General features: G+C 47.5%; 40 protein-coding genes and 5 tRNA genes. 14 read left to right on the top strand and 31 right to left on the bottom strand.

Going from position 1 to position 41042, the window contains the following annotated elements; translation table 11 throughout:
* Nucleotides 1-226 precede the first annotated feature (226 nt).
* The 3 genes from smpB to secG all read right to left on the bottom strand — a co-directional run bounded on the left by smpB (nt 227) and on the right by secG (nt 3756).
* Nucleotides 227-700 (bottom strand): SsrA-binding protein SmpB, encoded by a 474-nt coding sequence (gene smpB / locus HP570_RS28910; RefSeq protein WP_016740379.1) that lies wholly within the window; start codon nt 698-700, stop codon nt 227-229.
* Between the two features lie 148 nt (nt 701-848).
* A complete protein-coding gene (gene rnr, locus HP570_RS28905; protein ID WP_173627943.1) occupies nt 849-3371 on the bottom strand; it encodes a ribonuclease R in 2523 nt (840 codons plus the stop codon).
* Nucleotides 3372-3513: 142 nt separating this feature from the next.
* Nucleotides 3514-3756, bottom strand: coding sequence for a preprotein translocase subunit SecG (gene secG, locus HP570_RS28900; protein ID WP_007728789.1), 243 nt, complete (start codon nt 3754-3756; stop codon nt 3514-3516).
* Between the two features lie 281 nt (nt 3757-4037).
* Here secG and HP570_RS28895 point away from each other — a divergent pair, with 281 nt between their 5' ends.
* The 5 genes from HP570_RS28895 (at nt 4038) to HP570_RS28875 (ending at nt 7889) form a co-directional block, all read left to right on the top strand.
* Nucleotides 4038-4433 carry a YqzM family protein gene (locus HP570_RS28895; protein WP_026134028.1) on the top strand — a complete coding sequence of 132 codons (396 nt, stop codon included), beginning with the start codon at nt 4038-4040 and terminating at the stop codon, nt 4431-4433.
* Between the two features lie 82 nt (nt 4434-4515).
* Nucleotides 4516-5268: an ABC transporter ATP-binding protein gene (locus HP570_RS28890; protein ID WP_173627942.1), complete on the top strand. Its 753-nt coding sequence runs from the start codon at nt 4516-4518 to the stop codon at nt 5266-5268.
* Nucleotides 5265-6029 carry an ABC transporter permease gene (locus HP570_RS28885; protein WP_173627941.1) on the top strand — a complete coding sequence of 255 codons (765 nt, stop codon included), beginning with the start codon at nt 5265-5267 and terminating at the stop codon, nt 6027-6029. The genes HP570_RS28890 and HP570_RS28885 overlap by 4 nt, the downstream gene beginning before the upstream one ends.
* Before the next feature lie 107 nt (nt 6030-6136).
* The gene (locus HP570_RS28880; protein ID WP_064203217.1) at nt 6137-6661 is read left to right on the top strand and encodes an RNA polymerase sigma factor; all 525 of its coding nucleotides are present in this window, start codon (nt 6137-6139) and stop codon (nt 6659-6661) included.
* The gene (locus HP570_RS28875) at nt 6651-7889 is read left to right on the top strand and encodes a YjgB family protein (RefSeq protein WP_173627940.1); all 1239 of its coding nucleotides are present in this window, start codon (nt 6651-6653) and stop codon (nt 7887-7889) included. The genes HP570_RS28880 and HP570_RS28875 overlap by 11 nt, the downstream gene beginning before the upstream one ends.
* Nucleotides 7890-7930: 41 nt before the next feature.
* Here the strand turns inward: HP570_RS28875 and HP570_RS28870 are convergent, their stop codons facing one another.
* Entirely contained in the window at nt 7931-8926 is a 996-nt protein-coding gene (locus HP570_RS28870; protein WP_173627939.1) for an ABC transporter substrate-binding protein, read from the bottom strand.
* A 183-nt stretch (nt 8927-9109) separates the two neighbouring features.
* Here HP570_RS28870 and HP570_RS28865 point away from each other — a divergent pair, with 183 nt between their 5' ends.
* The 3 genes from HP570_RS28865 to HP570_RS28855 all read left to right on the top strand — a co-directional run bounded on the left by HP570_RS28865 (nt 9110) and on the right by HP570_RS28855 (nt 12430).
* Nucleotides 9110-10117, top strand: a complete 1008-nt coding sequence (locus HP570_RS28865; protein WP_173627938.1) for a FecCD family ABC transporter permease — start codon at nt 9110-9112, stop codon at nt 10115-10117.
* Nucleotides 10117-11154, top strand: coding sequence for a FecCD family ABC transporter permease (locus tag HP570_RS28860; RefSeq protein WP_173627937.1), 1038 nt, complete (start codon nt 10117-10119; stop codon nt 11152-11154). The genes HP570_RS28865 and HP570_RS28860 overlap by 1 nt, the downstream gene beginning before the upstream one ends.
* 448 nt (nt 11155-11602) lie before the next feature.
* The gene (locus HP570_RS28855) at nt 11603-12430 is read left to right on the top strand and encodes an ABC transporter ATP-binding protein (protein ID WP_007729437.1); all 828 of its coding nucleotides are present in this window, start codon (nt 11603-11605) and stop codon (nt 12428-12430) included.
* Between the two features lie 167 nt (nt 12431-12597).
* On the opposite strand, the gene eno is transcribed toward HP570_RS28855, so the two are convergent.
* The 9 genes from eno to rpoN form a co-directional block, all read right to left on the bottom strand.
* On the bottom strand, nt 12598-13884 hold the full coding sequence (gene eno, locus HP570_RS28850; RefSeq protein WP_015893463.1) for a phosphopyruvate hydratase: 1287 nt from the start codon (nt 13882-13884) through the stop codon (nt 12598-12600).
* Nucleotides 13885-13971: 87 nt separating this feature from the next.
* Nucleotides 13972-15513: a 2,3-bisphosphoglycerate-independent phosphoglycerate mutase gene (gene gpmI, locus HP570_RS28845; RefSeq protein WP_173627936.1), complete on the bottom strand. Its 1542-nt coding sequence runs from the start codon at nt 15511-15513 to the stop codon at nt 13972-13974.
* Between the two features lie 12 nt (nt 15514-15525).
* Nucleotides 15526-16284 (bottom strand): triose-phosphate isomerase, encoded by a 759-nt coding sequence (tpiA, locus tag HP570_RS28840; protein WP_087347817.1) that lies wholly within the window; start codon nt 16282-16284, stop codon nt 15526-15528.
* Between the two features lie 21 nt (nt 16285-16305).
* Nucleotides 16306-17490, bottom strand: coding sequence for a phosphoglycerate kinase (locus HP570_RS28835; RefSeq protein ID WP_015893466.1), 1185 nt, complete (start codon nt 17488-17490; stop codon nt 16306-16308).
* Between the two features lie 99 nt (nt 17491-17589).
* Nucleotides 17590-18594 carry a type I glyceraldehyde-3-phosphate dehydrogenase gene (gene gap / locus HP570_RS28830; RefSeq protein ID WP_007720484.1) on the bottom strand — a complete coding sequence of 335 codons (1005 nt, stop codon included), beginning with the start codon at nt 18592-18594 and terminating at the stop codon, nt 17590-17592.
* A gap of 19 nt (nt 18595-18613) precedes the next feature.
* On the bottom strand, nt 18614-19978 hold the full coding sequence (locus HP570_RS28825; RefSeq protein WP_173627935.1) for a Na+/H+ antiporter NhaC family protein: 1365 nt from the start codon (nt 19976-19978) through the stop codon (nt 18614-18616).
* Between the two features lie 18 nt (nt 19979-19996).
* Nucleotides 19997-21022, bottom strand: a complete 1026-nt coding sequence (locus tag HP570_RS28820) for a sugar-binding transcriptional regulator (RefSeq protein WP_173627934.1) — start codon at nt 21020-21022, stop codon at nt 19997-19999.
* A 474-nt stretch (nt 21023-21496) separates the two neighbouring features.
* Nucleotides 21497-21775 (bottom strand): glutaredoxin family protein, encoded by a 279-nt coding sequence (locus HP570_RS28815; RefSeq protein ID WP_173627933.1) that lies wholly within the window; start codon nt 21773-21775, stop codon nt 21497-21499.
* Nucleotides 21775-23148, bottom strand: a complete 1374-nt coding sequence (gene rpoN / locus HP570_RS28810) for an RNA polymerase factor sigma-54 (protein WP_173627932.1) — start codon at nt 23146-23148, stop codon at nt 21775-21777. Before rpoN ends, HP570_RS28815 begins: the two co-directional genes overlap by 1 nt.
* A 242-nt stretch (nt 23149-23390) precedes the next feature.
* Here rpoN and HP570_RS28805 point away from each other — a divergent pair.
* Nucleotides 23391-23465 (top strand) — tRNA-Arg (locus tag HP570_RS28805).
* A gap of 193 nt (nt 23466-23658) precedes the next feature.
* Here HP570_RS28805 and HP570_RS28800 read toward each other — a convergent pair.
* From HP570_RS28800 to HP570_RS28790, 3 genes are all read right to left on the bottom strand, one after another.
* On the bottom strand, nt 23659-24150 hold the full coding sequence (locus HP570_RS28800) for a hypothetical protein (protein ID WP_309139221.1): 492 nt from the start codon (nt 24148-24150) through the stop codon (nt 23659-23661).
* A gap of 392 nt (nt 24151-24542) precedes the next feature.
* Complete coding sequence (locus HP570_RS28795) at nt 24543-25583, bottom strand: FecCD family ABC transporter permease (protein ID WP_173627930.1); 1041 nt, start codon at nt 25581-25583, stop codon at nt 24543-24545.
* On the bottom strand, nt 25576-26592 hold the full coding sequence (locus tag HP570_RS28790) for a FecCD family ABC transporter permease (protein ID WP_041749674.1): 1017 nt from the start codon (nt 26590-26592) through the stop codon (nt 25576-25578). Before HP570_RS28790 ends, HP570_RS28795 begins: the two co-directional genes overlap by 8 nt.
* Before the next feature lie 263 nt (nt 26593-26855).
* Between HP570_RS28790 and HP570_RS28785 the strand changes: the two genes are divergently transcribed.
* Nucleotides 26856-27866: an ABC transporter substrate-binding protein gene (locus HP570_RS28785; RefSeq protein WP_015893475.1), complete on the top strand. Its 1011-nt coding sequence runs from the start codon at nt 26856-26858 to the stop codon at nt 27864-27866.
* Nucleotides 27867-27924: 58 nt separating this feature from the next.
* Here HP570_RS28785 and HP570_RS28780 read toward each other — a convergent pair whose 3' ends face one another.
* On the bottom strand, nt 27925-28083 hold the full coding sequence (locus HP570_RS28780; protein ID WP_015893476.1) for a hypothetical protein: 159 nt from the start codon (nt 28081-28083) through the stop codon (nt 27925-27927).
* Nucleotides 28084-28276: 193 nt separating this feature from the next.
* On the opposite strand from HP570_RS28780, the gene HP570_RS28775 reads away from it, so the two are divergent.
* Entirely contained in the window at nt 28277-30145 is a 1869-nt protein-coding gene (locus tag HP570_RS28775) for a PAS domain-containing sensor histidine kinase (protein ID WP_173627929.1), read from the top strand.
* Nucleotides 30146-30180: 35 nt separating this feature from the next.
* Entirely contained in the window at nt 30181-30315 is a 135-nt protein-coding gene (locus tag HP570_RS28770; protein ID WP_015893478.1) for a DUF4023 domain-containing protein, read from the top strand.
* A gap of 252 nt (nt 30316-30567) precedes the next feature.
* On the opposite strand, the gene HP570_RS28765 is transcribed toward HP570_RS28770, so the two are convergent.
* Together HP570_RS28765 and HP570_RS28760 are read right to left on the bottom strand one after the other, a co-directional pair.
* A complete protein-coding gene (locus HP570_RS28765; RefSeq protein WP_064203202.1) occupies nt 30568-31803 on the bottom strand; it encodes a branched-chain amino acid ABC transporter substrate-binding protein in 1236 nt (411 codons plus the stop codon).
* A 217-nt stretch (nt 31804-32020) separates the two neighbouring features.
* Nucleotides 32021-32488, bottom strand: coding sequence for a copper amine oxidase N-terminal domain-containing protein (locus tag HP570_RS28760; RefSeq protein WP_173627928.1), 468 nt, complete (start codon nt 32486-32488; stop codon nt 32021-32023).
* Between the two features lie 214 nt (nt 32489-32702).
* On the opposite strand from HP570_RS28760, the gene HP570_RS28755 reads away from it, so the two are divergent.
* The gene (locus HP570_RS28755; protein ID WP_048034962.1) at nt 32703-32924 is read left to right on the top strand and encodes a hypothetical protein; all 222 of its coding nucleotides are present in this window, start codon (nt 32703-32705) and stop codon (nt 32922-32924) included.
* Between the two features lie 131 nt (nt 32925-33055).
* Nucleotides 33056-33658 (top strand): ATP-dependent Clp endopeptidase proteolytic subunit ClpP, encoded by a 603-nt coding sequence (gene clpP / locus HP570_RS28750; RefSeq protein WP_305852636.1) that lies wholly within the window; start codon nt 33056-33058, stop codon nt 33656-33658.
* Nucleotides 33659-33764: 106 nt separating this feature from the next.
* Here the strand turns inward: clpP and HP570_RS28745 are convergent, their stop codons facing one another.
* From HP570_RS28745 to HP570_RS28690, 12 genes are all read right to left on the bottom strand, one after another.
* Nucleotides 33765-33950 (bottom strand): H-type small acid-soluble spore protein, encoded by a 186-nt coding sequence (locus HP570_RS28745; RefSeq protein ID WP_015893484.1) that lies wholly within the window; start codon nt 33948-33950, stop codon nt 33765-33767.
* Between the two features lie 16 nt (nt 33951-33966).
* Entirely contained in the window at nt 33967-34149 is a 183-nt protein-coding gene (locus HP570_RS28740) for a hypothetical protein (protein ID WP_015893485.1), read from the bottom strand.
* Nucleotides 34150-34276: 127 nt separating this feature from the next.
* Nucleotides 34277-34534 (bottom strand): HPr family phosphocarrier protein, encoded by a 258-nt coding sequence (locus HP570_RS28735; RefSeq protein WP_015893486.1) that lies wholly within the window; start codon nt 34532-34534, stop codon nt 34277-34279.
* A gap of 49 nt (nt 34535-34583) precedes the next feature.
* Entirely contained in the window at nt 34584-35531 is a 948-nt protein-coding gene (whiA, locus tag HP570_RS28730) for a DNA-binding protein WhiA (protein WP_015893487.1), read from the bottom strand.
* 8 nt (nt 35532-35539) lie between these two features.
* A complete protein-coding gene (locus tag HP570_RS28725) occupies nt 35540-36550 on the bottom strand; it encodes a gluconeogenesis factor YvcK family protein (protein ID WP_087347833.1) in 1011 nt (336 codons plus the stop codon).
* Between the two features lie 78 nt (nt 36551-36628).
* Nucleotides 36629-37510, bottom strand: a complete 882-nt coding sequence (gene rapZ / locus HP570_RS28720) for an RNase adapter RapZ (RefSeq protein ID WP_015893489.1) — start codon at nt 37508-37510, stop codon at nt 36629-36631.
* A gap of 235 nt (nt 37511-37745) precedes the next feature.
* Nucleotides 37746-38705, bottom strand: a complete 960-nt coding sequence (gene trxB, locus HP570_RS28715) for a thioredoxin-disulfide reductase (RefSeq protein ID WP_173627927.1) — start codon at nt 38703-38705, stop codon at nt 37746-37748.
* Between the two features lie 64 nt (nt 38706-38769).
* Nucleotides 38770-40413, bottom strand: a complete 1644-nt coding sequence (locus HP570_RS28710; protein WP_173627926.1) for a tetratricopeptide repeat protein — start codon at nt 40411-40413, stop codon at nt 38770-38772.
* Between the two features lie 146 nt (nt 40414-40559).
* Nucleotides 40560-40635 (bottom strand) — tRNA-Gly (locus tag HP570_RS28705).
* Nucleotides 40636-40675: 40 nt separating this feature from the next.
* A tRNA-Lys gene (locus tag HP570_RS28700) sits at nt 40676-40751 on the bottom strand.
* Between the two features lie 5 nt (nt 40752-40756).
* Nucleotides 40757-40832 (bottom strand) — tRNA-Phe (locus HP570_RS28695).
* A 31-nt stretch (nt 40833-40863) separates the two neighbouring features.
* Nucleotides 40864-40940, bottom strand: a tRNA-Asp gene (locus HP570_RS28690).
* Nucleotides 40941-41042: the final 102 nt, after the last annotated feature.

Genomic DNA, 41042 nt, shown 5'->3' with positions numbered 1-41042 from the left:
GACGAGGTCCGCAGCCCCCCGGCTCGCTTCTCATGCTCTACCATCCCCGTCGAATCCAGAACGCCCCCAGGTAGGTAAGAAAAAGTCTAAGTGAAGAGCCATTAAATCCGCACCTAGACTGTATTGTAACAAACAGTGTATTGGCTTTTTGTTGCTTATTAAATATAGCACAGGCGACAACCAAAACTCAACGTTGATTGCTGCCAAGCCTGCCAGTGCAATCCAATCAGCCTTTTTGGCGTTCGCGCAGAGCACGCTCGATATCACGCGCAGACTCTTTTTTCTTGAGGTCTTCACGCTTGTCGTAGTTCTTTTTCCCTTTGACAAGTGCGAGCTCGACCTTGGCCCAGCCACCCTTCAAATAAATGCTGAGCGGGACCAGCGAGTACCCTCTTTCGCGAATCAGACCATTGAGCTTGAGGATTTCCAAGCGACGCATCAGCAGCTTGCGTGTCCGCTCTGGCTCATGGTTAAAGCGATTTCCTTGCTCGTACGGACTGATGTGCACATTGTACAGTAGCAATTCGCCATTCTGCACACGGGCGAAGCTGTCCTTGAGCTGGACACGTGCCGCACGCACGGACTTGATCTCCGTACCGGTCAGCTCAATGCCTGCCTCGTATACTTGCTCGATGTGGTAATCGTGGCGCGCTTTTCGGTTTTGGGCGATTGTCTTGGTTCCGGCCTTATCTTTTGACATGGAGATCACCTCACTTGTACGTACTGCGTTTCGTACCAGTTAGTCTAGCAAATTTTGCCCATTGTGGCAAGTCATTTACCCGGTAAATAGGCAACCCCGAAAAGGGAAACAGATCGCTCCGCCTGCTTTTCGGGGAATAAACAACTGTTTAACGGCGTTTCCGTTTCACCTGACTGGCTACATTTTTGCGGGTCTTTTTCTTGGACTTGACGAGATCCTCCCAGAATCCCTTCTGGCGTTTCGCTGGGGTATCTCCTTCTCCCGCACCAATTGGCAGCACTTCTTCACCGCTCGATGCTTTGCCCGATCCAGCACGGCTAGGTGGTTTGTTCCCTTCCGCTTTGCGGCGATCCTTGTATTTCTGACGGATTTCCGCTGGATGCTTTTTGTCCTTTTGTCGATCTGGTCTGCCTGGGCGATCTGGACGATCTGGACGGCCTGTACGTGAACGATCTTGTTGCTTGCCACGTGTCGGCTTACGATCCCCGCCGCGACCATCTATTACGCGAGGCGTACGCTCACGGCTACCGCGGAAGCCAGCCTTCGGCATCCCGACGATTTCGAAGTCGATGGTGCGTTCATCCACGTTGACATTGGCTACACGTACCTCAACGACATCTCCGATCCGATACTGCTTGCCTGTACGCTCACCAACCAGTGCAAATATTTTCTCATGGTAATGATAGTAGTCGTCGGTCAAAAAGCTGACGTGCACCAAGCCTTCAATGGTATTAGGTAACTCGACGAAAATCCCAAACGAAGTGACGCTGGAGATGACGCCTTCGAATTCTTCTCCCACTCGTTCCAGCATGAACTCCGCTTTTTTCAGATCGTCTGTTTCACGCTCGGCATCGACAGCCAACCGTTCACGCTGTGACGTATGCTCCGCGATTACTGGCATTTGCTCTGCCCAGTACCCCAGACGTTTTTCTGAGATTTGATTCCCCAGCTCGATCCATTCGCGAATGCGTCGGTGGACGATTAGGTCGGGATAACGGCGAATCGGTGAAGTAAAATGGGTATAAAACTCCGTAGACAAGCCGTAATGCCCCAGGCTTTCCGCGTCGTAGCGCGCTTGTTTCATCGAACGCAGCATAACGGTGCTGATAATAATTTCTTCCGGCGTTCCTTTTACCTCTTCCAGCAACTGTTGCAATGCACGTGGATGAACAGAATTGCCCTTCCCGCGGATCGAGTAGCCAAAATTCGTGATGAACTCCATGAAGGCCATGAGCTTTTCAGCGTTCGGGTCTTCGTGAATCCGGTACATGAACGGCTGCTTCATCCAGTGGAAATGCTCCGCCACTGTTTCGTTGGCAGCGAGCATGAACTCCTCAATGATCTGCTCTGCAATCGATCTCGTACGGAAGCCGATTTCTGTAGGGGTTCCCTCTTCATCAACGTAAATTTTCGCTTCGCGGAAATCGAAGTCAATGGCGCCTCGCTGCATCCGTTTTTTACGCAGCTTCAAGGCCAGCTCTTTCATATCCTCGAACATCGGGACGAGTTTGCTGTACTTCTCGGTCAAGGCTTCGTCCTTGTCTTCCAAAATGCTGCGTACATCTGCATACGTCATGCGCTCATCTGTACGAATCACGCTCAAAAAGATGTCGTACTTGACGGTGTTTCCGCCCGCATCCATCTCCATATCGCAGGAAATCGTCAATCGATCTACCTGTGGATTGAGACTGCATATGCCGTTGGACAAGCGATGTGGCAGCATCGGGATCACGCGGTCAACTAAGTAGACACTGGTACCGCGACGATACGCCTCATTGTCCAGCTGAGACTTTTCACGAACATAGTAGCTGACGTCAGCGATATGCACGCCGAGTCTTAGGTTTCCGTTTGGCAGCCTCTCCAGGGAAACAGCATCGTCCAAGTCTTTGGCATCCGCACCGTCGATCGTAACCATCATCCGCTCACGCAAGTCACGACGACCGCTGATTTCCTCCTCGGAAATCTCATCTGGTGCTGCCTCTGCCTCTGCTAACACGTCCTCTGGAAATGCTTCTGGCAGGTTGAACTTGCGGATGATCGACAGGATATCGACGCCCGGATCGTTCTTATGGCCAAGAATCTCGACGACCTCACCCTCAGGATTCACTCGCCCCTCTGGGTAACGAACGATGTTCACGACTACCTTGTGACCATCTACAGCTCCGTTGAAGGAGTCTTTCGGGATGAAAATATCTTTGCCGATTCGCTTTTCGTCGGGGATCACAAACGCGTAATGCCTCTCGTCCTTAAATGTCCCAACGACCTGCTTGATTCCGCGCTCGACAATGCGGATGATCTGCCCTTCCAGACGATTGCCGCCCGCTTCTTTTTCCACGCGGACAAAAACCGTATCGCCATGGAGCGCCCCATTCATATCATTCGCATGTACATATACGTCATCCGAGTCAGGTGTCTCCGGGATCACAAATCCGAAGCCCTTCGGATGACTTTGCAGACGTCCACGTACCAGATTCATTTTTTCAGGCACACCATACCGATTCGCCCTGGTGCGGATCACCTCTCCGCTCGCTTCCAGTGCATTCAGTGTTTTCACAAGCTCCTTGAACTTAGCAGAATCCTTGATTCCAAATGCTTCTTCCAGTTCCCTCACCGTCATCGGGTGGTATGCTTGCTCTCGCATAAACGCGAGTATTTTTTCTTGATCTTCCATTCACAAACCTCCTTTTTCGCGTGGCATTCCCGCGTTTCTCTATGACCATCCTATTATGTAGTATTCACCGTTCCCGCATATCGCAATCGGAATAGAGAAAAAGACAGCAAGTTGCACTCGCTGTCTTCCGGCCATTCGTCTATTACGCTCCTGATTTCAAGAAATACCCGAGCAAAATCGCAAAAATCATGAAGCCAACCGCAAATACAACGGTCAGTTTCCCTAAAAGTGCGTCAATCCCGCGGGCTTTTTGTTTGCCCATCAGTTGCTCTGCGCCGCCACCAATCGCTCCGGAAAGGCCGGCACTTTTTCCCGATTGCAGCAACACGACGATAATTAAGCCAATACTTGCGATCACAAGTAAAATTTTCGCAGCCAATGCCATTTTCATTCACCTCAAAACGTATTTCCAAGGCGGAAAAAACCAATACAACAACTTTATCACACTTGTCTGGTAACAGCAACCCGCTAACCCTTCCATTATAAGAGAAATTCTCTCAAATAATATTGACTGTTATAAGGTAGACTAAGAGCAACGTGTTTTTACGAAAAAATGGCAAATTGTGTACTTTCTTTGTCTTGTTGGGTAGTCGCCTTGATATTGTCAAACTTTTGCCGTAAAATTACAATGAAACTTTATAATTCGCTTTGGGAGGTCTTTGTCAGATGGCTGGGTCCAACAAAAAAGACATGAATCAAAACGATGTAATTGATTCCGCGAAGGCCTTTTTCACTTCGTTTGGTATCTTGTTTCTTGTTTTTCTCATTGCACTCGTAGGATCAATCATTTTCCCACCAAAACATGGCGAAGAAGCAAATGGTGGCGGCGCACCAACTGCACAAATTGACGCTGCTGCTGTATTTAAACAAAATTGCTCTTCCTGTCATGGTCAAAATCTCGAAGGCATTGCAGGTCCAAACCTGACAAAAATTGGAGCAACGCTCAGCGCTGACGACATTGCTAAAATCATCAAAGAAGGTAAAGGCGGCATGCCCCCTGGAATGCTAAAGAAACAACCAGAAATTCAAGCGGTTTCACAGTGGCTGTCGGAGAAGAAATAAGTACATAGATAGCCTGTAAGAAAGAAACACCGAAGACTTGTCCTCTTCGGTGTTTTCCGCGTTAATGGGGAGGCTTTTACATATGACCATCCAGATTGAAGCTTTGGGGAAACAAATCCACTCCTCTACGAGCACATGGTTGTTCCGTGACGTAAACGCTAGCATTATGGAGCCTACGATTATTGGAATTCTGGGAAAATCAGGCCAGGGAAAAAGCACATTGCTTCGTATTTTAGGTCGTCTTCTGCAACCTGACGCCGGTACGGTTTTCTTGGAGAAGAAAGAAATGTCACTGTGGGACCCGAGAGCTTGGCGAATGAAAATCAGCTATGTGGCACAGCAGGCTGTTATGCTGCCAGGCACCGTGGAAGATAACCTGCGGACAGTAAGTACCCTGCATCAGCGTCCTTTTGATAAGAAGCTCGCCTCCGACTTGATGGAGCAGTTATATATGGAAGAAATCGATTGGTCAAAACCAGCCACTCAACTGTCCGGCGGCGAAAAGCAACGGCTCGCTCTCGTTCGCAGCCTGATGCTTCAGCCATCTGTCCTGCTGCTAGATGAGGTCACCGCTTCCCTCGATACGAAAAGCAAGCAGGCAGCTGAGCGGCTCCTCGTCGATTTGCACCACCAAACGGGCACGACCTTAATTTGGGTCACGCATGATTTAGAAGAAGCACGAGTCGCTTGCAAGCGCATTTGGTTTATGGCCAACCACCAGCTCGCAGAGGACACGGAATGTGAAGCGTTTTTCCACTCGCCCCAATCCGTGGAAGCTCGTGAATTTTTACAGGATGGAAATGTCCATGCTGCCCTGAGTGAGGTGCAGCGATGACACATACGTTTACGGGTTCATACATGTGGCTACTCTTTGCCTATGCCTTTGTTTTCATTGCCCTCCTGCTCTCTGTTTGGCAGAAGCTCGGTTTGGAAAAAGACATTTTGATTGGCACCATCCGCTCTACTGTTCAATTGCTTGCGATCGGCTACGTCCTACATTTTGTCTTTGCTGCCGACAGTGTCTGGTTTATATTATTGATCATTCTCATGATGATCTTGGTCGCTTCGTGGAACGCTGCCAGCAGAGCGAAGCAATTAACGGGGATCTTTTGGCGGATCTCCCTTTCACTTGCGATAACAGAAATCATCACGATGGGACTGTTGGTTATACTCGGGCTTGTCTCTCCCACGCCGCAGTACCTCATTCCGATGAGCGGCATGATTATAGGTAGCTCTATGATCGTCACGAGCCTTTTTCTCACGCATATGAACAGAGAAGTTGAAGCCTCTCGTGGGGAAATTGAAACACTGCTGTGTCTGGGAGCCACTACTCGCCAAGCCGTGCATGTGGTGTTGAAGCGCGCCGTCAAAGCGAGCATGATCCCTACCTTTGACACGATGAAAACAATCGGACTCGTCCAATTGCCAGGGATGATGACCGGCATGATTGTCGCGGGTGCCAGTCCCATCGAGGCCGTACGCTACCAAATCCTCATTATGCTCAGCTTCAGCTCCTCTGCTGCCATTTCGGCAGTTCTGATCAGCATACTCAGCTATCAGCTCTGGTTTACGCGGGACTCCATGCTCCACTCTTAAATGCACACACTGTCGGACCTTTGTTTCCGGCAGTTTTTTTGTTTTTGTAATGAAATGCACCCTGAGTCGTCAAATTACAAGTAGAACGAACAAAAGGTGGTTCAGCTATGGACAAAAACGGTTTAATGGAGCAATGGTTCCTTCGCTATGGCGATGATATTTACAAATTTCTTATTTACTACACAGGAACCCGCGATGTAGAAGACCTTGTTCAGGATGTCTTTTTAAAAGCGCTTCGGTCTCTGGACGCATTCGAAGGCAGATCGCAACCGAAAACTTGGCTATTGACGATCGCGAGGAATACCGCCATCGATCATAAACGAAAGCAACGTCTACGTAACTGGTTGCCAGATAAATGGCTGGCGAATGTAGAGACGGAAGAAAAAACACCGGAAGAAATTCTGCACGTACATGAGGAGCAGCAGGCACTTTACCATGCAATCCGTGACGTAAAACCCGCTTTTCGGGAGGTGCTCATTTTGCGTGGAGTCAAAGGACTGTCCTCCAAGGAGACCGCTGAAATACTGGGGTGGTCCGAAAACAAAGTCAACGTGACATTGCACCGTGCCATGAAAGCCGTCAGAGAAATACTTGAGCGTGAGAAAAAGGAGATGATTGGCGATGCAATCTAATTCAGACCATGACTTACTAGCAAAATTGAAGGGGATGCCTGATATGAAAATGAACGGAGAACAAAAGCACGAGATCGTGTCTGCTATTCGCCAAACAAATGTGAGCAAATCTGGGGGGACTGCTTCTTTTCGTGGTTTCTCTGCGCTTGGCAAGGGATTGGCCCTCTGCTCGGTACTTGCTGTGACCGTCTGGCTGGGAGCCTCACTCCTTACGAATCAACCGCAGAGTACAATGCCAGACACCGTTGCGCCTATTGCTCCTGGCTCTCCTACCGCTTCTCCGGGACCAGCTCAAAACAACAGCGTAACAACACAGCCTATTCCGCAGTCAGAGGAGCTCTTGTCACAAATTCGCTCAAATGCTCAAGAAGGCAGAGTCATCTCCCTTCCATTCGTTCTGGAAAAAACGATAGATGATATAGAAAAGGGCTGGGGAAAGCCTGAGAAAACCTACACAGCAAATGGACTGATCTACTCCGCCTACCCGAAAAAAGAAGTCGTGTTTGGCTACAACAAAGGCATGCAGCTCGTAGACATGCACAGGACAGATTCTCGCTTGCAGCAAATCAGCCTGTCTGCCGTCAAAAAGAGCTGGGGAAAACCGAGCCGTATCAGCGAGTTTGGCGATCGTACGATTTATACCTATGATGTAACGAGCAAATATCAGGTCAAGCTGATCTTCCAAGGAACAAAAAGCACGAGCAAGGAAGACCAGATTCTTGTTGAATACCAGCTGTATTACCCGCAAGGAAATAAAAATCTCATGCTTTATGGGAACAATGCCGATTTGTTACAAAGCGTGCGTGATCTCGCCGGGAAAGGCCAAGTCTTTAGCAGTCAGTATCGTTTAGAAAAGGATGTATTCGATAACGCGGAAAAAGAGCTGGGCAAACCGGATGTCGTCTCTTTCGTCAATGGCATCACGTACAATACGTACCGGGACCTCAATCTTGTCTTTGCCTTTAACAAAGGAATGCAGATCGTCGATATTCGTTCCTATGACCCACGCTTGCAAGCAATCACACTTGCCGAGGTGCGTAAAACACTTGGAGAGCCAACAAGCAAAGCCACAACGGGCGGCCAAACCATCTACACCTACAAGGTGACTCCTGATTACGAATTGAAATTCATTTTCTCAGGCATCATGACCGATGATCCAAACACAATCTACATCGATCACGTAAACATTTACTACCCACGTGGAACTTTCAACAACATGGCGGGGTAACCACACAAAAAAGACGGGAGCATCAGTCCCGTCTTTTCTCGTTATTTACCGATGATGTAGCCTTCCAGCTCATCCAGTACTTTATTCGCTGCGATTACGCCACCGGAAGTATTCCAGATAGTGTCATCCACTTTGAACGCTTTGCCTGCTTTCACGACGTTCAGGTTTTTCCAGAGTGAATCGTTTGTCCACTCCTGCTCCAGCTTGGAAGCCTCGCCTTTTCCTGTTTCGTACGTGAAGTAGAACATGATGTCGCCGTCCATTTCTGGAATGCGCTCTTTGGTTACTTCTGCTGCGAAATCATCTTTGTCTTGGGCAGCTGGACGAGCCAGGCCAAGGTCTTTGAAAATCGCGCCAGTGAAGGTGTTTTTGTAGTAGATGCGAACTTTACCAGGCATGAAGCGTACAACGGATACTTTTGTGTTCAGCTTGTCGCCCGCTTTTGCTTTAAACTCTTCTACGCGCTTGTTCCAATCAGCGAGGATTTTTTCACCCTCTGCCTTTTTGTTTACTGCTTCTGCGAACAAGGAGAAGTTTTCTTTCCAGTCACCGCGTGGCTCCTCCACAAATACGGTTGGAGCAATTGCAGTCAATTGTTGATAAATTTTTTCATGACGGAATTTCATACCCAGAATCAGATCAGGTTTCAGTGCCGCGATTGCTTCCAGATTAGGTTGTCCTTCTGTACCAACTGATTTTGTACCCTCAAGGAAGGACTTGGTGAAATCGTAGAATTGTGTTGGATCATTAGCTGCACCTACAGCCCCTACTGGTTTCACACCGAGAGCCATCAGAGTTTCAATACCTTGGTTGGTCAACATGACGATACGTTCTGGTGTACCTTTGATGGTCGTTTCGCCCATCGCGTGTTTTACTGTATAGCTTTGGCCGGAACCCTCCGAATTGCCTTTGGCTTGATCAGCAGGCTTTTGTTCACTTGCTTGTGGAGTACCGCAACCGGTAACAACCAACAAGGTCGCCATTAAGACAGCAAAGAAAGCTTTACCGCCTGCGGTCCGATATGTACGAGAAAACATGATGAAAGGACCCCTTTCCCTTTTCTATAATGAGAATTCATATCAATGACAGAGTCTATCCTACCCCCCTGCCTGTCAAAAGTCAATCACAAATTGATAATGACTATCAACGTCATTGACACTTCCTTTATGTAGCTCTACACTTAACTATGAAACCATCTAAGAAATAAGGATGTAGCCATCATGAATACTTTTTTAGCTAGCAACTTTCGTAAAATTCTGGGACTGGTATTCGCCCTTCTCCTCCTGACTTACCTCAGTTATGCCAGCCTCATCTTTGGCGTCGTTGACACAAGTTGGCAAACTGCGATTGATGCCTACACGAATTTCAACGGCTCCAATGAGCACATCGTCATTAAAGAAGTGCGAGTACCGCGTGTGCTCAATGCGCTAACGGTCGGTTTCTGCCTCGGCTTGGCCGGAACTTTGCTCCAATCCTTGACGAGAAACCCTGTTGCAGACGTTGAACTGTTCGGTCTTAATGCAGGTGCTTCTCTTTTTGTTGTGTTCGCCGTTACATTTGTCGGGATCAGCTCCTTGACCCAGTTTACGTGGATTTCCTTTTTAGGAGCCGCTGTAGCAGGTTTGATCGTCTACTTGCTCGGTTCATTCGGCAGAGATGGACTTTCGCCTGTGAAGCTGGTTCTGGCGGGTGCAGCTATCACCGCTTTGGCTTCCTCGATCCGACACGGCATGATGGTCCTGAATGAAAAGGCCACAGACGAGGTGCTTTTCTGGCTGGCAGGGTCAGTCGGAGGCAGAAAGCTGGAGTATTTAGCCACTGTCTTTCCTTATATGATCATCGCCTGGATCGCTGCATTTGTCCTCGCACGCCCGATTCAAACATTATTGATGGGTGATGACGTAGCAAAAGGTCTCGGACAACGTACATTATTGGTCAAATTCAGCGTCGGAATCGTCATCGTTCTCTTATCCGGTTGCGCAGTTGCTGTTGCTGGACCTATTGGTTTTGTCGGTTTGGTCACGCCGCATCTGGCCCGCTATCTCGTCGGAATTGATACTCGCTGGGTACTTTTGTACAGCGGTCTGCTTGGTTCCATCCTGCTGCTGTTAGCAGACATCGGCGCTCGTTATATTGCAATGCCTGCTGAAGTTCCTATTGGAGTAATGACAGCCCTGATCGGGATTCCGTTCTTCATCTATGTCGCACGCAAGGGGCTGGATAAATAATGAAAGACTACCTGTCTCTTCGAATCGGCAAGCGTTTTTCATCGTTTCAGCTACATAAAAAGACGATCTGGTTCTCGCTACTCGCCTTGCTGATCGTCATCACCGTAGCGGTTGTCAGTCTCGGAATGGGTGAAATGAAAATCGCTCCGCTCGATGTGGTAAAGGTTTTGTTGGGAATCGGTTCAGAAGAAAATGCTTTGATTGTAGAGCAGTTTCGCCTGCCACGCATCGTCATTGCCATTCTGGTAGGTGCCGCACTCGCAGTAGCTGGTGCCATTATGCAAGGTCTCGTCCGCAACCCATTGGCTTCCCCGGATATTCTTGGGGTATCAGGTGGAGCATCTGTTTTTGCAGTCGGCTTCTTGATGCTATTTGAAACAGTGAGCATCAAGTGGCTTCCTCCCATCGCTTTTTTGGGAGCAACATTGACGACATTCCTGCTGTACGCCCTCTCTTGGAAAAAAGGCGTCACGCCGCTTCGTCTCGTCATGATCGGTGTTGGAATCAAAATCGCTGCAGGTGCCATTGTAACCATGCTGATCATGTTCAGTCCGTTTTTGCTGCAAAATAAGGCATTGCTCTGGCTGACTGGAAGCATCTACGGCGTTGACTGGAATGACGTAGTTATGATTTTGCCGTGGGTAGTCGGACTGATTCTCGTAGCGTGCTTGCTTGCAAGACGCGTGAACATTCAACAGCTCGGCGATGATCTGGCAACGAGTCTCGGCAGTTCTTTACAATTGGATCGCTTCCTCCTCCTCATGATTTGCGCGGCTTTGACGGGAACAGCCGTCTCTGTTGGAGGCGATATCAGCTTTGTGGCTTTGCTGGCCCCACACATTGCCAAGCAACTGATTGGTCCTTCCTTTGGCGGTGCCATGACACTCTCGGCTTTCTTGGGTGCCATTATCGTATTGCTTGCGGATTTGATTGCCCGCATGGCTTTTTCACCAATCGAAGTGCCTGTAGGAGTATTCACCTCTGCCATCGGCGCTCCGTTTTTCATCTACTTGCTGTATAAAAACCGAAATCGCTAGGAAAGAACTTAGTCCCGCTGTAGTGGTGGGGAGGAAACAGGAGAAAACGCTCAGATTCTTGTCCCACCCGCTGAGGGATTCACTGCCCGACTCCATGCAAAAAGCGAAACCCTCTACGAGCTTTCCATGTTAGTCCGATTTTAAAAGCCTTAAAAGAATGTAGAGCATATTCCGTTACGCCAGAGAAGAATATTTCCAGACGTAGCGACTTGTGGAGTCCTACCGAGCGGAGAAGGGATTCGCGGGCAAAAGAAACGCAACCGTGCCCATACGACGAAGCGGCTACCACTTTTGCGTTTCCCCGCGAATCCCTTCGGAGCGGACAGTCCAACCCTCAGCGGGACGGAGCACTAAGCCTAGACTGGAAATATTCTTCTCCCCACTGCAGCCACATGCGACCCTGAATATATTTTTTAACTTCCTATACGTTGAAAGGAGTCCAACCCATATGCAAGCTTTGGAAACCCAACGACTTACGTTATCGTACGGAGAACGCAACATCATTGAAGCTTTAGATTTAAACATCCCGCGTGGAAAAATCACCGTTTTCATCGGCAGTAATGGCAGTGGCAAATCGACATTACTGCGCTCTCTGGCACGTTTACTCAAACCAAAGGAAGGCGCCATCCTGCTTGAAGGAGAATCGATCGCGAAACGCTCTACCAAAGAGGTAGCCAAACGTCTTGCCATCCTTCCTCAAGGCCCATCTGCACCAGAAGGATTGACAATCCTGCAATTAGTCAAACAAGGACGTTATCCTTATCAAAACTGGCTACAGCAATGGTCGGAAGAAGACGAGCAGATGGTCAACAAAGCATTGGCAGCTACTCAACTCACAGATATGGCTAACCGCGCCGTCGATAGTCTCTCTGGCGGCCAACGTCAGCGCGCCTGGATTGCGATGACGCTCGCTCAAGGAACCGAAACCATTTTGCTGGATGAGCCTACGACTTATTTGGATATGTCGCATCAGATTGAGATTTTGGACCTGTTGTTTGAACTGAATCAAACGGAGCAGCGCACCATCGTCATGGTTCTCCACGATCTAAATCTCGCTTGCCGCTATGCCCATCATATCGTTGCCGTTCACAATCAGACCGTCGTAGCAGAAGGGGCTCCCAACGAAGTGCTGACGACCGACCTTGTCCGTACGGTTTTCGATATGGATTGCCAAATTACGCAAGACCCGCTGTACGGAACTCCTATGTGCATCCCGTACAGTAAAAGCCGTCTGGGCACTGTGCAGACCGAACGAAAAGCATTCGCCATGTCATAATCCTCAAACAACAAAAAGACTGTCCATCGCGTAGTATGGGCAGTCTTTTTTTCGTAGGCAAAAGCTTGAACGCGCAACGAATCGAGGCTTCTGGTGGCATATGTCTTTCATCCAAAAAACAGCGGCAGTCCCGGACTTTTTTGCGTCCTGGACTGCCGCATGCAAGCTTATTTCTTCAAGTTGTAGAATGCAGAACGACCACCAAAGCGAGCTGTATCAGCCAGTTCGTCTTCAATACGCAGCAATTGGTTGTACTTCGCTACGCGGTCTGTACGGGAAGGCGCACCAGTCTTGATTTGACCTGCATTTGTTGCCACAGCGATATCAGAGATTGTGGAGTCTTCGGTTTCACCGGAACGGTGGGAAATCACCGCAGTATAACCAGCCAGCTTCGCCATTTCGATTGCTTCGAAGGTTTCTGTCAGCGTACCGATTTGGTTTACTTTTACCAGAATGGAGTTACCTGTAGAGGTCTCGATTCCGCGAGCCAGACGCTCGGTGTTGGTTACGAACAAGTCGTCACCTACCAGCTGAACTTTACTGCCCAACTTGTCAGTCAGCGCTTTCCAGCCATCCCAGTCATCTTCAGACAGACCGTCTTCGATGGAGATGATTGGGTATTTGTTTACCAGATCTTCGTAGAACGCGATCATTTCTTCTGTTGTTTTCACAACGCCTTCGCCTTCGAAGTGGTATTTGCCGTCTTTAAACATTTCTGTAGCTGCTACGTCCAACGCAAGGAACACGTCTTTGCCTGGCTCATAGCCTGCTGCCTTGATCGCATCCAAAATGGTTGTGATCGCTTCTTCGTTGGATTTCAGGTTTGGAGCAAAACCGCCCTCATCCCCTACTGCTGTGCTCAGGCCTTTTTCACCCAATACTTTTTTCAGGGAGTGGAAAATTTCCGCACCTGTACGCAGCGCTTCCTTGAAGGAAGTAGCACCTACTGGCATAACCATGAATTCCTGAATGTCTACGGTGTTGTCTGCGTGCTTACCACCGTTCAGGATGTTCATCATAGGAACTGGCAGCATTCTCGCGTTGAAGCCGCCGAGGTAGTTGTAGAGAGGAACGCCGAGAGATTCTGCAGCCGCACGTGCTACTGCCATGGACACACCGAGAATTGCGTTTGCGCCCAGCTTGCCTTTGTTTGGCGTGCCGTCGAGCTGAATCATCGCCATATCGATGCCAACTTGATCCAGGGCATCCATGCCGATCAGTTCAGGAGCAATGATTTCATTCACGTTTTCTACGGCTTTCAGAACACCTTTTCCCAAGTAACGGGATTTGTCACCGTCGCGAAGCTCAACTGCTTCATACGCACCTGTAGACGCTCCAGATGGAACATCTGCGCGACCCATCGAGCCATCTTCGAGATATACTTCTACTTCCACAGTTGGATTACCGCGGGAGTCCATAATTTCGCGTGCATAAATGTCAGTAATCATTGCCATTTCTCGTCCATCTCCTTTTTTCAAGTGCACTTACAATCTATTTCGATTTAAACGCCAAGCTACCCTTACAGTGTGTCCCAGCGAAGCCTATTTTGCAAGTAACGATTTACCTGTCATTTCAACGGGTTGCGCTACTCCCAAAAGCTCCAAAAGCGTTGGCGACAAGTCGGCCAAAATACCGTCTTCGCGCAGGGCAGCCCCGTCTTTTGTCACAATTACAGGCACCGGATACGTACTGTGTGAAGTAATTGGTCGTCCCGCTTCATCCAGCATCAGATCTGCGTTGCCGTGGTCAGCTGTGATGACGGCTACGCCGCCTTTTGCTACGATGGCATCGACTACTCGGCCCAAGCATGCATCCACCGTCTCGACTGCTTTGATTGTTGGCTCCATCATACCGGAATGACCAACCATGTCGCAGTTGGCAAAGTTCAGGATGATCGCGTCAAAATTGTCTGCCTCGATCTCAGCGACAACAGCGTCTGTCAGCTCTGGTGCACTCATCTCCGGCTGCAGGTCGTACGTCGCCACTTTTGGCGAAGGAATCAGGATGCGTTTCTCACCAGGAAACTCTTTCTCACGCCCGCCACTAAAGAAGAACGTCACATGCGGATATTTCTCCGTCTCGGCAATGCGCAGCTGCTTCAAGCCATGCTGGGAAAGCACCTCTCCCAATGTGTTATCCAGATTGGAAGGCTTGTAAGCAACATACCCGTTAACCGTCTCGGAAAAATGCGTCAGGCACACAAAATGCAGATCGCGCGGGCGCTCATCTCCGCGGTCAAATCCACGGAAATCTTCATTCGTAAATGCCTGCGACATTTGAATCGCACGATCCGGGCGGAAATTATAAAAAATAATCGAATCGCCGCTTTGAACGGTCGTCACTGGTTTTCCGTTTTCATCGAGAATCACGGTTGGCATGACGAACTCATCCATAATGGACTTTTCGTAGGATTCCTTAACCGCCTGAACCGGATCACGATAAGCCGGAGCATCTGCATACACCATGGCGCGATACGCCTTCTCTACGCGCTCCCAGCGTTTGTCACGATCCATCGCATAGTAGCGACCTTGTACGGTAGCAATACGGCCAACACCCAGCTCAGCGATTTTAGCTTGTAGCTGCTCGATATAACCCACTGCACTGTCAGGCGATACATCGCGGCCATCGAGGAAACCGTGAATGAACACATCCGCAAAGTCCTGCTTTTTCGCCAACTCGAGCATCGCAAACAGGTGGTCAATATGACTGTGTACACCACCATCGGACAAAAGTCCGAACAGATGGAGCTGCTTGCCGTTTTGCTTCGCGTGCTGGAAAGCAGCAATCAGTGTTTCGTTCTCATAAAAAGCGCCTTCTTTAATCGACTTGGTAATGCGCGTCAAATCCTGATAAACGACACGCCCTGCCCCGATATTGAGATGGCCTACTTCGGAGTTCCCCATCTGTCCTTCTGGCAGCCCAACAGCCAACCCACTTGCCTCTAGTGTCGCGTGAGGGTATTGGTTCCAGTAACGGTCAAAATTCGGCTTGTTGGCTTGCGCTACTGCGTTTCCATACGTTTCGTTCCGCAGAGCAAAACCATCCACAATCAAAAGGGCAACCGGTTTTGGTCTTTGTGCCATTGCTTTCTCCTCCTATCGCGACGTTGCTCCTGCCACAAGCTGCAAGTAGCTGTTCGCTACAAGACTCGCTCCACCGACCAATGCTCCGTCAATGTCAGGCTGTGCCATGTAGCTTGCGATGTTTTCCGGCTTTACGCTTCCGCCGTATTGAATGCGCACTTTCTCGGCTGTCGCTTGTCCGAAGCGTTCACCGATTACGCTGCGAATAATGGCAATCGTTTCATTGGCATCCTCTGCCGTGGAAGACTTGCCTGTACCAATCGCCCAGATCGGCTCGTATGCAATAACGGTATCCGCCACTTGTGCAGCATCTACTCCAGCAAAAGCACCTTCAGTCTGCGTACGGACTACGTTAGCTGTCTCGCCCGCTTCCCGCTGCTCCAGACTCTCTCCTACGCACACAATCGGTACGAGACCTGCTGCTAATGCAGCTACAACCTTTTTGTTCACCGTCTCATCTGTTTCATTGAAATATTGACGGCGCTCGGAGTGACCAAGAATCACGTACTCCACACCAATTTCTTTCAGCATGGACGCGCTGATTTCGCCTGTATAAGCACCTTGCTCTTCAAAATGCATGTTTTGCGCGCCGATGGCAATATCCGTGCCCGCCAGCTCTTCTTTAAGTGCAGCCAACGCTGTAAAAGGTGCGCAAATAACTTTTTGTACTCCGGAAGTATTATTGCTTGCCTTGGCTTCCTGCGCAAACGCTCTTGCCTCGGCCATCGTCTTGAACATCTTCCAGTTCCCCGCGATAATTGGTGTTCGCATGCAAACTCCCCCTCTTCGCTTTTATTGGTTATCTGCCAACACAGCTACGCCTGGCAGTTCCTTGCCTTCCATGAATTCCAGGGACGCTCCGCCGCCTGTAGAAATGTGTGTCATCTGCTCGGCTACGCCTGCTTTTTCCACAGCTGCTACGGAATCACCGCCACCGATGATCGTCGTTCCGCTGCATGCTGCCATCGCCTTGGCTACGCCAATCGTGCCGCCTGCAAAAGCATCCATTTCAAATACGCCCATCGGACCGTTCCATACAACCGTTTTCGAATCTACAATGACGCTGTGGTACTGTTCCACTGTTTTTGGACCGATATCGAGTGCCATCCAGCCCTCTGGAATTGCATCGATTGCGACGACCTGCTTTTCTGCATCTGCCGCAAAACGGTCAGCTACCACAACATCAACTGGCATCAGCAATTGAACGCCGCGCTCTTTTGCCTGCTCCATCAACGTACGTGCGAGGTCGAGCTTGTCGTCTTCACACAGAGAAGCACCAATGCCATAACCTTGTGCTTTGAGGAATGTATTCGCCATACCGCCGCCGATAATCAGGTGATCGACTTTGGTCAACAAATTTTCAATGACAGCAATTTTATCTTTTACTTTTGCACCGCCGACAATCGCTGTAAACGGACGCTCCGGATTGGACAAGGCTCCGCCCATGAAGCGAATTTCCTTTTCCATCAGCAAGCCTGCAACTGCTGGTATGTACTCAGCGATTCCCGCTGTAGAAGCATGTGCCCGGTGAGCTGTCCCAAATGCATCATTGACAAACAGATCAGCCAAGGCCGCAAAGCTTTTTGCCAGTTCTGGATCGTTCTTTTCTTCTCCCGCATGGAAGCGCACGTTTTCCAACAGGATGACGTCGCCAGACTCCATTCGTTCTACTGCCGCTTCTACGTCAGCACCTTGGCAATCCTCCAGCTTACGCACGTCCTTGCCCAAGAGCGAGGACAGATGGGCTGCGACAGGAGTAAGGCGCATCTCTTCCACCACTTGGCCTTTAGGACGACCAAAATGGCTCGCCAGGATTACTTTGGCTCCTGCCTCCATCATGAAACGGATGGTTGGTACAGCAGCACGAATGCGTGTATCGTCGGTGATTACCCCGTCCTGCATCGGCACGTTAAAGTCGACACGGCAGAATACGCGCTTGCCTGCCAGCTCAACATCGCGGATAGATTTCTTGTTCATGAACGATCCTCCCAAATCATTGGCTTTTTATTCGGAAAAAAGATATGGGAAAAGGGAGATTGCTCTCCCTTTTTTTCCACAACAGTTCTATTTTACGTGTTAGAAGCCGCGCTGTGCAACATAATGACACAAGTCTACGACACGATTGGAGTAACCCCACTCGTTATCGTACCAGGAAACGACTTTCACCATGTTTCCTTCCAGTACCATTGTAGACAAAGCATCGATTGTGGAGGATGCAGGGTTTCCATTGTAATCAGAGGAAACGAGTGGCTCTTCGGAGTAGCCGAGAATGCCTTTGAGAGGGCCTTCTGCCGCTTCTTTCAGCGCGTTGTTGATTTCTTCAACAGTTGCGTCTGTCTTCAGCTCAACGACCAAGTCCACTACGGATACGTTTGGAGTTGGTACGCGCATAGCGAAACCATTCAGCTTGCCTTTCAGCTCAGGCAGTACGAGTGCTACCGCTTTTGCCGCTCCTGTAGAGGTTGGAATGATGTTTTCCGCAGCTGCACGGGCACGGCGCAAATCTTTGTGCGGCAGGTCGAGAATTTGTTGGTCATTGGTGTAAGAGTGAACGGTTGTCATCAAACCGCGTACGATCCCGAATTTTTCATTGAGAACCTTCGCGTATGGCGCCAAGCAGTTCGTTGTGCAGGATGCGTTGGAGATCACAGTGTGTTGCGCTGGATCGTACTTGTCTTCGTTTACACCGATTACGACTGTAATGTCTTCATTTGTTGCTGGAGCGGAGATGATGACTTTTTTCGCGCCACCTTCCAGGTGCTTCGCTGCATCTTCACGCTTCGTGAAGCGTCCAGTTGATTCCACTACGATTTCAACACCGTAATCTGCCCACTTCAGTTGAGCTGGATCGCGCTCTGCCAATACCTTGATTTCTTTTCCGTCAACGATGAGCGTGTTTTCGGAAGCTTCAACACTCACGTTCAAAACGCCATGAACCGTGTCATATTTCAAAAGGTGCGCCAGTGTGTGCGCATCTGTCAGGTCATTGACCGCCACGATTTCTACATTCGGATTGTTCAGTGCTGCACGAAATACGTTACGACCGATACGACCAAATCCGTTAATACCTACTTTTACCATAATGTATACCTCCTGCTCATTAGCTAGCTTTATTCTTCATCGTGAGAAACCTGCCCTCTGGCGAAAACCAGCGGGTCGATAATATCGTAACAATCGGTAATAAGATTGGAAAAAACACAAAGGGCAATGTTTGGATCGTCGAAACACCTAACGTGAGCGCCATCATCATCGATAGACCGTTCCATGGGATCAGCACAGGCATGACAACTGTGGAGTCTAGCATCGTCTTGCCCAACAGCTCACGCCCTCCCTCCCATTGGGAGAACCTCCCGAGAAGAGTCGAGCCGAGAACCAGAATCGGAATGGTTTGGTTACAGCTGATGATGACCACTAACAACGACAATGCCGCTGCTTTCGCTACCAATACCGTCTTATTTTTTGTATGCCCCATCATTTTGTCTACGATGGGAGTTAATAAATTGGCTCTGTTCAAAATGCCGTTTAAAAAGCCTGCGAGAATGATTAACGCCAGAACACTGAAGATGGCGAACATCCCGCCCCCATGGACCAGTTGATCCAGCGGCGTTCCTGAATGAAACTCAAATCCAACTAGCATCGATGTAAAAAACGTCTTCACATCCAAATTCCCATTGATCCCGACTAGAATCGCACTGGCTCCGATACCGAAAAACAATGCCTTCACCGCTTTTACTCTCAGTGCAAAAGAGGCAATTAACACCACGAGAGGCAGCATGAGCAGCCAATGTACAGAAAAATGACTGACTAACAGCTCCTGGTACATTTGAATGGTATCCGTCGAGTTCGCTTGAGGTCGAAACAGATCAAGGATCAGGAAAAGTAACGCGCAAATCGCTACTGTAAGCAAAGCAGGACGCCGTATTCTTCTTTCCTGCTCTTCTGTCATACCGACATTGGAAAGCACCAGTAATCGACTGCTGGATATCGGTGAGAAACGTTCCCCTACCATCGCTCCAGAGATGAGCGCGCCTCCTACGATCGCAGGTGATATCCCTGCTGCGTGTGCTATGCCCATCAAGGACAGCCCAATCGTACTCAGTGTACCGATTGATGTACCCAATAAATAACTGACGCCTGCAGTCAACAGAAAAGAGAGAACGAACAAATACTCGACATTCACAATCGATAATCCGTAGTAAATGATGGCGGGAATGGTTCCTCCCATCATTAATAGAGGAATCAAGAGTCCTACTAAAAACAGAATCGTAAGGACGGGCTTTGCCTTTTGGACACCTTCCCAGCCAAACACGAACTGTTGCTTCCACGGATAACCCAATCTTTTTACACTAACCAGTGTGACCAAGATCGCAAAAACAATCCCCCATGCGATCGGAAAACCGAGCGATAGGCTCAAAATGATACCAGCGATCATTGCCAAGATGGGTGTTACCGATGTGATAGACATGCGACCGACTTCCTTCCGTTACAATCGTGCGGACAACAGCGTATAAGCTGCCCCTTCGTCCGTAATGAGTACATTCTGACACGATTGCTTAGCAAAGGAAAGAATCGCTTTTGCCTTGCTTTCGCCCCCCGCAATAGAGAGCACTGTTTCTGCCTTGTGCACTTCCTCTAGCTGTAAACCAATTGTCGGCATTCTGTGGACCGTTTCTCCCGCTTCATTAAAGTAGTATCCGAATGCTTCTGATACAGCACCCGTTTCCACTAATTCCGCGAGTTCTTCCTCCGAATAATTCCGCCTTCTCGCCATCGTGACGGCATCCCCGATTCCATGTAAAACGACTCGAGTTTCGCCCAAGAGTGACAGCACATCTTGTACCTGTGGCTCTTTGACCAATGTCTGCAAGGCTTCTGGATGGAGGCGATCCGGTACGTGAAGAAGCCGATAAGAAGCACCTGTTTTCGCTGCCATGGCGGAAGCGAGCGTGTTCGCTTGCAGCTCTACGCGTTCTCCCAATCCACCGCGAGCAGGGACAAACTGAACGTGTTTGAACGAAGCAGAAGGGGTCAGATGACTTGCTACGCTGGCTATGGATGAACCACCTGTTACCGCTACAATGTCGCCTTCTTGCACGACTTGTTTGAGGACCCGTGCCCCTACCCGTCCCAGCTCTTCCTTTACCCAAGGTGACTGGTCTGCATTGCCCTGCACCACAATGACTTCTGCTATGCCCAACTTTTTTTGCAGGCGCTCTGCCAAGTCAGTAAGGCCGAATAGCTCTCCGACGAGAGGCTCCATGTCGTCCAAGACTTGTTGTCCTTCTTCACTCAGGCTCATTCCGGCAGCTGTTACATGAAGGAGCCCCGTCTCTTTTAGCAGTTCCACTTCTGCCCGCAAAATACGTTCAGTGGTATCCATTGCTTGAGCAAGACCTCTTCTGCCAATCGGCTGCAAATGATAGATGGATCGGAGCAACATGTACCGCTGACGCAAAACTTGAATCAAGTCAGGCAACAATTTTTGTTGCAGTTCCAGTAAACGTCGCATTTTACCTTCTTCCTTGGTTACAAATTGTTGATCGGGACGTTTTATGTCCCTGTATATACATTTTTTGTCCCGCTTGGTGCAAAAAAAAGATCACTTGCTACAACTTGAATGTATCATATTTAACCATATCTTGCAAGTTCCCCTCTACCTATAGGACAAACCATCAGGAGGTCGTTTTGGTTTGAGTCAACATTGTGGAGGAGAAGAAAAAGCACAGTTCCCTTCGACTCTGACACGCCAGCAGGGGAGATTCACTGTCCGTCTCCATTCCCAAAGGGGGCCGTCGAGCCAAAGCCACCCTACGGACGGAAGTTTCTCAGAGAAGAAGTGTTCGACAAGCGGGTCCCCTTTTGGAAGTTCCGACTGGGTTGGCGATGCCAAGGTCTACGAGCCCTGTGCTTTTTCTTCTCACCAACTTTGTTGGTTCATCGGTACTTTCTAAAGCTAAAATACAGCCAATACCATAGCAATCATTTATGATAGAGCGGTACGTCTATGTAGTTCCTCGTGCAGCTCTTTTAGCGTCACCACATGCGTTATGGAACGAAACACGATCTCTCCATCTATCTCGACTACGGGAATGACAAACATCATTTCCTCATGCAAAGCCGGATCACTTTCAATATCAACCATGCGCATACGAAGGGGGAACTCCTCCGCCAGAGAACGGATGTAGAGCTCCACCTCGTCGCACAAATGACACTTATTTCGTCCGTACAAGACAATTTCAAACGTTTTTTCATTCATTCTCATTAAAACCTCTTTCGTTTGGCCGACGATGGGATCAGCATTTCTTCCCGGTACTTGGCAACCGTTCGGCGGGAGATCTCAATCCCCTCTGTAAGCAGCATCTCACCCAGCTTTTGATCAGATAACGGAGCTTTCCGATCTTCTTGCTCAATCAGTGCTTTGATTCTGCGTTTAACACTCTCAGAAGAAGTAGCTTCCCCACTGGAAGTAGAGAGTGCTGACGTAAAGAAATACTTCAACTCAAAGATTCCGCGCGGTGTCTGGACGTATTTGTTGCTGGTTGCCCGGCTGATCGTCGATTCGTGCAGGCCGACCCGCTCTGCTATTTCCTTTTGCGTCATAGGCTTTAAATAATGAATTCCCCGATCAAAAAACTCCCGTTGCATATCGAGGATGGCCTGTGTTACACGCATGAGCGTCAGGCGGCGCTGCTCCAGACTTTTTGCCAGCCACATGGCAGCATTCAGCTTATCGTGAATGAACTGTTTTGCTTCATCCTGACTTTTTTGCTGGCTCAGCATTTTTTCATAGAAGCTGTTGATTTTCAGCCGCGGTGCTGCGACATCATTGACCAATACAACATAATCATTCCCGACCTTTTCTACCGTCACATCTGGAATGACATATCTTGTCTCTACGGAGGAAAAGGCCGCCCCAGGACGCGGATTCAACGTACGGATCAAATCTGCAATCGTCTGTACCTCTTGGGGTGTACATCCGATTTTGTCTGCAATCCGCTGATAGCGATTGTCCGCTAAATCTTGCAGATGGTCACGAACGACCTGCACGATCTTTTCATCATCGAGTGCCAAATGCTCCAGCTGCAGCAAGAGACATTCTTCCAGGCTGCGTGAAGCTACGCCTACTGGATCAAAATGCTGCAAAACGGACAACACGTCCTCAATCTCGAGCATTTCAGCGCCCAGGCGCTCACTTGCTTCCTCCAGTGTAATTTCCAAATATCCCTTCTCATCCAAATTCCCGATCAAAAAGAGAGCAATCTGTTTTTGCAGCGACGAGAATCCTTTTACATAGCCGAGTTGACGCTCCAGATGTTCGTACAGCGTCTCCGCACCTTGCTGGACGTAATCCAGCGGATTGTAAGTGCTTTCATTTTTCGACGAACCGTACTCACCTGTCGCGCGATTGCCCACAATTTCTTTCCAGTCAATCTCAGGAGCTGGCTTCTCTGCTTTTGCAGAAGCGACTTCTCCAGCCACTTCAAGGTCGAAAACAGGATTTTCATTGGCCTGATCCTGCAAATAGGAGATGAGATCAATGGCTGAATATTGCAATATGGTAATCGCTTGGCGTAATTCCGGCGTCATCACTAATTTCAGTGTTTGTTCTTGAAATAACCCCAATCCCATGTTCATGAAGCTCGCCTCCTTCGCACTTGCTCATGCTGCTCGATGACTCTTTATTTTCATTATATTCGTTCTCTCATGCAATTTTCCTGCCAATTTGATGAAACAGAACACAAAAAATGTCGAAAGATCTTCACCAATAGACTTTTTCACTTTCGCTTATTTTATGGCTAGTTTTTTCTGCTGAACTACTTTTTTTCGTTTGCATTGAGATTCTCGATGTTTTATAATATAAGTTGTCGTCACAATATACGCCTGTAGCTCAGTGGATAGAGCAATGGTCTCCGGAACCATGTGCGGGGGTTCGATTCCCTTCAGGCGTACCATACTTTCAAACCAAAAGCGATCTCTTGAATTTCAAGAGGTCGCTTTTTTATGTTGAACCCTCATGGGAACAAAAAAACAGCCCGATCAAGGACTGTTTTTCTTGTACTACATTTCTGGTTAAAAATCGCTTCGAATTTATATATGTTGCCTTCTAATATCTAGGTACGGAATTGTTAGTATTTGCAAGTTATCTTATTGATTAAAAAAAGCTTTGAAAGTGTAAGGCATAGGGTTGATTGGGGTCGTATCGAATGCTGCATCTGTAGAGAATAAATAGATGTAGTAATTCCCTTCTTCTGGGATATTTACTGATAAAGTGGTATTGCCCTTAATACCAAATTCACTTTTTATTGTCTCTCCTTTTGTCTCTCCTTGCTTTCTCACAAGGATGGTAAACGTGTGCTTGCTTGAAGATAATCTACTGAATGCCAATGTAAAATTCCCAGGTTTCGCATAAAAATTAAAAAAGTCAGCATCTCTATTGTGATTAATCGCTGCAGTATATGCGGTATTCGAATTAATATAAGGAGCAAATGCAGGATCATCATTTGGCTCATAAGGATCGTTTGCCGACGCAGCTTTTTGAGGTGCTTTCAAACTTTTTGCAGGTTCCGCTGCCAGTGCAGATACGGAAGCAGATAATACGAGTGACAGGCTTAATAGGCTTGCTACGATTTTTTTCACGAATAAATCCCTCCAAAAGCTGTGATAGTAAGTACTATTAATTTTTACCATTTTATATCTAAATTGTAAATATAAGTTATGTAATTTTTTGTAATAATTTGATGAATACGTTAAAATGAGGTCCACATTTATCGAACGATGACAGTGACTATCGATCTTTGCTACTCTCCGTATAGTAGGGGTTCTCATGCACAAAGTAGCCCATAACGATTAATTCCATAGGTTATGATAATTGTAATTTATACTAATCTTTACCATATTTAAAGTGTTTTGTAAATTCGAATCGTGTAATATTTTGTAATAAATTTACAGATAGCCAACACAAAAAACCCTGAAGCACTACTCTCCTTCAGGGATCCTCACTCAACTATCGATAAACACACTTCCAATTCCTACTGATGGTTCCTCGTTTTATATAAAAGATAAACAAAAAACGGCGCTCCAATCGCTGCGGTAAAAATCCCTGCAGGCAAATCATGTGGTAAAAACACCGTTCTCCCTATCAAATCAGCCAAAACGACAAGCATCCCGCCCAAAACAGCGGAAGCCGGCAGCAAGTAACCATACGCAGAACCTACTAACCTACGCGCAATATGCGGGGCCATCAACCCGATAAAACTAATTCCTCCTGCCACACCGACTGCAGCACCTGCCAATGCCACACTGATCGCAATCAAGAGCAATCGCTTCTTATCAATCGCGACGCCAATGCCTTTGGCGATATCATCACCGAGCTCCTGGGCATTCAAATAACGGATTTGGAAAATCGTGGCGCCAAGAAACAATATGGTCCACGGAAGCAACGTCATGACATTTACCCACGACATACCGTACACAGTTCCTGTCATCCACCCGAGTGCATTTGAGGCTTTATGTGTTTGGGTAATCACCATGAAAAAGATCGTTAATGCCCCCATGCCTGCCGAGATACATACACCCACTAGTGCGAGACGAAAAGGGGAGACTCCTTCTTTCCACGCCGTGAGATACGTAAGCGTCGCGGTTAACAATCCCCCGATCAAGGCCACCAATGGCATCCATTGTACACTTACATCTTTTGCGAATGTGATAAATGCTACCGCTGCTGCCGTTGCTCCCGCTGTAGTCCCGATCAAATCAGGCGAAGCTAACGGATTTCGTACCAAGGACTGCAAAATAGCCCCCGATACCGCCAGGGAAGCCCCCACCATTACTGAAACGACAACGCGAGGCAATCGCCAATCGAGCACGATCAATTCATTCTGTTCACTGCCCGCTCCCACAAAAGCTTTGACGACCTCCCACACAGGAATATGCAAGCTTCCTAAGCCAATACTCAATACAATCACAACAGATAACAGCAAAAATAGTATGAAATTAATTCCCAAAGCCCGCCTATCTACATGAAACGAAAGCGATGGCTTTTTGGTCCGAATGACTACATGTCTATGCATACGCCCTCCCCCTGACCAGCGGGATGATAAAAGCCACTCCTATCATAGCGGTTGCTACGCCTACTGGTACTTCCAGACGCATGGGCATCAATACAAGGCGAGAAAGCAAATCAGCGCAAACCAGAAAAGCTCCGCCGAAAACAATCGAATAGGGAATCAACCATCGATGATCAAGCCCGACTAAGAAACGACATAGATGCGGGATGATGATGCCCACAAATGCAATTGGTCCGGCGAGCGCGACACTCCCACCTGCCAAGAGCACCACGAGCAATAACGCAGTAGCTTTTACCAAGATAATCTTCTGGCCCAGGCCAGTCGCTACATCATCACCAAGTACCATCAAGTTTAACGAGCCAGTCAGTACCATAGCGCCTAACCAGCCTACTAGCAAATAAGGAATGATCATAAAAAAATGATCGAGCTGTCTCCCCTCCACAGAACCAACTAACCAGTAAAAGGCCTCTGTCATCGTCTTTTCTTGCAGCAGCATAAACAGCGAAGTCACAGACGAAGCAAAAGCGGCAACCGCTGCACCCGAAAGTGTCAGCTTAATCGGAGTCATGCCTCCCCGCCCAGCGGAGGCCAATCCGTATACAAGCAGAGCAGTTACACCCGCTCCGATAAAACCTGCCCACATCATTTGCGACACTGGGAATTGCGAGCCAAAAACAACAATCGTCGTCACAATAGCTGCTGCAGCTCCAGCGTTCACGCCGATAAGAGACGGTGAAGCCAAAGGGTTACGAGTCAACGCCTGCAACAAAACACCTGCTACAGCGAGGCTGCTCCCCACTGCTACCGCTGTCAGTGTACGCGGCATTCGGGAAGTCGTAATAATCAAATGTTCCTCCGAACCGGAAAATTGAGTGTATGCCTCTACTGCAGTAGTGAGCGAATACCGATTGATTCCGAAAAGGATACTAGCCACCATCACGACTGCCAGGACAACGAGCCCTGCTATGAGTACAGTAGTCTTTTGCAGTCGGCTGGACAAAATCACATTCACGCCTGTTCCCTTCTTTCCGTTGCATTCTACCTATTCTGTCTATTCGCTACCTATGTATGTAAGTTTCTCCCACTAATCAGTCTAAGCTTGCGGGTAGGGCTAGTCAATGATATTGATTTTTATTATCGCTATCGGAAAACCATCACAGTAATACCTATAGTTTTCCTCTGATTCCAAAAAATATATTGACACATTGTCATATGAGCATATAAAGTAGTGAAGAAAAATGATAATCATTATCAGTTAAAGGGGGATTTTCCATCATGCGCAAAACTTCCCTGCGTTTGATGCTCGGGGCTATGCTTTCCGCTGTCATGCTCGTAACAGGTTGCGGAGGACAGGCAACGCCTTCATCCGACTCGTCTTCTTCTACACCAGCCGCGTCAACAACTCCATCAGCACCGGCAGCGTCTGAAGAGAGAGAAGTAAAACACTTTATGGGGTCAACAAAAATAAAAGGAACTCCGCAACGTGTCGTCACTCTCACCAGTGAAAGCACAGAGGCTGTTCTCGCATTAGGGATTACGCCAGTTGGGGCTGTCATGAGTGGCCTCGGTAAACCCGGTGACCCATGGCATCCACATATTAAAGAAAAAATGAAGGATGCAGTTGAATTAGGTGACGAGAATCAACCAAACGTCGAGCTGATCGCCAGCCTGAAGCCAGACCTGATTCTGGGAACGAAAGGACGCCAAGGGCAAGAGAAAGTATACGCTCAGCTTTCCGCGATTGCTCCAACCGTCTTCTCCGAGGATCTCGTAGGCAGATGGAAAATCAACTTTGCCCTTTACTCAGAAGCGCTGAATAAGAAAGCTGAAGGCGACAAGCTGATGGCTGATTTCGATAAGAAGATTGAGGATGCAAAAGGAAAACTGGGTGACAAGACGAAGATGAAAGTCTCTGTCGTTCGTTTCGTAGCTGGCAAAACTCGTCTTTACTTGAAAGACACTTTCTCTGGCGTTGTTCTGAGCCAGCTCGGCTTTGCTCGACCTGCCTCCCAAGACATCGATGAGTTCAAAAAAGACATCCCCAAAGAGCTCATGTCCGAAATGGATGGCGACGTCATGTTTTACTGGATCGGCGATTATTCCGGTGATGGATCTGCGAATAAATACACCGAGGAATGGATGAAAGATCCACTCTATCAAAAGCTGAATGTCGCGAAAAACAATAAGGCATTCCAAGTTGACGAAGTGATCTGGAACGTAGGCGGCGGTATCCTTTCTGCCGAACTGCTTGTTGATGACATCGTAGAGCGTTTCTCCAAACTGTAGGCTATAAAAAAAGCAGGAGTGGTTGATATAACCACTCCTGCTCTTTTGCCTGCTGGCATTATTGATCGAGTTCCTTACTACCAGCAGTATCCTTACTGGGCAGAATCGGATCTATTTGTTCAGGTTTACGTGAATAAGCTTTGTTTGTAACCAAAATCGTCACACCGATGATGACAATAAAAATGAGCACCAACGCAACGATAAAACCCGTTGTCATGCATACACCCCCGACTTTTTTCTAACTCTTATTATAGCTGATTTCCATGCGAGTCAGAACCTTCAGGCTTAACCAATTCATTATAGAATAACAAACTATTCCAAATTTTGATAGGAAAATGGATCCTATATCTCGAATAGTTACGACAATGCTATCTCACTCAAATACTTGATAGACTATGCGGGGGAATCTGATGAACAAGCTTAAAACCCCTTTCTTATGGAAAAAGAAACGCTCAAAAAAGGAAATCACACAAGTGTTATTTCCAGATCAAATATTAAAAGCATTTTTTCATTTTACGACGGATGCCATCTCGATTAGTGATCTCGATAACAATATCGTCTTGGTGAATCATGCGTTTGAGCAATACTACGGTTGGTCCATGGAGGAGATTTACGCTTCACCGCTCTGCTTTATTCCAGAAGAGTACAAAAGCGAGACCAAACAGTTATTTGATGCGGTCAGGAGCATGGGTGTATTACTAACCAATTACGAAACCATCAGGCAGCGAAAAGATGGCACGAAGATGGATGTCATTCTGTCAGCTGCTCCAATCAAAGACGAAACAGGAAAAATTATTGGTGCTTCCTGCATTACCCGTGACATTTCCGACCGCAAAAAAATTGAAGAGGCCTTGCGTCAAACCGAAGCCAAATATCGTCTCCTCATCGATCATACCCAGGATATCGTGACGATTTATGATTTATCCATGCGACGCATCTATGCCTCCCCATCGATCGAGCAATTGGGATTTGTTCCAGCCGAGGTTACTTCCCCTAACAATCTGCAGCTCACACATCCAGAGGATATCCCTATGTTCCGGGACAAATTTCAAGAGATCATGGCAACGAAACAACCCGTTCATTTCGAGACGCGCTCTATGGATAGGAATGGAAACGAGGTCTCCTTCGAAACACGCGGTATCCCCATTTTAAACGCGGTAGGGGATGTCCAAAACGTCATGTTAGTCTCGCGAAATATCACCGAACGCAAATACTCAGAGGCCGCCTTATTTAAAAGCGAGAATACGAACAAAATCATCTCAGAATACACAGATGATCTTATTCTGATTACGGACAAAAACGGGGATATCCTCTATCTCTCCCCTTCGCATTCACGTGTAATCGAAACGAGTGAACATTGCCGTCAGCTCAACTTTGCCGAGATTCATCCCGAAGATCGCCAAACTGTCATTGACCACTTTCATCTCTTGCTCGCGACCAAGGAAGCAAAGATATGCGAATTCCGTTTCCAGACGAAAAATAACAAATGGATCGTTCTCGAATCAAAGGGTGCCCCCATCCTGACGAAAACGGGAGATTGTGATGGCTTTATCATTGTTTCGCGGGATATTACAGAACGGCGACATAACGAGGAACTATTACGGAAGGCTGAGAAGCTGTCTGTGATTGGGGAGCTGGCTGCTGGAATCGCCCATGAGATTCGCAACCCGCTCACATCTTTGAAGGGCTTTATCCAATTTCTTTATCCGAGCATGAATGATAACCAGCAGTACGCCGACATCATGCTCTCTGAACTGGACCGAATCAATTTTATTGTGAGTGAATTGCTAGTCTTGGCAAAGCCTCACAGCATTCAAATCAAGCCTCTTCCGCTCATCCCTTTGCTGGAAAACGTTTTGACACTTTTGAGATCGGAAGCAAATTTGAAAAACATCGATTTTCGGACCGCATTTGCTTACCATCCAATCATTGCGGGAGAAGAAAACCAGCTCAAGCAGGTCTTTATCAACATCATTAAAAATGCTATCGAAGCAATCGATGGACATGGTGAGGTTGTTATTGCCACCACCCTAAAAGACGATCATCAGGTGCTTATTACGCTCACGGATACTGGCTGTGGAATCTCTGAAGAAATGATTCACAAGCTGGGTGCCCCCTTTTTCACGACAAAAGAAAACGGAACTGGCCTCGGCCTCATGATCAGTAGCAAAATCATGAAAGACCACAACGGCAGCCTGGAAATTAAAAGCAGAGAGCACGAAGGTACAATGGTAGAGATAACACTGCCGATTGTACAGGACCAAATTGGGTCATCCTAGAAAGGTGTACATCTCATCATCGGTGGAGGTGCCCTATGGATTTTACCAAAATGAGCACGAGTGAGTTCGTGGCCAAAATTCGCGAATCCCAAGCGAAAAACCTACGAAGCAGACAGCATCAGGGCTATGGTCATCCCGAAAAGCGGTTGCCTAGCAAGCAAGGTATTTAACAAGCAAAAGCCCACCCGTTAGCTCCTTTGGCTAAAACGAGTGGGCTTTTGTCATTGTTATTGTGGATCCTGTTTATTCAGGTTACGATCTCTTTCGGACTTTTGCTTCTGGGTGCCTTGGGTCTTGCTGCTGTGTCCTTGGTTTCCGCCATTCTTGGTATTTCGATTGTTTGACATCAGAATCCCTTCCTTTTCATTCTGGTATTCATGCCAAACGTAGTATGTCCCAAATGGCTTATTCATAATGAAGAATTACTTCGCTTCACCCATGAATACTTTCTTTCCGTCCTCATACTTGTACACGTATACGGAAGCAAAGTCGTTGTCGCCTTTTTCATTGAATGTTACGTTAACGAATTTTCCTTTGTAATCTTTGGTTTTGTGAACCGCTTCCAGCACTTGTTCACGCGTTGGCTTTTTGCCGCCGTTTGCTTTGATCGCTTCTTCCAGACCGTTCAGCATAACACCCATGGAGTCATAACCAAACGAAGTGAAGATCCCTACTTTGTTGCCAGTCGCGCTCTCGAAGTCTGTGATCCATTTCTTGCCGTCTTCGGTAGCACCAATATCGCCAACAGTAGAAGTAAAGACCACGTTATTGGCATTTTCTGCACCAGCAATTTTCACCATGTCAGCGGAGTCGTAGCCATCGCCACCCATGAAGACACCTTTGAAGCCTTTTTCACGTGCTTGCTTCACGATGATCCCTGCATCAGAGTAGTATCCACCGAAGTAGATCATCTCTGGATTTTTCGCAAGGATTTGGGTGATGATCGCACTATAATCCTTCTCGCCTGCTGTTACCCCTTCATAGCCGAGAACTTGTACGCCGTCTTTTTCAAATTGCTTTTTCACTTCTTCCGCAAGACCTTGTCCATAAGCAGCCTTGTCATGCATAACGAAAGCTGTTTTTACATTCAACTGATTTTTGGCAAAAATCGCAGCCTTGGAGCCTTGTTGATCATCACGCGCACAAATGCGGTGTACGATCTGTTTGCCTTGCTCAGTCAAATCTGATCCCGTTGCGGAAGGAGATACCATTACGAGCTTCTCTTGCTCGTATTGCGCTGCTGCTGTGATCGAAGCACCTGTTGTAGCATGGCCTACTACTCCGACTACATCAGGATTCGAAATCAACATTTGTGCGACTGCTACCCCTTGTTTCGGGTCAGCTTGGTCGTCTTGCGCGGACAATTGAACGTCAAAGCCAAGTGCTTTGAATGCCTCTGCCTTTTCTTTCAACGCATATTCAGCACCAGCTTTTGCTGTGCTTCCATAATCAGAATACTGGCCAGACATCGGACCAACTACAGCAACAACGAGCTTCTCAGTAGCGCCACTTGCACCGCCCGTGCTTCCTCCGCTATTGTTGCTCGGCTGTGGTGTCGCGCTTTGGCTACCAGTCCCCGCACCTCCACCGCAGCCCGCGAGCATTGTGCTCAGAGCAAATGTTGCAGCCAGTATCGACAATGATTTCTGTTTTTTCATAGCAAAAATCCCCCTCTTTATTTATGAGCAAACTATGAATCACAATCTTATTGTAGGATATTTTAGAAAATTTGCAATAGAAATGATTGAAAGAAGAATCCATAAAAAAACCCTCTATCGCTGTCTGCTAATAGAGGTGTACACATGTAGTATTGAGGCAAATAGCCACTTCTACGCATAGAAGTGGCTATCCTCATGAGAAGTATCCCATTGATTATTAGGAATTAATTGGAATGCTCAGCTTGTAAGTGAGCGTTTTTGCATCGTACTCTACTTTTGCACCCAATTCTTGGGCAATGAATACGAGGGGCACGAGCACTGCTCCGGTCACTGGACGTGGCGGATTTGCTACACTCGTTTCTTTGCCGTTTTTATAAGCAAAGTTTTGGTTTTCGTACATACGCAGAGCGTACTTGTTGTCTTTGGCTACCAACAGAGATTTAGTCGTGCTATCCCATGCTGCGCTACCACCCAAAGCAATCGCCAATGTGCTCGCATTCACATACGCAACACCATTTTCAGTAACGATTTCTTGTGGGAATGGGAACTCCTTGCCGTTTAGCTGAACTTTGATTTTTTGTTGTACAGCTGGTGCAGGAGCAGTTTGGGCAAACGCAGCCGTTGCCGCTACACTTCCTGTTAGAAGAGCTGCTGTCAGCATCATTGTAGAAAACTTGCGAAGCATAATAAACACCCCTTAAATATCATGAAATGAATTCCAATTTTGTATGATTCGACATAAATCAACTTTTTCCTTCTTTTTTATCCCATACATTTCCTATGTAATTCTCTCCCCAAACATGACAAGACTAGGAAAAAAATAAATATCCCACGAACAAATGTTTTTGTGCACAACCTGTGTATAACATTGTGGATAACTTTCGAAAGTGAGGCTTGCTATGGCAGGGGAACGTTTTTTTCTCATTTATCAAGAGGCCAGTGATGAAGAATGCTTATTGACCATTGAACCATACAAAGATCAACAGGAGCTGGCGGAAGCCATCAATCAACTGCAAGCCAAACAAATCGATGAATATACGATTATCAAGGGAAAAAAGATGAAAGCCACGCTGAAACTCGCCGTCGATTTAACCGAGGCCGATGAGAATTCCAAGGAATGAATGTTTTCCTTTTCGAGTAGGTTTAGACAGAGGGAATTTGGCAAACATGGTAGTGAGGGCGCGCACTTATGTGTTTGACCTTCATTGACCTTTTGTGTATGATATTGTTACAAAGAGAGGAGGAAGACTAGATGCATATGAATTTAATTCCAACCGTCATTGAACAGACAAGCCGCGGGGAACGTGCTTACGATATTTATTCCCGCCTGCTCAAAGACCGCATCATCTTTCTGGGAACCCCAATCAACGACACCGTAGCCAATATCGTTGTGGCACAGTTGTTGTTCCTTCAGGCGGAAGATCCGGAGAAAGACATTCACTTGTACATAAACAGCCCAGGCGGTTCTATTACTGCTGGTATGGCAATTTACGATACTATGCACTTCATCAAGCCTGATGTATCCACCATTTGTATCGGAATGGCTGCTTCCATGGGAGCATTCCTGCTGGCTGCTGGGGCAAAAGGCAAGCGCTTTGCTCTGCCAAACAGTGAAGTCATGATCCACCAACCATTGGGTGGCGCACAAGGACAAGCGAGCGACATTGAGATTGCCGCAAAACGTATCTTGAAGATGCGTGATCATCTGAACACCATCTTGGCTGAACGCACTGGACAGCCTTTGGAGCGCATCCAAAAGGATACCGATCGCGACAACTTCCTCTCTGCCGCTGAAGCAGTAGCGTACGGATTGATTGACAAAGTCATCACTTCCGAACCGTCTTCGAAAAAATAAGAGCTGTCGTAAAAAAACACTCGTGCCTGAACTACCGGCCGAGTGTTTTTTTATGCCGAGCAAACCCCTTGAGGTTTCCCTTGGTCTGCTCGGCTTTTTCGATGAATCATTGTGATACTTCCATTAACTGACTGACATAGACGGTTCGGCTATGCCCTGGATTTTTTTCCTCATGTACACGTGCTGTTGACGTTTTTTCGTCTACAGCATCGATCCAAACGGCTTGTCCATCGTACTCTACCTTGATATGGTCGTCGGATTTCATGATGGCTTGTGCTCTTGTTACATTCATAAGTGACTGACTCCCTCTATTGGTCATCGTCAAGAGCTTGCTTGGCTGACGTAGCCCCTGTCATCGTATCTACAGTCGTTTCTTCAATCAGGCCGTTTTGGTCGGAAACAACTCCGCCCCCCAGTCCCTCATTCACCATCCGATCAATGTCCATATCATAACAATCGCGGCCTTCGTAACACTTATCACGGTTACTCATGTCTCATTCCTCCTTCATGCAATATACATGGTTAGAAATGCCCTGACCGAAGTGAATTGATACATATTCATCAAGATGACCAACAAAAAAAGACACCTCCCTTAAGGGAAAAGTGTCTCTCGTGACTCTATTCTTCTTTGCTTACCAGATTCGTAAGGCTGCTGACTGCCTGGGAGGCATCCGGCCCTTCTGCCAAAATGGTAATTTCCGTTCCAGAGCTGATTGCGAGGCTCATGATACCCATGATGCTTTTCGCATTGACCTTCTTGTTGCCTTTTTCTACGAATACTTCCGATGCAAAACGGTTAGCTTCCTGTACGAAAAAAGCTGCTGGACGAGCTTGCAAACCGGTCTTTAACTGAACCACGACCTGCTGTTGAACCATGAATGGACCTCCTTACTAGTAGACTATTATCCTTTAGTATAACATGCATCTACATCGAAATATTTTGTTTTTCTCGTATTTTGTCAGCGATTTCGTTAATTTTCCGCAAGCGGTGGTTAATGCCCGATTTGCTCACTACTCCGCTTGGCACCATCTCGCCCAATTCTTTCAAATTGATGTCAGGATGAGCCACTCGAAGCTCCGCGACCTCGCGCAGACGTTTTGGCAAATTCTCCAAACCCATCTCTTGATCGATGAGCTGAATATTTTCCATTTGTCTGGTGGCTGCATTCACCGTTTTGTTTATGTTCGCGATTTCACAATTGTGTAAACGGTTTACGGAGTTCCGCATGTCCTTTACGATTCGGACGTCCTCGAAATACAGCAGCGCCTGATGAGCCCCTATCAAGCTCAAAAACTCTGTAATCTTTTCGCCTTCTTTAATATAGAGAACATACCCTTTTTTCCGCTCGATGCACTTGGCATTTAGTTTATACCGATTGGCGATCTTGGTCAATGCTTCGCAAAAATCCTGATAGGAAGTGAAAATCTCCAGATGATAGCTGGATGCCTCTGGATGATTCACAGATCCCCCCGCCAAAAAAGCCCCCCGCAAATAAGCAGCGCGGCAGCATGACTTTTTCACGATCTCTGGAGCGATTCCTGGGATAAACGACAGGCTTTGATCCATGATGCCCAAGTCTTGCAGGATCTCATTGGCCTTATTCGGAATACGCACAATGTAGACGTTGTTTTTTTTCAAACGCATTTTTTTGCGAACTAGCAATTCAGCGTGTATCTGAAACAACCTCTTGATTAACGTGTAAATACGTCGGGCAATCGCCGCGTTCTCTGTCGTCACATCCAGCACCAGTCGTCCGGCTCCAAACTGCAGACTTCCATTCATCCGAATCAAGGCTGAGAGCTCTGCCTTGCTGCAGCAATCGGCACCCTCCATCATGGTAAGCTCTTTTTTGGTATGCGCGGCGAATGACATCGACTTCACTACTCCTTCTCTATCTTCAGCACCTTCCGTCTTCGCTTGACAAGTGACACAACCTGCTTGCTGACAGCATGTGCATCATGACGTAGGTATCCGTCCTCAAATGTGACTAACGGCTTCGCCACTACATGCAGACCGAGTTGGCGCAATCGCTTTGAGTCACATCGGACAGGAGCTGCTCCTTTTTCCGCGTATTTGTCCAATACATGGGTTGGTAGCTCGGCTGAATTGACAATGATCGTATCCAGAAATGGTCTATCTACATGTTCATACATGACATTCACGTGCCTGGATGCAGAAAAACCGTCTGTCTCCCCTGGTTGTGTCATGACGTTACAAATGTAGATTTTTGGGGCTTGTGCGCATGTAATCGCTTCAAATAACCCTCGTACTAATAAATTGGGCAGGATGCTCGTGTACAAGCTGCCAGGCCCAATCAAAATGGCATCCGCGTCGGCAATCGCCATCAGGGCTTCGCTCAGAGGAACAGCATCCTCTGGATCAAGGAACACCCGCTTGATTTCTTTGCCAGTCAACGGTATTTGGGATTCTCCGATTACGAGAGATCCATCTGTCATTTCCGCTTTCAACTGAATCGATTGCGTGGAAGCTGGCAATACATCTCCACGCACCGCCAAAACCCCGCTTAATGTTTTGACTGCGGTGACAAAATCTCCAGTGATTTCGTTCATCGCTGCAAGTAATAGATTTCCCAAATTATGCCCGGCTAATCCCGTGCCTGTGGAAAAACGATATTGCATGACTTTTTCCATCAACGGCTCTGTATCGGCCAGAGCAGTCAAGACGTTTCGAATGTCGCCAGGTGGAAGCATATCCATTTCTTCTCGCAAACGTCCAGAGCTTCCCCCATCGTCTGCTACCGTCACAATCGCTGTAATATGCACTGGCTCGTGCTTCAAACCGCGTAAAAGGACGGATAGACCCGTTCCTCCGCCAATAACGACTATCCGTAATGGCCTTGACTGTAGCCTCCCGACTCCCTTAGTAGGCATATGTCACCTCATTATTTCTAATACATATACCACAGGTGGCTTTTTATGCACGCTTCAGTCTTTCCTGCCATCTTATGCTCATTTGTTCTTTTCCATGTCTCGATGACTAACACGGACAGAAAAATCTTTGCCAAAGGCTTCTCCCAAATGTTCTGCAATGGCGACCGAGCGATGCTTGCCACCGGTGCATCCGATTCCTATCACAAGTTGACTTTTTCCTTCTCGCTGGTAATGCGGTAGGGTGTACCCCAAAAAGTCTGTAAGCTTTTCTAAGAATTCCTTTGTGTCCTTGTGCTGCATCACATACTCTGCCACGTCTGGATCACATCCTGTTTTCGGACGCAAATCCTCCACATAATGCGGATTGGGCAAAAAACGGACATCGAACATCAAGTCAGCGTCTATCGGTGCGCCGTATTTGAAACCAAACGATAATACATTAATCGTAAGGGGTGATCCTTGTTGACCGTATTGGTTGATGATTTTTTCTCGAAGCTGAACTGGCTTCATTTGACTCGTATCGATAATCTGATGCGCCCAGCCCTTCATTTCCTCCAACAAACGGCGTTCGGCGTGAATTCCTTCCAAAGGCGAACCGTTCGGAGAAAGCGGATGTCTGCGGCGTGTTTCCTTATAGCGAGAAACCAATGTCTGATCGTTCGCATCCAGATAAAGGATATGGTAAGATAGTCCATTCATCTGATTGAGGCTTTCCATGGTTACGGCTAGATTTTCAAAAAACTCACGCCCTCGCAAGTCAATCACCAATGCGACTCGCTCAATACTCCCACCAGACTGTTTAACCAACTCAGCAAATTTGGGAATCAGTACAGGGGGCAGGTTGTCTACACAAAAAAAGCCCAGGTCCTCCAAGCTTTGTACAGCAACTGTCTTTCCCGCACCTGACATTCCGGTAATAATCAGGAGATTCATGGCCTTGTCGTTTCCCAATTCCGTCACGCAACTCGCCTCCTACGATTCTGACAATAGCATACCATATTGTCGACCTTATTCGCACCTTTTTGAACCGCTTCCCCTGTTTTTCCAAGGACGTCCTCTACAGGCGTACAAGCTATTTTAGAAAAAAAGATGCGTGACTGAATGCCAGCCACGCAACAATTGTTTATATAGATAAGGGGGTCAATTCATTGTCTATAGATTACACTTGAATTATTTCACCCATGTTACAAGCAGGTTAAGAGATTGTGACATTTTGTTCCTTTAGCTTTTCATTTAGCTCTTCTACATAATGCTGAGCAGATTGAGCAGCGATCGAACCGTCTCCAGTTGCTGTCACGACTTGGCGCAGCATTTTTTCGCGTACATCGCCTGCTGCAAAAACACCTTTTACTTTGGTGTTCATTTTTTCGTCTGTCAGTACGTAGCCTGCGTCGTTGGTGATGCCCAGTGGACGTACACTTGCAGTTAATGGGTCCATCCCTACGTAGATGAACACTCCATCTGCTGGGTATTCACTTTGCTCACCTGTTTTGGTGTTTTGCAAGAGAACCGCTTGTACCTTGCCTTCACCACGGATCTCTTTTAGTTCGGTATCCCAAATCACTTCGATTTTTTCGTTATCGAAAGCGCGTTTTTGCAGGATTTTCTGTGCACGGAACTGATCACGGCGGTGTACGATTGTCACTTTGGAAGCAAAGCGAGTAAGGAACACTGCTTCTTCTACCGCGGAGTCTCCTCCACCAACAACAACCAGCTCTTTATTGCGGAAAAATGCACCGTCGCATACCGCGCAGTAAGATACACCACGGCCGGACAATTCTTTTTCGCCTTGTACACCGAGCAAACGATGCTCTGCACCAGTTGCCACAATAACAGATTTGGTCAAGTATTCCTTGTCACCCGTGATAACGCGCTTGTACGGCTCTTCATCGCGGATTTCCTTGATCTCACCATAAGCATACTCCGCACCGAATTGCTGTGCATGCTCAAACATTTTTGTAGAGAGATCAGGGCCAAGAATGGAAGTGAAGCCTGGATAGTTCTCGATATCTTCCGTGTTCGCCATTTGACCGCCTGGGATCCCTCTCTCCAGCATCAATGTGCTCATATTCGCACGGGATGTATATACAGCAGCCGTCATTCCAGCAGGGCCAGCTCCGGCGATAATCACGTCATAAACTTTTTGTTCGCTCATGCTTGTTGCCTCCTCGTCTCACACAGTTCTGTTTCCTTATTTAAATTAATTATAATGTAATAATCTATTTAAAATCAAGTGTCGACAAAACTTTGACGCACTTTGCCAAGGTTGAGGCAGAAATGCCATATTTTTGAGCTAGAAGGGCTTGTGACTGTTTTTCGTTCGTTATCGTTCCGTATACATATTCTAATGCTGCGACCCACGCTACTTCTTTTCGCACTTGTACCTGACTTTGGGCATATTCATGATGCTTGCGCCATACATCGAGGCACCATTCTCCAGCCTCTTGCTTGCCCTGCGAGAGCAAATGACGGCTTATGCCTTCTTCTATATTGCTCTTTTGATCTTCCGTCGTCGGCGAACCATTCGATCCTTCTGGAGTTCCGTCCGGCATATCTGCACCCATATCAGCCAAAGCCAGCAAAGCCAACTTCTGCAGCTGCTGGTTATCCGTCTGGTAATAAAATTGACGGACTGCAGTTTCAGCTTCATCGTCTCCGATCAGAGACAATGTTTGCAGCACCGCGAATTTCACTTCATCGCGCCCATGCTGCAATGCCCAGAGAAGGGAGGCTCGGATCATTGGGTCTGTTTTAAAATCCTCCACTCCCGTAAACGAAGCCTTCTCCCAAGAAACATCACGTTGGGTCGTATTGTATTGGTAGGGGATTGGTTTTATAGTCTCCCCTTCTTGTTCGTTTTTTACCATTTGAATGTATTGATCTGCGATTCCTGCTTCTGGATCTAACTGTTTGGCTTTTTGCCACCAGCGCAGTGCTTGATCCTTTTTCCCACTCAAATAAGCTGAGATTGCAGCATAATGATACGTGCACGCTTCATGTGGTCGTCCATTTCGAAGCATGCGTTGGTAATGGAAATACGCTTCGTCATGCTGGCCGAGCACTCCCATTGTTGTTGCAAGCTTATAGGTATTTTCCGGATGGAACGGAACAACTTTTTTCAGCGTGTCAATCAAGCTCAACAACTCTACCGTTTGATTGTGATGAGAGAGCAAAACCGCCAAATTGCACAGTGCATGCAGGTTTCCTTCTTCTTTATCCAGCGTCTGTTCAATCGTCTCCATCGCCTTCTCGAATTCTCCAGCATAATAGTAGGCGAGAGATAAATTGTTCCATGCCGGCAAAAACTCAGGATCTGCCTCGACGATTTCTTTTAAGGTATCCAATGCCTCTAAGAAACGTCCCTCTTCCAGACTGCGACGAGCTCGTTCATGCTTGCTGTATACGTCCTCTTTTTCACTTGGGAGGAAGTGTCGCGGTGGCATGTCCAGCTCAAAGTAAATATAGTCGAGGAGCTCTTCAGCATCTTCACGATACGGTCCAGTGCTATCCTCTTGTAAATAACGAACAGCCATTTCTTCTGCCATATGGTAATCTTCTAAGTTGGCATAGTTATTCGCCATGTAGAAATACACTTCTGTCATGGATGGGTCCCATTTTTCTATCACTTCATAGAGCACTTCATTCGACGCTTCAAACTGTCCGGTTTCAGCTAAAGCACTAGCCAAATGGCAGTGGCATTCTGCATTCGTCGGCTCCATTTCAACTGCTCGGCGAAATGAACGCAATGCTTTATCATAGTCGTACCGATTCAAACAGCGCATTCCCCGGTCAACAAAAAAAGCAGCATCTTGCTTAAAGTCAACGACGGTTGTTTTCTTTAAAATACTTTTGTTATGTTTCATAAAACCTCCAACATCGTAGGAGCTTACACTCCAAGTATCGTACCAGAAGCATCGGCACCCTACAAGCTGACTCGCCTTTTAAAGTGTTCAGCGGATAAAGCAAGAAACACCACTGGCCCATAGCAAGTGGTGTTTACGAACAAAAATGGAGCGGACGAAGGGTCTCGAACCCTCGACCTTCGCCTTGGCAAGGCGACGCTCTACCAATTGAGCTACGTCCGCATATCTTATCAACTATTCATATTTTGTCCGATTGAAAAACTGGTGAGCCATGAAGGACTCGAACCTTCGACCCTCTGATTAAAAGTCAGATGCTCTACCAACTGAGCTAATGGCTCGTACATGGTGGCTCGGGACGGAATCGAACCGCCGACACGAGGATTTTCAGTCCTCTGCTCTACCGACTGAGCTACCGAGCCATATACTTTATTCGCCACTCTTGAAAAAGAATGGCGGAGCTGACGGGACTCGAACCCGCGACCTCCGGTGTGACAGACCGGCGTGAACTCCAACTTCACCACAGCTCCATATAGAAGGCTTATTCCTTCAAAACTGAATACGCATGATTGCTAAGAATTTGTGGATAAGTCCTCGACCGATTAGTATTCGTCAGCTCCACGCGTTACCGC

Source organism: Brevibacillus sp. RS1.1, from assembly GCF_013284365.1.
In the GTDB taxonomy this organism is placed as follows: domain Bacteria; phylum Bacillota; class Bacilli; order Brevibacillales; family Brevibacillaceae; genus Brevibacillus; species Brevibacillus brevis_D.
The sequence above is the reverse complement of the archived record's forward strand: the minus strand, read 5'-3'. Positions and strand labels throughout refer to the sequence as shown.

What these genes read in the sequence shown, in the direction of transcription:
- clpP (WP_305852636.1), top strand. Translation starts at nt 33,056, where the DNA reads ATGCATATGAATTTAATTCCAACCGTCATTGAACAGACAAGCCGCGGG.
- HP570_RS28875 (WP_173627940.1), top strand. Translation starts at nt 6,651, where the DNA reads ATGCAATCTAATTCAGACCATGACTTACTAGCAAAATTGAAGGGGATG.
- HP570_RS28855 (WP_007729437.1), top strand. Translation starts at nt 11,603, where the DNA reads ATGCAAGCTTTGGAAACCCAACGACTTACGTTATCGTACGGAGAACGC.
- HP570_RS28890 (WP_173627942.1), top strand. Translation starts at nt 4,516, where the DNA reads ATGACCATCCAGATTGAAGCTTTGGGGAAACAAATCCACTCCTCTACG.
- smpB (WP_016740379.1), bottom strand. Translation starts at nt 700, where the DNA reads ATGTCAAAAGATAAGGCCGGAACCAAGACAATCGCCCAAAACCGAAAA.
- rpoN (WP_173627932.1), bottom strand. Translation starts at nt 23,148, where the DNA reads ATGAACATGGGATTGGGGTTATTTCAAGAACAAACACTGAAATTAGTG.
- HP570_RS28775 (WP_173627929.1), top strand. Translation starts at nt 28,277, where the DNA reads ATGAACAAGCTTAAAACCCCTTTCTTATGGAAAAAGAAACGCTCAAAA.
- gap (WP_007720484.1), bottom strand. Translation starts at nt 18,594, where the DNA reads ATGGTAAAAGTAGGTATTAACGGATTTGGTCGTATCGGTCGTAACGTA.
- HP570_RS28765 (WP_064203202.1), bottom strand. Translation starts at nt 31,803, where the DNA reads ATGAAAAAACAGAAATCATTGTCGATACTGGCTGCAACATTTGCTCTG.
- HP570_RS28795 (WP_173627930.1), bottom strand. Translation starts at nt 25,583, where the DNA reads ATGCATAGACATGTAGTCATTCGGACCAAAAAGCCATCGCTTTCGTTT.
- HP570_RS28820 (WP_173627934.1), bottom strand. Translation starts at nt 21,022, where the DNA reads ATGCGACGTTTACTGGAACTGCAACAAAAATTGTTGCCTGACTTGATT.
- HP570_RS28880 (WP_064203217.1), top strand. Translation starts at nt 6,137, where the DNA reads ATGGACAAAAACGGTTTAATGGAGCAATGGTTCCTTCGCTATGGCGAT.
- HP570_RS28770 (WP_015893478.1), top strand. Translation starts at nt 30,181, where the DNA reads ATGGATTTTACCAAAATGAGCACGAGTGAGTTCGTGGCCAAAATTCGC.
- HP570_RS28815 (WP_173627933.1), bottom strand. Translation starts at nt 21,775, where the DNA reads ATGAGAATGAATGAAAAAACGTTTGAAATTGTCTTGTACGGACGAAAT.
- HP570_RS28865 (WP_173627938.1), top strand. Translation starts at nt 9,110, where the DNA reads ATGAATACTTTTTTAGCTAGCAACTTTCGTAAAATTCTGGGACTGGTA.
- HP570_RS28895 (WP_026134028.1), top strand. Translation starts at nt 4,038, where the DNA reads ATGGCTGGGTCCAACAAAAAAGACATGAATCAAAACGATGTAATTGAT.
- whiA (WP_015893487.1), bottom strand. Translation starts at nt 35,531, where the DNA reads ATGTCATTCGCCGCGCATACCAAAAAAGAGCTTACCATGATGGAGGGT.
- trxB (WP_173627927.1), bottom strand. Translation starts at nt 38,705, where the DNA reads ATGAGCGAACAAAAAGTTTATGACGTGATTATCGCCGGAGCTGGCCCT.
- gpmI (WP_173627936.1), bottom strand. Translation starts at nt 15,513, where the DNA reads ATGGCACAAAGACCAAAACCGGTTGCCCTTTTGATTGTGGATGGTTTT.
- HP570_RS28825 (WP_173627935.1), bottom strand. Translation starts at nt 19,978, where the DNA reads ATGTCTATCACATCGGTAACACCCATCTTGGCAATGATCGCTGGTATC.
- HP570_RS28710 (WP_173627926.1), bottom strand. Translation starts at nt 40,413, where the DNA reads ATGAAACATAACAAAAGTATTTTAAAGAAAACAACCGTCGTTGACTTT.
- HP570_RS28885 (WP_173627941.1), top strand. Translation starts at nt 5,265, where the DNA reads ATGACACATACGTTTACGGGTTCATACATGTGGCTACTCTTTGCCTAT.
- secG (WP_007728789.1), bottom strand. Translation starts at nt 3,756, where the DNA reads ATGGCATTGGCTGCGAAAATTTTACTTGTGATCGCAAGTATTGGCTTA.
- rnr (WP_173627943.1), bottom strand. Translation starts at nt 3,371, where the DNA reads ATGGAAGATCAAGAAAAAATACTCGCGTTTATGCGAGAGCAAGCATAC.
- HP570_RS28785 (WP_015893475.1), top strand. Translation starts at nt 26,856, where the DNA reads ATGCGCAAAACTTCCCTGCGTTTGATGCTCGGGGCTATGCTTTCCGCT.
- HP570_RS28740 (WP_015893485.1), bottom strand. Translation starts at nt 34,149, where the DNA reads ATGAGTAACCGTGATAAGTGTTACGAAGGCCGCGATTGTTATGATATG.
- tpiA (WP_087347817.1), bottom strand. Translation starts at nt 16,284, where the DNA reads ATGCGAACACCAATTATCGCGGGGAACTGGAAGATGTTCAAGACGATG.
- HP570_RS28760 (WP_173627928.1), bottom strand. Translation starts at nt 32,488, where the DNA reads ATGCTTCGCAAGTTTTCTACAATGATGCTGACAGCAGCTCTTCTAACA.
- HP570_RS28755 (WP_048034962.1), top strand. Translation starts at nt 32,703, where the DNA reads ATGGCAGGGGAACGTTTTTTTCTCATTTATCAAGAGGCCAGTGATGAA.
- HP570_RS28735 (WP_015893486.1), bottom strand. Translation starts at nt 34,534, where the DNA reads ATGGTTCAACAGCAGGTCGTGGTTCAGTTAAAGACCGGTTTGCAAGCT.
- HP570_RS28835 (WP_015893466.1), bottom strand. Translation starts at nt 17,490, where the DNA reads ATGAACAAGAAATCTATCCGCGATGTTGAGCTGGCAGGCAAGCGCGTA.
- HP570_RS28745 (WP_015893484.1), bottom strand. Translation starts at nt 33,950, where the DNA reads ATGAATGTAACAAGAGCACAAGCCATCATGAAATCCGACGACCATATC.
- HP570_RS28860 (WP_173627937.1), top strand. Translation starts at nt 10,117, where the DNA reads ATGAAAGACTACCTGTCTCTTCGAATCGGCAAGCGTTTTTCATCGTTT.
- HP570_RS28725 (WP_087347833.1), bottom strand. Translation starts at nt 36,550, where the DNA reads ATGCCTACTAAGGGAGTCGGGAGGCTACAGTCAAGGCCATTACGGATA.
- HP570_RS28870 (WP_173627939.1), bottom strand. Translation starts at nt 8,926, where the DNA reads ATGTTTTCTCGTACATATCGGACCGCAGGCGGTAAAGCTTTCTTTGCT.
- HP570_RS28780 (WP_015893476.1), bottom strand. Translation starts at nt 28,083, where the DNA reads ATGACAACGGGTTTTATCGTTGCGTTGGTGCTCATTTTTATTGTCATC.
- eno (WP_015893463.1), bottom strand. Translation starts at nt 13,884, where the DNA reads ATGGCAATGATTACTGACATTTATGCACGCGAAATTATGGACTCCCGC.